This window comes from Enterococcus sp. 125944 (genome assembly GCF_051909435.1).
GTDB classification, from domain to species: domain Bacteria; phylum Bacillota; class Bacilli; order Lactobacillales; family Enterococcaceae; genus Enterococcus_D; species Enterococcus_D gallinarum.
In genome coordinates, this window is the sequence record NZ_JBQASY010000009.1 from 55,797 (window position 1) to 113,467 (window position 57,671).

Annotated in this window: 56 protein-coding genes, 1 tRNA gene and 1 other annotated feature; of the genes, 43 read left to right on the top strand and 14 right to left on the bottom strand. The window is 42.2% G+C overall.

The window, feature by feature from the left end; all coding sequences use genetic code 11:
* Positions 1-99 precede the first annotated feature (99 nt).
* The 19 genes from ACTFWY_RS09655 (at position 100) to ACTFWY_RS09745 (ending at position 21,186) form a co-directional block, all read left to right on the top strand.
* Positions 100-720: a DNA-3-methyladenine glycosylase gene (locus ACTFWY_RS09655; protein ID WP_005472850.1), complete on the top strand. Its 621-nt coding sequence runs from the start codon at positions 100-102 to the stop codon at positions 718-720.
* 17 nt (positions 721-737) lie between these two features.
* Positions 738-1,226: a DUF3013 family protein gene (locus ACTFWY_RS09660; protein WP_003128461.1), complete on the top strand. Its 489-nt coding sequence runs from the start codon at positions 738-740 to the stop codon at positions 1,224-1,226.
* Between the two features lie 11 nt (positions 1,227-1,237).
* Positions 1,238-2,179: a 50S ribosomal protein L11 methyltransferase gene (gene prmA, locus ACTFWY_RS09665; RefSeq protein ID WP_003128462.1), complete on the top strand. Its 942-nt coding sequence runs from the start codon at positions 1,238-1,240 to the stop codon at positions 2,177-2,179.
* Between the two features lie 10 nt (positions 2,180-2,189).
* Positions 2,190-2,945, top strand: a complete 756-nt coding sequence (locus ACTFWY_RS09670) for a 16S rRNA (uracil(1498)-N(3))-methyltransferase (protein WP_005472847.1) — start codon at positions 2,190-2,192, stop codon at positions 2,943-2,945.
* A gap of 4 nt (positions 2,946-2,949) precedes the next feature.
* The gene (locus ACTFWY_RS09675; protein ID WP_005472845.1) at positions 2,950-3,609 is read left to right on the top strand and encodes a hypothetical protein; all 660 of its coding nucleotides are present in this window, start codon (positions 2,950-2,952) and stop codon (positions 3,607-3,609) included.
* A 208-nt stretch (positions 3,610-3,817) separates the two neighbouring features.
* Positions 3,818-6,028, top strand: a complete 2,211-nt coding sequence (locus ACTFWY_RS09680; RefSeq protein ID WP_003128466.1) for a RelA/SpoT family protein — start codon at positions 3,818-3,820, stop codon at positions 6,026-6,028.
* 10 nt (positions 6,029-6,038) lie between these two features.
* Positions 6,039-6,485 carry a D-aminoacyl-tRNA deacylase gene (gene dtd, locus ACTFWY_RS09685; protein ID WP_409531353.1) on the top strand — a complete coding sequence of 149 codons (447 nt, stop codon included), beginning with the start codon at positions 6,039-6,041 and terminating at the stop codon, positions 6,483-6,485.
* Between the two features lie 354 nt (positions 6,486-6,839).
* On the top strand, positions 6,840-8,384 hold the full coding sequence (locus ACTFWY_RS09690) for an ABC transporter permease (RefSeq protein ID WP_311828399.1): 1,545 nt from the start codon (positions 6,840-6,842) through the stop codon (positions 8,382-8,384).
* A 12-nt stretch (positions 8,385-8,396) separates the two neighbouring features.
* Positions 8,397-9,071: an ABC transporter ATP-binding protein gene (locus ACTFWY_RS09695; protein WP_003128471.1), complete on the top strand. Its 675-nt coding sequence runs from the start codon at positions 8,397-8,399 to the stop codon at positions 9,069-9,071.
* Positions 9,064-10,560 (top strand): PASTA domain-containing protein, encoded by a 1,497-nt coding sequence (locus ACTFWY_RS09700; RefSeq protein ID WP_003128472.1) that lies wholly within the window; start codon positions 9,064-9,066, stop codon positions 10,558-10,560. Before ACTFWY_RS09695 ends, ACTFWY_RS09700 begins: the two co-directional genes overlap by 8 nt.
* A gap of 301 nt (positions 10,561-10,861) precedes the next feature.
* Positions 10,862-12,601: an ABC transporter ATP-binding protein gene (locus ACTFWY_RS09705; protein WP_005472838.1), complete on the top strand. Its 1,740-nt coding sequence runs from the start codon at positions 10,862-10,864 to the stop codon at positions 12,599-12,601.
* Positions 12,540-14,462, top strand: a complete 1,923-nt coding sequence (locus ACTFWY_RS09710; protein ID WP_197081171.1) for an ABC transporter ATP-binding protein — start codon at positions 12,540-12,542, stop codon at positions 14,460-14,462. Before ACTFWY_RS09705 ends, ACTFWY_RS09710 begins: the two co-directional genes overlap by 62 nt.
* A 112-nt stretch (positions 14,463-14,574) precedes the next feature.
* The gene (locus ACTFWY_RS09715; RefSeq protein WP_003128475.1) at positions 14,575-15,069 is read left to right on the top strand and encodes a methylated-DNA--[protein]-cysteine S-methyltransferase; all 495 of its coding nucleotides are present in this window, start codon (positions 14,575-14,577) and stop codon (positions 15,067-15,069) included.
* A 157-nt stretch (positions 15,070-15,226) separates the two neighbouring features.
* On the top strand, positions 15,227-16,720 hold the full coding sequence (locus ACTFWY_RS09720; protein WP_005472834.1) for a phosphoglucomutase: 1,494 nt from the start codon (positions 15,227-15,229) through the stop codon (positions 16,718-16,720).
* Between the two features lie 21 nt (positions 16,721-16,741).
* On the top strand, positions 16,742-16,948 hold the full coding sequence (locus tag ACTFWY_RS09725; protein WP_003128478.1) for a hypothetical protein: 207 nt from the start codon (positions 16,742-16,744) through the stop codon (positions 16,946-16,948).
* 151 nt (positions 16,949-17,099) lie between these two features.
* Positions 17,100-17,774: a two-component system response regulator SapR gene (sapR, locus tag ACTFWY_RS09730; protein WP_003128479.1), complete on the top strand. Its 675-nt coding sequence runs from the start codon at positions 17,100-17,102 to the stop codon at positions 17,772-17,774.
* A gap of 8 nt (positions 17,775-17,782) precedes the next feature.
* On the top strand, positions 17,783-18,808 hold the full coding sequence (gene sapS / locus ACTFWY_RS09735; RefSeq protein ID WP_041119852.1) for a two-component system sensor histidine kinase SapS: 1,026 nt from the start codon (positions 17,783-17,785) through the stop codon (positions 18,806-18,808).
* Between the two features lie 97 nt (positions 18,809-18,905).
* On the top strand, positions 18,906-19,772 hold the full coding sequence (locus ACTFWY_RS09740) for a GRP family sugar transporter (protein WP_003128481.1): 867 nt from the start codon (positions 18,906-18,908) through the stop codon (positions 19,770-19,772).
* Between the two features lie 22 nt (positions 19,773-19,794).
* Entirely contained in the window at positions 19,795-21,186 is a 1,392-nt protein-coding gene (locus tag ACTFWY_RS09745) for an APC family permease (RefSeq protein ID WP_311828397.1), read from the top strand.
* 133 nt (positions 21,187-21,319) lie between these two features.
* Here ACTFWY_RS09745 and ACTFWY_RS09750 read toward each other — a convergent pair whose 3' ends face one another.
* Both ACTFWY_RS09750 and ACTFWY_RS09755 read right to left on the bottom strand, forming a co-directional pair.
* Entirely contained in the window at positions 21,320-22,513 is a 1,194-nt protein-coding gene (locus ACTFWY_RS09750) for a toxic anion resistance protein (RefSeq protein WP_003128483.1), read from the bottom strand.
* 97 nt (positions 22,514-22,610) lie between these two features.
* Entirely contained in the window at positions 22,611-23,309 is a 699-nt protein-coding gene (locus tag ACTFWY_RS09755) for a 5-bromo-4-chloroindolyl phosphate hydrolysis family protein (RefSeq protein ID WP_439927110.1), read from the bottom strand.
* A gap of 161 nt (positions 23,310-23,470) precedes the next feature.
* Here ACTFWY_RS09755 and ACTFWY_RS09760 point away from each other — a divergent pair, with 161 nt between their 5' ends.
* Both ACTFWY_RS09760 and macP read left to right on the top strand, forming a co-directional pair.
* Positions 23,471-24,049: an NUDIX hydrolase gene (locus ACTFWY_RS09760; RefSeq protein ID WP_081131423.1), complete on the top strand. Its 579-nt coding sequence runs from the start codon at positions 23,471-23,473 to the stop codon at positions 24,047-24,049.
* Positions 24,042-24,338, top strand: coding sequence for a cell wall synthase accessory phosphoprotein MacP (macP, locus tag ACTFWY_RS09765; RefSeq protein ID WP_003128486.1), 297 nt, complete (start codon positions 24,042-24,044; stop codon positions 24,336-24,338). The genes ACTFWY_RS09760 and macP overlap by 8 nt, the downstream gene beginning before the upstream one ends.
* 99 nt (positions 24,339-24,437) lie before the next feature.
* Here the strand turns inward: macP and ACTFWY_RS09770 are convergent, their stop codons facing one another.
* A complete protein-coding gene (locus tag ACTFWY_RS09770; protein WP_409535810.1) occupies positions 24,438-25,142 on the bottom strand; it encodes a class I SAM-dependent methyltransferase in 705 nt (234 codons plus the stop codon).
* 22 nt (positions 25,143-25,164) lie between these two features.
* On the opposite strand from ACTFWY_RS09770, the gene ACTFWY_RS09775 reads away from it, so the two are divergent.
* The 3 genes from ACTFWY_RS09775 to ACTFWY_RS09785 are packed head-to-tail and all read left to right on the top strand — an operon-like array spanning position 25,165 to position 26,742.
* Positions 25,165-25,860 carry a 5'-methylthioadenosine/adenosylhomocysteine nucleosidase gene (locus ACTFWY_RS09775; RefSeq protein WP_060813139.1) on the top strand — a complete coding sequence of 232 codons (696 nt, stop codon included), beginning with the start codon at positions 25,165-25,167 and terminating at the stop codon, positions 25,858-25,860.
* A gap of 18 nt (positions 25,861-25,878) precedes the next feature.
* On the top strand, positions 25,879-26,424 hold the full coding sequence (locus ACTFWY_RS09780) for a cysteine hydrolase family protein (protein WP_311828396.1): 546 nt from the start codon (positions 25,879-25,881) through the stop codon (positions 26,422-26,424).
* Between the two features lie 18 nt (positions 26,425-26,442).
* Positions 26,443-26,742, top strand: a complete 300-nt coding sequence (locus ACTFWY_RS09785) for a hypothetical protein (protein ID WP_081131421.1) — start codon at positions 26,443-26,445, stop codon at positions 26,740-26,742.
* Between the two features lie 220 nt (positions 26,743-26,962).
* On the opposite strand, the gene ACTFWY_RS09790 is transcribed toward ACTFWY_RS09785, so the two are convergent.
* Positions 26,963-28,855, bottom strand: a complete 1,893-nt coding sequence (locus tag ACTFWY_RS09790) for a M13 family metallopeptidase (protein WP_311828395.1) — start codon at positions 28,853-28,855, stop codon at positions 26,963-26,965.
* Between the two features lie 157 nt (positions 28,856-29,012).
* Here ACTFWY_RS09790 and ACTFWY_RS09795 point away from each other — a divergent pair, with 157 nt between their 5' ends.
* Both ACTFWY_RS09795 and ACTFWY_RS09800 read left to right on the top strand, forming a co-directional pair.
* Positions 29,013-29,561 (top strand): C39 family peptidase, encoded by a 549-nt coding sequence (locus ACTFWY_RS09795; RefSeq protein WP_005472825.1) that lies wholly within the window; start codon positions 29,013-29,015, stop codon positions 29,559-29,561.
* A gap of 72 nt (positions 29,562-29,633) precedes the next feature.
* Positions 29,634-30,599, top strand: a complete 966-nt coding sequence (locus tag ACTFWY_RS09800; protein WP_005472824.1) for a ribose-phosphate diphosphokinase — start codon at positions 29,634-29,636, stop codon at positions 30,597-30,599.
* A 63-nt stretch (positions 30,600-30,662) separates the two neighbouring features.
* Here ACTFWY_RS09800 and ACTFWY_RS09805 read toward each other — a convergent pair whose 3' ends face one another.
* Both ACTFWY_RS09805 and ACTFWY_RS09810 read right to left on the bottom strand, forming a co-directional pair.
* On the bottom strand, positions 30,663-31,682 hold the full coding sequence (locus ACTFWY_RS09805) for a LacI family DNA-binding transcriptional regulator (RefSeq protein ID WP_081131419.1): 1,020 nt from the start codon (positions 31,680-31,682) through the stop codon (positions 30,663-30,665).
* A 114-nt stretch (positions 31,683-31,796) separates the two neighbouring features.
* Positions 31,797-34,061: a glycoside hydrolase family 65 protein gene (locus tag ACTFWY_RS09810; RefSeq protein ID WP_156248029.1), complete on the bottom strand. Its 2,265-nt coding sequence runs from the start codon at positions 34,059-34,061 to the stop codon at positions 31,797-31,799.
* A gap of 253 nt (positions 34,062-34,314) precedes the next feature.
* Here ACTFWY_RS09810 and ACTFWY_RS09815 point away from each other — a divergent pair, with 253 nt between their 5' ends.
* A complete protein-coding gene (locus ACTFWY_RS09815) occupies positions 34,315-36,486 on the top strand; it encodes a PTS transporter subunit IIBC (RefSeq protein ID WP_311828392.1) in 2,172 nt (723 codons plus the stop codon).
* A 218-nt stretch (positions 36,487-36,704) separates the two neighbouring features.
* Positions 36,705-37,517, top strand: coding sequence for an endonuclease/exonuclease/phosphatase family protein (locus ACTFWY_RS09820; protein WP_311828391.1), 813 nt, complete (start codon positions 36,705-36,707; stop codon positions 37,515-37,517).
* Positions 37,518-37,647: 130 nt separating this feature from the next.
* Here ACTFWY_RS09820 and ACTFWY_RS09825 read toward each other — a convergent pair whose 3' ends face one another.
* The 5 genes from ACTFWY_RS09825 to msrA all read right to left on the bottom strand — a co-directional run bounded on the left by ACTFWY_RS09825 (position 37,648) and on the right by msrA (position 43,480).
* On the bottom strand, positions 37,648-38,319 hold the full coding sequence (locus ACTFWY_RS09825; protein ID WP_003128503.1) for a type 1 glutamine amidotransferase: 672 nt from the start codon (positions 38,317-38,319) through the stop codon (positions 37,648-37,650).
* A complete protein-coding gene (locus ACTFWY_RS09830; RefSeq protein WP_081131416.1) occupies positions 38,312-39,661 on the bottom strand; it encodes a Mur ligase family protein in 1,350 nt (449 codons plus the stop codon). Before ACTFWY_RS09830 ends, ACTFWY_RS09825 begins: the two co-directional genes overlap by 8 nt.
* Before the next feature lie 250 nt (positions 39,662-39,911).
* Positions 39,912-41,318, bottom strand: a complete 1,407-nt coding sequence (locus ACTFWY_RS09835) for a TrkH family potassium uptake protein (protein WP_029487306.1) — start codon at positions 41,316-41,318, stop codon at positions 39,912-39,914.
* A 268-nt stretch (positions 41,319-41,586) separates the two neighbouring features.
* Positions 41,587-42,651: an iron-containing alcohol dehydrogenase family protein gene (locus ACTFWY_RS09840; RefSeq protein ID WP_249455677.1), complete on the bottom strand. Its 1,065-nt coding sequence runs from the start codon at positions 42,649-42,651 to the stop codon at positions 41,587-41,589.
* A 310-nt stretch (positions 42,652-42,961) separates the two neighbouring features.
* On the bottom strand, positions 42,962-43,480 hold the full coding sequence (msrA, locus tag ACTFWY_RS09845; protein ID WP_156248031.1) for a peptide-methionine (S)-S-oxide reductase MsrA: 519 nt from the start codon (positions 43,478-43,480) through the stop codon (positions 42,962-42,964).
* Positions 43,481-43,572: 92 nt separating this feature from the next.
* Here msrA and ACTFWY_RS09850 point away from each other — a divergent pair, with 92 nt between their 5' ends.
* The 8 genes from ACTFWY_RS09850 to upp all read left to right on the top strand — a co-directional run bounded on the left by ACTFWY_RS09850 (position 43,573) and on the right by upp (position 50,696).
* Complete coding sequence (locus ACTFWY_RS09850; RefSeq protein ID WP_311828389.1) at positions 43,573-44,127, top strand: AAA family ATPase; 555 nt, start codon at positions 43,573-43,575, stop codon at positions 44,125-44,127.
* A 50-nt stretch (positions 44,128-44,177) separates the two neighbouring features.
* Positions 44,178-44,780 (top strand): GNAT family N-acetyltransferase, encoded by a 603-nt coding sequence (locus ACTFWY_RS09855; protein ID WP_081131414.1) that lies wholly within the window; start codon positions 44,178-44,180, stop codon positions 44,778-44,780.
* 122 nt (positions 44,781-44,902) lie between these two features.
* Entirely contained in the window at positions 44,903-45,487 is a 585-nt protein-coding gene (locus ACTFWY_RS09860; protein WP_029487305.1) for a thymidine kinase, read from the top strand.
* Between the two features lie 3 nt (positions 45,488-45,490).
* On the top strand, positions 45,491-46,564 hold the full coding sequence (prfA, locus tag ACTFWY_RS09865; protein ID WP_003128515.1) for a peptide chain release factor 1: 1,074 nt from the start codon (positions 45,491-45,493) through the stop codon (positions 46,562-46,564).
* Complete coding sequence (gene prmC / locus ACTFWY_RS09870) at positions 46,557-47,393, top strand: peptide chain release factor N(5)-glutamine methyltransferase (protein ID WP_003128516.1); 837 nt, start codon at positions 46,557-46,559, stop codon at positions 47,391-47,393. The genes prfA and prmC overlap by 8 nt, the downstream gene beginning before the upstream one ends.
* 196 nt (positions 47,394-47,589) lie before the next feature.
* The gene (locus ACTFWY_RS09875) at positions 47,590-48,618 is read left to right on the top strand and encodes an L-threonylcarbamoyladenylate synthase (RefSeq protein WP_171917760.1); all 1,029 of its coding nucleotides are present in this window, start codon (positions 47,590-47,592) and stop codon (positions 48,616-48,618) included.
* Positions 48,619-48,698: 80 nt separating this feature from the next.
* A complete protein-coding gene (gene glyA, locus ACTFWY_RS09880; protein WP_005472813.1) occupies positions 48,699-49,934 on the top strand; it encodes a serine hydroxymethyltransferase in 1,236 nt (411 codons plus the stop codon).
* A gap of 132 nt (positions 49,935-50,066) precedes the next feature.
* A complete protein-coding gene (upp, locus tag ACTFWY_RS09885) occupies positions 50,067-50,696 on the top strand; it encodes a uracil phosphoribosyltransferase (RefSeq protein ID WP_005472811.1) in 630 nt (209 codons plus the stop codon).
* 200 nt (positions 50,697-50,896) lie between these two features.
* Here upp and ACTFWY_RS09890 read toward each other — a convergent pair whose 3' ends face one another.
* Positions 50,897-51,133, bottom strand: coding sequence for a hypothetical protein (locus tag ACTFWY_RS09890; protein WP_003128523.1), 237 nt, complete (start codon positions 51,131-51,133; stop codon positions 50,897-50,899).
* 126 nt (positions 51,134-51,259) lie between these two features.
* Between ACTFWY_RS09890 and ACTFWY_RS09895 the strand changes: the two genes are divergently transcribed.
* The 7 genes from ACTFWY_RS09895 to ACTFWY_RS09925 all read left to right on the top strand — a co-directional run bounded on the left by ACTFWY_RS09895 (position 51,260) and on the right by ACTFWY_RS09925 (position 56,391).
* Positions 51,260-51,332 (top strand) — tRNA-Thr (locus ACTFWY_RS09895).
* A 157-nt stretch (positions 51,333-51,489) separates the two neighbouring features.
* Complete coding sequence (locus ACTFWY_RS09900; protein WP_311828394.1) at positions 51,490-52,671, top strand: FtsW/RodA/SpoVE family cell cycle protein; 1,182 nt, start codon at positions 51,490-51,492, stop codon at positions 52,669-52,671.
* Between the two features lie 10 nt (positions 52,672-52,681).
* A complete protein-coding gene (locus ACTFWY_RS09905) occupies positions 52,682-53,059 on the top strand; it encodes an arsenate reductase family protein (RefSeq protein ID WP_003128525.1) in 378 nt (125 codons plus the stop codon).
* Positions 53,041-53,379, top strand: coding sequence for a glycine cleavage system protein H (locus ACTFWY_RS09910; protein WP_003128526.1), 339 nt, complete (start codon positions 53,041-53,043; stop codon positions 53,377-53,379). The genes ACTFWY_RS09905 and ACTFWY_RS09910 overlap by 19 nt, the downstream gene beginning before the upstream one ends.
* A 72-nt stretch (positions 53,380-53,451) precedes the next feature.
* Positions 53,452-53,703, top strand: a binding site (T-box leader).
* A gap of 75 nt (positions 53,704-53,778) precedes the next feature.
* Positions 53,779-54,813: a methionine ABC transporter ATP-binding protein gene (locus ACTFWY_RS09915; protein WP_060813125.1), complete on the top strand. Its 1,035-nt coding sequence runs from the start codon at positions 53,779-53,781 to the stop codon at positions 54,811-54,813.
* Positions 54,806-55,492 (top strand): methionine ABC transporter permease, encoded by a 687-nt coding sequence (locus tag ACTFWY_RS09920; protein WP_003128528.1) that lies wholly within the window; start codon positions 54,806-54,808, stop codon positions 55,490-55,492. Before ACTFWY_RS09915 ends, ACTFWY_RS09920 begins: the two co-directional genes overlap by 8 nt.
* A 47-nt stretch (positions 55,493-55,539) precedes the next feature.
* On the top strand, positions 55,540-56,391 hold the full coding sequence (locus tag ACTFWY_RS09925) for a MetQ/NlpA family ABC transporter substrate-binding protein (RefSeq protein ID WP_003128530.1): 852 nt from the start codon (positions 55,540-55,542) through the stop codon (positions 56,389-56,391).
* A 182-nt stretch (positions 56,392-56,573) separates the two neighbouring features.
* Here the strand turns inward: ACTFWY_RS09925 and ACTFWY_RS09930 are convergent, their stop codons facing one another.
* Together ACTFWY_RS09930 and ACTFWY_RS09935 are read right to left on the bottom strand one after the other, a co-directional pair.
* The gene (locus tag ACTFWY_RS09930; RefSeq protein WP_311810798.1) at positions 56,574-57,338 is read right to left on the bottom strand and encodes a helix-turn-helix domain-containing protein; all 765 of its coding nucleotides are present in this window, start codon (positions 57,336-57,338) and stop codon (positions 56,574-56,576) included.
* Positions 57,323-57,580: a hypothetical protein gene (locus ACTFWY_RS09935; RefSeq protein ID WP_156233682.1), complete on the bottom strand. Its 258-nt coding sequence runs from the start codon at positions 57,578-57,580 to the stop codon at positions 57,323-57,325. Before ACTFWY_RS09935 ends, ACTFWY_RS09930 begins: the two co-directional genes overlap by 16 nt.
* Positions 57,581-57,671 lie beyond the last annotated feature (91 nt).

Sequence of the window (57,671 nt, forward strand, 5' to 3'; positions counted from 1 at the left end):
AACTAGTCAGTGGCGATAGAAAGGTCAAACAATTGATAAGATGGTCGTAATCAATAGTAAGTTCCTTGAGAATTGTGTAAAATAAAGAAGGTGAAGAAAATGAATGAAATTGAACAATTATTTGCACAACAATCAACAACAGCGATTGCCCGGCAATTATTAGGAATGTATCTGGAACATGAGACGCCCAGTGGGAAATTAGGCGGTTATATCGTCGACTGTGAAGCTTATTTAGGACCAGAAGATCTGGCTGCTCATAGTTTCGGGATGCGTAACACGCCACGAGTTCGAGCAATGTATGAAAAGCCGGGAACGATTTATTTATATACGATGCATACTCATTTGATTTTGAATTTTATCACACAGCCTGAAGGCATTCCCCAAGGGATCATGATCCGCGGCGTGGAGCCCGTCGAAGGAATCGCACAAATGGAGATAAATCGCAGTAAATCCGGTCCTGATCTCTCGAACGGACCTGGAAAGCTTGTGAAAGCTTTGGGAATTACGCCTGATTATTATGGCCATTCAATTTTTACAAGTCCACTGCATCTTGTCAACGAGAAACGGCGAACACCGAAAGAAATACTCGCTGTTCCCAGAATCGGTATCCCGAATAAAGGGGAGTGGACCCATAAGCCGCTGCGGTTTGTCGTAGCAGGTAACCCATATATTACCAACAGCAGAAAATCTGCTGTCCAGCCAGATCACGGCTGGCAATAGGAAAGAAGGAACGTATAATGGCTAAAGAAACAATGCTGACTTATTTGGACAGACAATTAACAAAAAAAATCCCTGAGTACGATGTTGCCCTTGATTGGGATGCAAGAAACCATACCATCGAACTTGTTTTACGCTTATTTGCAGAGAACCCGAATCATTTGCAGGTAGATGATGCCCAAGGAGTAGCCTCTGAAGAAGAGATCATCGAATTTGAAGACGGTATTTTATTGTTTGATCCCCAAAAGTCTTCCTTTGCAGAAGAGGACTTTTTGGCAGTCATTCCCTACGCAGGCAAAAAAGGAATCCAAAAAGCGTTGCTGGATGCTTTGGTTGATTACATCAAAGAGATTCTGACGGAGGGAGAAAGTGATTTACTAGATTTTCTAAACGATGAGAGTGAAGAAGCGGTCTTCGAACTAGTTTTCGATCAAGATCAGTTGTTAGACCGTATGAATACTTACCAAGAAAGCGATGGGGAATCGTATATTCCTTATCCAAGTTATTAAGGAGCAGATAGATGAAATGGAATGAAGTGAAAGTAGCTACTGCAAGTGAAGCAGTTGAAGCGGTCGCCAACATTTTGATGGAACAAGGGGCCAGTGGTGTAGCAATCGAAGATGTTCTTGACATTGAAAACTTTAAAAGCGATGCCTATGGTGAAGTGTTAGACAAAGAAACCTATACAACGCTGGATGAAGGCGCCCAGGTAACGGCTTATTTCCCCGAGACTATCTTTTTACCTGAAATTTTGCCATTTATTGAGGCGGCGATCGCTCGTTTACCGGAATATGGGTTAGCAATTGGCAAAAATGAGATTACCTCCAGTGAAGTAGTAGAGGAAGAGTGGGCGACTGCTTGGAAGAAATATTATCATCCAGTACGGATCACTCGCTATTTGACGATTGTTCCCAGCTGGGAACAATATGAAACGACGGACCCTGCCGAGAAAATCATTACGCTAGATCCAGGAATGGCTTTCGGAACTGGTACCCATCCGACGACGCGCTTGACGTTACAGGCGTTAGAAATGTATTTACGAGGCGAGGAAACGGTCCTGGATGTTGGAACCGGATCAGGGGTTTTAAGTATTGCCAGCCGCCACTTAGGGGCCAATCAAGTATATGCCTATGACCTTGACGAGGTGGCTGTTCGGGCGGCAAAAGAAAATATGGCACTAAACCCAGTTGCCGAAGCAGTGAATGTTGCTGCCAATGACCTTTTAACAGGTATTGAAATCGAAGCAGACATTATTGTAGCGAATATTTTAGCTGATATCATCTTACTGATGATCCCAGATGCTTGGCGGTTGCTGAAGCCTACCGGAACATTAATTGTTTCTGGAATCATCGAAGCGAAAAAACAACTTGTGATCGATGCCATGACAGAGCAAGGATTTGTTGTTGACCAAATCTTGAATCAAAAAGATTGGTATGCGATCGCACTAAAAAAACCAGAGTAGGGAATGTCATATGCAGCGATATTTTTTGAATGAGGATTATGAGGCGAAGCCTGTTTATGTAGTAGAGGGAGAACCGTTTCATCACATGGTACGTGTGATGCGGATGGTTCCGGATGATTGTGTCTACTTGGTCTTTCAAGACCAAGTAGCGATCCTCGCGAAAATCCAGCAGATCGATGAACAAGCGGTTCATTTGATTGAAGTAGAAAAGGAACAGCAAGACAAAGAATTACCGATTCATGTTACGATCGCCAGCGGGTATCCTAAAGGAGATAAATTGGAATTGATCGTCCAAAAAGGGACAGAATTGGGTGCCGCTAAATTTATCGGTTTTCCCGCCCAATCCTCGGTAGTTAAGTGGGACCATAAGAAACTCCAAAAGAAACAGCAGCGGCTGCAAAAAATTGCCCAAGAGGCTGCTGAACAAGCGCAGCGGCAACGAGCACCGATCATCCAACTGGCTGCTTCGGACAAAGAGTTGTGGGATAGTCTTTCAAACTATGACTATGTGATCGTTGCTTATGAGGAATCTGCTAAAAGCGGCGAGAATGCCAAACTGATCGATATTTTGTCCAAAGCAGCGCCCGGCAGCAAAATCTTAGCAATTTTCGGACCCGAAGGTGGGCTGACACCTGCTGAAATCACTCGTGCTGAATCTCAAGGTGCTGTGATCTGTGGGTTAGGGCCACGTATTTTGCGAACCGAAACCGCCCCATTTTATTTTTTGAGTGCTGTCAGCGTACTAACTGAATTAGTAAGGAAGTGATCAAGTGACGCAATTCAAAGACAAGCTTAGTTTTCGATTTTTACAAGCTGGACTGACGGATTGGTTGTTAAAAGATACGTTTACTGAATTTAACACACTTGGTGTCCAAGAAGTCATCGTGTTGCCTAGTGATTTGCGCAGAGCGAAGCAGTTAACTGAAGGCTCCGAGATCCAAGTCGGCTGTGCAGTTGATTTTCCCTTGGCACAAGGAACAATCGCTAAGAAAGCTTTTGAGATCGGTCATTCCTTTATGGATGGCGCTGATTTTTTAGAAGTCTGGCTACCAGCGGCTTTGTTGGTGGAAAAAGAGCGGACGGCTGATCTGGCGGAGTTAATGGAGACAAGCCGGTCACTGGCTTTGTCTGGTGGTGAGATCCGCTGGGCTGTCAATACTTCACTTATGAATGAGTTGACAAAGATCCAAGTAGCACAGCGTTTGAAAGCATGGGACTGGCCTAGTATTACTCTTGGTCAGCAGTTAACTGTTTCAGATGCGTTGCATGATGTCTCGATTTTTGCTCTAGATGGAGGACCGCAACTGACGATCCAAGTCAACACGGCAGCGTCTGTTACGGATCAGAAATCACTTGCAGAACTTTTACAGGCAGGGGCGGCAAAAATCGGCGTGCCCTTTACAGAGTCAGCGTTACTGTTGAATGAATAAACCGGTATTTTGTCTCGCTTGACCAGAATAGAGAGAATTGAAAAAAACAAGAAAAATTTGTATAATGACACTAATCATAAAAGAAGATGGCCAGGCAGAAGCGCATTGCTTCAAGAGTTCTGCTATTCAGAGAGTTGGGGATAGCAGAATTCTTTAGAAGCGGCTTCTGTCTTGCTTTTTGAAAATAGGAAAAAAGGAGGCGCGTTTCATGGCAAAAGAAGTGATATTATCCGGACCTGGTGTGATCAAGCTCGTGGCCCATTATATGAGTGAAGAACATGTTGCATTTGTACAGAAAGCTTTAGATTATGCGACAGAAGCCCACAAAGATCAGTTTCGCAAGTCCGGCGAGCCTTACATCATCCATCCTATTCAAGTAGCAGGGATTTTAGCGGAACTACAAATGGATCCTCATACAGTCGCCACTGGTTTTTTACATGATGTGGTAGAAGATACGGAAGTGACCCTAGCAGATCTAAAAGAAGTCTTTGGTGCAGATGTAGCGATGCTGGTCGATGGTGTGACAAAATTAGGGAAAATCAAATACAAATCCCATGAAGAACAGCTAGCAGAGAATCATCGCAAAATGCTGATCGCGATGGCTCAAGATTTGCGCGTGATCATGGTCAAATTAGCGGACCGCTTACATAATATGCGTACATTGAAACACCTGCGGGAAGACAAACAACGGCGAATCGCCCAAGAAACGATGGAGATTTATGCACCATTGGCGCATCGTTTAGGGATCAGCCGTATCAAGTGGGAGCTAGAAGATATTTCACTACGTTATTTGAATCCACAACAATATTATCGGATCGTTCACTTGATGCAAACCAAGCGGGAAGAACGGGAAGCTTATGTGTCGGAAACCGTTGAACAGATTCGACTTGCAACTGAAGAACTAGATATTTTTGCTGAGATCTATGGTCGTCCGAAACATATCTACTCCATTTACCGCAAAATGAAAGACCAGAAGAAACAATTCAATGAAATCTATGATCTTTTGGCTATTCGGGTAATCGTTGATTCAATCAAAGATTGTTATGCTGTTTTAGGAACGATCCACACAAAATGGAAACCAATGCCAGGTCGATTTAAAGATTACATTGCGATGCCTAAAGCGAATATGTATCAGTCACTACATACGACAGTGATCGGTCCCAAAGGCAATCCAGTAGAAATCCAGATTCGTACCCATGAGATGCATGAGATTGCTGAATTCGGGGTTGCTGCTCACTGGGCATATAAAGAGGGTAGAACCGAGAAAGTCAAAGCAGACAAAATGACCCAGCAAGTCGGTTGGTTCCGCGAAATTTTGGAACTGCAGGATGAAAGCTACGATGCTTCTGAATTTATGGAAGGTGTCAAAGGGGACATTTTCAGTGACAAAGTATATGTATTCACACCGAAAGGCGATGTCACAGAATTGCCTCAAGGTTCAAGTCCGCTGGATTTTGCCTACAGTATTCATACCGATATCGGGAACAAAACCACTGGTGCAAAAGTGAATGGCAAGATGGTCCAGTTGGATTACAAATTGAAAAATGGCGATATCATTGAAATCTTGACATCACCAAATTCATTCGGACCAAGCCGCGACTGGATCAAGCTTGTAGCTACCAGCAAAGCTAAAAACAAGATCAAACGTTTTTTCAAGGCCCAAGATCGTGACGAAAACATCATCAAAGGGCACGAAGCAGTGGTCAAAACATTGCAAGACATGGGCTTTGTACCAAAAGAATTTTTAACGAAAAGCAAGATGGCAGAAGCCTGCGAACGATTTAATTATCAAACAGAAGATGATTTATTTGCTTCTGTCGGTTTTGGCGAAGTGAGTCCAACTACACTGGCCAATCGTTTGACGGAAGAAGAACGCCGTGAGAAGCAGATCGAAAAACAAAAACAACAAGTACAAGACATGATCAATCAGCCAGCGAAGAAAGAACCAGAGAAAATGAAAGTCCGCCATGAAGGCGGGATCGTGATCGAAGGCGTGGACAACTTACTGATCCGAATCTCTCGTTGCTGCAATCCAGTTCCTGGTGATGCCATTGTCGGGTATATCACGAAGGGCCGCGGCATCTCGATCCATCGCAGTGACTGTCCGAATGTCCAAAGCAAAGAGATCGTCAATCGTCTAATCGATGTCGAGTGGGAGGATACTTCTAACAGCGGCAAAGAATACGATGCAGATCTGGAAATCTATGGTTATGATCGTTCCGGATTGTTGAATGATGTCTTGCAAACAGTCAACGCTGTTACTAAACGATTGGTCAGTGTGGAAGCGAAAACCAACAAAGACAAAATGGCCACGATTAGAATCACGGTCTCAATCCAGAACCTAACACATCTTAAGTCAATCGTGGACAAAATCAAACAAATCCCAGAAGTATATAGTGTCAGAAGAACAAAGGGGTGAGACGCGAGACATGCGAGCAGTCATTCAACGTGTAAGTGAAGCCAGTGTTGCAATCGATGGAACTACTGTAGGAGCAATCCAAAAAGGTTTTTTAGTTCTCTTGGGAATCACTCATGAAGATAGCCAAGAAGATGTGGATTACTTGGTTCGAAAAATCAAAAATTTGCGGGTGTTTGAAGATGAAGCGGGAAAAATGAATCAATCGATTGAAGCAATCGAAGGTGCTATTTTGAGTATCTCGCAATTCACATTGTATGGCGAGACCAAAAAAGGAAACCGTCCAAGCTTTATTCAAGCTGCCAGACCTGAAGTGGCTACACCATTGTACGAAGCTTTCAATGCGGGTCTGCACGCTGTAGGTATCGAAGTGGCTACGGGTCGCTTTGGCGCAGACATGCAAGTGTCATTAATCAATGACGGTCCTGTAACGATCCTGATCGATACGAAGGAAAAATAGGCTGCGTTCACAACGACTGCCTATCCAACATGCCAAAAGAACCAAAGCAAATAGTTTAAAGAGGACTGCCAACATGCAAGTTGGTAGTCTTTTTTTAGTGGAAATAAGTCCATCTTGTAGCACTTCTGGTACCAACCCTTTTGTCTTTGGACTATCTTACAAAACTGTAAGATAGTTCTTTCTGATCAGAAATAGTTATTTAAGAGCTGAATCTATTCCTTTTCGTAATGGTAGCAGTTACAAAAAAGTTATTTATTTTTATCCATCCCTAAAAAACTTTCAATAAATTAGATTGTCCTTAAAGCGCAAATGTGAAATAATAGTTAAAAAATAATGTCACTGGAGGAAATGACAATGAATTTTTGGCAGCGTGCATTAAAAAGTGTTACTCGCAGGAAAGGGAAGTCGTTTATTTTATTTTTAGTCATCTTTATTTTAGGTAACGTGATCGCAGGTGCGGTAGCTGTGCAGCAGTCTACTATGAATGTGGAACGGGAAACGAAAAAGAAAATGGGCAACGTTGCTACAGTCGAGTTTGATTATGAGCAGTTTGAGAAAGACAATTCAGGAAAATCAGATGAGGAAGTTTATTCTGAAGAAAATAGTCCGAAAACGCCAAAAACGGCGGACTATGACAAAGTGGGAGAATTAGATTACGTCAAATATTACGACTATACCATGATGGGTTGGTTAGAGACCAAGAAATTCAAAGCCTATACACCAGAAGATGAATCTTTTGGCATGGCGGGCGGCAATTATTTTAATTTAAAGGGCGGCAATCGACCACAGCCATTAGATATGGAAGAAGGCAACATCAAGCTGATCGATGGAGAAGTGTTTAGTGAAAAAGACTTGTCAGAAACCACTAATTCGATTTTGATTAGTAAAGAAGTCGCTGAAAAAAATAATTTGTCGGTTGGCGATCAATTTGTTTGGGATATGTATAGTGAAGTCCCTCAAGATCCGATGGGTGACAGTGATGATAGTACGGCTACTTCAGATGATGAAGATGCAGAGAGTGAAAGTGCAGAAATCCAAACAAAAGTTGTCACAGCTGATTATCCTGTCAAAGTTGCAGGGATTTTTAGTGTAGTAAAAAAGGAATCGGCCAATAGTAATCCTTCGCAAGAAGAAAAATCCAATCAAATCTGGCAAGCTGTTGAACAGATCAATACGATTTATGCTGCCAATCAGTTGGTGAAAGATTTTAGCAAATTCCAAAACGAAAAATTGTGGGGAGATATGGTAATGGCCGAAGATACGGAGGCCGAACCGGAAGAGTATTATCAAGCGATGTATGTTTTGAACTCTACCGACGATGTTGAAGCATTCAAACAAGAAGCCAATCCATTATTACCGGATTACTATCATGTGGTAGCTTCCACAGATCAATACGATCAGATTGCCGGAGGAATGAATCGTCTGGGAACGATTTCCCGCTATATCGTGATTGTTGCTGCTATTGCTACGGTCTTTATCATTTCATTAGTCGTTCTATTGTTTTTGCGAGACCGCAAGCAGGAATTAGGGATCTATCTATCTTTAGGAGAAGGCCGTGGGAAAGTGATTGGGCAAATCGTTATTGAAGTGGTGCTCGTCAGCTTAGTCGCTCTAATCTGCTCATTGGTGACGGGAAATCTATTAGGAAGTGCGGTTTCTCAAACATTGATGCAAAGTGACTGGATGACGAATCTGTCCCAAACGGATACCTATTCCATTTCAAGCACAATGATGACAAATACTCTCAGCTATGCGGATGTCCAAAGTGCTTATAAAGTCACTTTTTCTATGGGGTATGTCATCACCTATCTTTTATTGGGATTAGGTACAGTCTTATTATCTGCAATCTTGCCGTTGTTGTATATTCTACGGCTGAATCCAAAGAAAATCATGATGTAGGGGGAAGAAAAAATGGCTTTGTTGGAAACAAAAGAAGTAGATTACTATTATCAAGATGGCGATCAGCGGCGCTATATTTTGAAAGAAACATCGGTGGCGTTTGAAAAAGGCAAGTTTTATGCCATTTTAGGACAGTCAGGGTCAGGAAAAACCACATTTCTCTCTTTGATCAGTGCGTTGGATACACCTAAAAGTGGCGCTGTTTTCTTTAATGGAGAAGATATTCAAAAAATCGGACATGAGAAATATCGCCGAGACGATATCAGTATCATCTTTCAAAGTTACAATTTGATTCCGTACCTGTCTGCGGTAGAAAATGTACTAGTTCCAATGTCGATCACGGATAATCAATTGCCGGAGAACCAGCGGGAAGTCGCATACAATTTATTGGACTATATTGGGATCACGAAAGAAAAAGCAGATCGTTTAGTCAATCAGTTGTCTGGTGGGGAACAGCAACGGGTGGCAATAGCTCGTGCACTGGCGACGAATGTTGATATTATTTTGGCAGACGAACCAACGGGAAACTTAGATGAAGAAATGGAACAGGAAATCATCGATATTTTTAAAGATTTGGCTCATATGCATAACAAATGTGTGATTGTTGTGACCCATGCGAATGAAATCGCCCAACAAGCAGACGAAGTACTCTATTTGCGTAAAGGTGTGTTGAATAAAGATGAGTGATTTTTTATCAAATTTCAGTCCTGGTAATTACGATGGCAAGAAACAAAGCTCTCCTAAAGAAACTGAGTTTGACGAAAAAACAGAGCGTAAAGCAGAACCAATTCCAGATTCTCAGACATCTGATCAGGGCGCAGGAGAGAGTAAAGCTGCAGCAGCATCGGATCCGAAGGAAATGAAGCGAAGAACGCGCAAGGAAACTAGCTCTTCTCAACCGGTCAGTCGGTTCGGAAAAGAAGAGACAGAGTTTGATCCAACTTATCGCAAGCGGCAGCGTAAAAAATACGCGCTGATCGCTGGTGCTGTCATTGTGCTGATTGCCATCAGCAGTGTGGTGTATTATCAATTGACTCATGTGAAGGTTCCTGATTTTGCTAAGAAAGATTTATCCGAAGCCCGAACATGGGGCATGGAAGAAGGCGTGGCGATCAAAGTCGATCAAGTGTATGATTTTGAGGTAGAGACCAATCGAATCGTTAGTCAAAGTGTTGCTGCAGATCAGAAGATCAAAAAAGGCAAGACTTTGACAGTCAAAGCAAGCCTAGGTCCTGACCCAGAAGAAATGATCGAGCTGCCCGACTTTTCGTCACTGACTACCGAAGCGGCAAAAGAATGGATCGAGAAACAAAAGGCAGAAAATATCTCGTTGATCGAACAGTATGACGACAAAGTCGAAGCAGGTGTATTCATCAAACAAGAAGCAGCAAATAAAGAGCAAGATCTCAAAGCTTATAAGCGCAAAGATCGCTTAAGCATCTATTATTCAAAAGGAAAAGAAGTCTTCGAGAAGAACATCGAAGTTACTGATTTTACAGGGAAAAACAAAGGTGAAGCTCAAGAGTGGGCTAAGAAAAATGAATTGAAGTACAAAGAAGAAGCTGTTTTTTCTGATACAGTTGCTCTAGACGTCGTGGTTTCCCAAGAACCAGTCAAAGGCAGCAAATTGGCCAAAAAGGATCAATTTCTTGTCAAAGTTTCTAAAGGGAAAGCATTAGTTGTTCCTGATTTCTCACAGTATACCATCGAGCAAGCAGAGGGGCTAGAATCGAAGATACCGATTCAAGTCAAGACAGTTTATTCTGATCAAATCGGTTATGGCAATTTCATCAGTCAGTCGGAAGAGGCGGGCAAAGAATATAGTGACAGCGATACATTGCCAACAGTGAAAGTGGTTTATTCACTGGGGCAACCGTATTTGAAGGATATCCGGCACCAAGCAACGGAAGGCGATCTGCCAAAAATGTTCTTTGATGAGTACAAATCGAAAGGTGCTTCTGTATATTATGATGTCTACTATGTAGATTCAGCAGAACCAAAAGGAACAGTTGTGGAGATGAGTCGTTATGGTGAATTTATTCCATTGGAAGTATCGATCACCATCGGGATTAGTCGCGGAAATCTGCAAGGCGAGACCGAATCATTACCGGTCAGTCCTGAGACAGAAAATGTAAAGGATCCGCTAGAAACAGTCAACAGTGCCACTACCGAATGAGACATTTAGCAATCGGGCCCGTAACAAAGCTACAGAACCCAAGCAATAAGTGAGTGAACTATCTAAATGAAGTGTGTCTTCTGTTTGTCGACAATGACAGACTGAAACAGAAGGATCTACCTACATTTAGATAGTTTTTCTGTTTTTTTACTTGGATTTTGAAAAATGGAGAGAGGTTTTCTGTTATCAAGTAATCACAGGTTTTCAAGCATGCATGCTTGAAAACCTTTTATCGATACGGTACAGTTGAATTGATAACTAGTCAATAAGCAGTATTTTACATAGAGAAGGGACGAAAGAAATGATCAAAAAATTACTAGCAAATGTTGGCGATTATAAAAAAGCCAGCCTATTGACACCGGTCTATGTTGCCGGCGAAGTGGCGCTAGATGTCATTATGCCACTGATCATGGCAATGATGATCGACCAAGGAATTGAAAAAGGACACGCGGGCGTCATTTTGCGCTATGGCGGTCTGCTTTTTTTGTGCTCATTATTGGCACTGATGCTAGGAACTTTAGGAGGACGAACAGCTGCGATTGCTTCTGCCGGTTTTGCTCGAAATCTTCGCCACAACCTTTTTAGCAAGATTCAGGATTTTTCTTTTTCCAATATCGACCGTTTTTCTTCCTCTAGTTTGATCACGAGAATGACCACCGATGTGACTAATGTGCAAAATGCTTACCAAATGATTATCCGAATCTTGGTGCGCAGTCCATTGATTCTGGTTTTTTCACTGATCATGGTTAGCACGATCAGTCCAGAATTGATGCTGGTTTACCTAGTCGTCTTGCCAATTCTAGCCATCGGACTTGCTTTAGTGATTCGCTTTGCTCATCCGCTTTTCTTGAAAGTATTTCGGATCTATGACCGTTTGAACAACGTAGTCCAAGAAAATCTTCAAGGAATCCGTGTGGTCAAGTCCTACGTCAGAGAAGAGCAGCAAGAAGAACTTTTTGACGAGGTGTCAAATGATGTCTACCGCAACTTTACGCTAGCACAACGAATCGTCTCGTTCAATATGCCTTTGATGCAATTCTCGATCTATAGCTGTATGTTGCTGTTGTCTTGGTTCGGTGCCCAACTGATCGTTGAGCACAGCAGCTTGACGACAGGGGAACTGGTTAGCATGTTCAACTATACTATGCAGATCTTGATGAGTTTGATGATGATGTCAATGGCTTTTGTTCAGATTCTGATTGCTCGTACTTCCGCACAGCGGGTGGTGGAAGTTTTGGATGAAGAAAGCGACTTGAAAAATCCGGCATCGCCATTGACAGAAGTCAAAGATGGTTCAATTGTCTTTGAAAATGCTTGTTTCAGTTACGCAAATGATCAAACGAAATTGGCATTGGAAAATGTCAACTTACGAATTGAATCCGGAGAGGTAATCGGGATCATCGGCGGAACCGGAAGTGCAAAATCAACGCTGGTCCAATTGATCCCCCGTTTGTACGATGTAATTGACGGTCGTGTTCTCGTTGGGGGACAAGATGTTCGTGCCTATGATTTGGCAGCATTGAGGGATCAAGTCAGTATGGTTTTGCAAAACAATGTCCTTTTTAGCGGGACGATCAGTGAGAATCTTCGCTGGGGAAACGCGGAAGCAACGGATGAAGAGATTCAGCGGGTAGCAAAAATTGCCCAAGCGGATCCTTTTATCCAAGAATTTCCTGATAAATATGACACGTTGATCTCTCAAGGAGGAAATAATGTCTCCGGTGGACAAAAGCAGCGGTTAACGATCGCGCGAGCGCTGTTAAAAAGACCGAAAATTCTGATTCTAGATGACTCTACTAGTGCTGTTGATACAAAGACAGACCGTAGTATTCGAGCAGGATTGAAACAAGAAATCCCGGGAACGACAACGATCATCATTTCCCAAAGGATCAATTCGATCGAAGATGCCGATCGAATCATTGTGATGGATGATGGGAAAATCAACGGAATCGGAACCCATGAAGAATTATTAACTAGCAATGAAATTTATCGTGAAGTCTACGACTCGCAGCAGAAAGGATTTGGTGAAGGTGAAGAATAGACAAGCAGCAAATCCCCAGAGAACCTTGAAACGGCTGCTGGCGACCATGTTTGGCGATTACAAACTGCAGTTGATTATCGTATTGTTCATGATCTTGTTAAGTGCTTTTGCCAATGTTCGCGGCTCACTTTTTTTGCAAGTGGTGATCGATGACCATATCACTCCGCTGCTGGGACAAAGCAATCCTAACTTCAGCGGTCTGCTGGCAGCTATTATTCAGATGGCAATTATTTATTTAATTGGGATCATTGCTGGTTTGACTTACAACTTTATGATGGTCAAAATCAGTGAGGGCACTCAGAAAAAAATCCGCGATCAGATGTTCAAACATATGCAAAAATTACCGATTGGTTATTTTGATGGCCATTCTGATGGTGATATGATGAGTCATTTCACCAACGATACGGATACATTACGGCAAATGATTTCTCAAAGTATTCCCAATTTGATGATGGCTGCCGTCACATTTTGCTCGGTTTTCATTGCGATGTTTTCCATTAGTATCCCATTGACTTGCTTTGTACTGGTTTCGGTCATTTTGATGCTGAATGTGATTCGGATCATCTCCCGCAAAAGCGGCCGCTTCTTTGGCGCACAGCAACGGGATCTAGGCGCAGTCAATGGCTATATTGAAGAAATGATGCATGGACAGAAAGTTGTCAAGATCTTTAACCATGAACACGTTGTCATGCAGGAATTTGATGCTTTGAATGACCAGTTGCAATCCAGTGCTACAAAGGCCAATGTCAATGCCAATACATTGATGCCGATCATGATGAACTTGCTGAATGTTCAATACGTGCTGATCGCAATTATCGGCGGGCTCTTTGCCATCAATGGTGTCTCGGGACTAACCGTAGGGATGATTGCTTCTTTCTTACAGCTTAGCCGTTCGCTGAATGGACCGATCAGCCAAATTTCACAGCAGATCAACTTTGTGATCATGGCTTTGGCAGGTGCAGAACGCATTTTTCATTTGTTGGATGAGACCCCAGAGATTGATACAGGGTATGTCACGCTAGTCAATGCCAAATGGGAATCTGGCCATTTAGTGGAAACAACAAATCGTACAGGACTCTGGGCTTGGAAACATCCTCACGAAGATGGAACTGTTACGTACACAGAATTGACTGGAGATGTTCGTTTTGAAGCAGTTGATTTTGGGTATGTGGATCATCAAATGGTTCTGCATGACATCAATCTTTTTGCTGAACCGGGACAGAAAGTTGCTTTTGTGGGAGCAACGGGAGCCGGTAAGACGACCATCACTAACTTGATCAATCGTTTTTACAATATTCAAGAGGGAAAGATCCGTTATGATGGCATCAATATTCAAAAGATCCAACTAGAATCTCTGCGGCGCTCATTAGGGATCGTCTTGCAAGATACACATTTATTCACAGGAACGATTCGAGAAAATATTCGTTTTGGTAAACTGGATGCCACGGATGAGGAAGTAGAAGCGGCAGCAAAACTGGCGAATGCGGATATGTTCATCAATCATTTACCTGAGAAGTACGATACCGTAATCACGGGGGATGGCGAAGGGCTGTCACAAGGACAGCGACAGCTACTAGCAATTGCCAGAGCGGCGATCGCCGATCCGCCTGTTATGATTTTAGATGAAGCGACTTCCAGCATTGATACGCGAACAGAGCGGATCGTCCAGTCTGGAATGGACCGGCTGATGCAAGGTCGGACAGTTTTCGTGATCGCTCACCGTCTTTCGACGATTCAGAATTCAGATGTGATCATGGTGATGGATCATGGTCGAATCATTGAACGAGGTACTCATGATACGTTATTAGCAGAGAAGGGGACCTATTACCAACTGTATACAGGAAAAATTGAGTTAGACTGATTTTTTCCCAGGAAACGAAGACCGGATTTAAGGGTCTTCGTTTTTTTTCTTGCTGCTGTGCTATACTAAAGAAAAACTATGAGGAGTAAGTGGATAGATAGGAGGAAATAGGATGCATTTAACGGTTTCACAGATCCAATTGAATGAGGAAATGTATGAACTGGGTGTCACTGATCAGGGGGCAGCTTATTTTGGTCGTTTAGCAGAACATGCAGAGTTGGCTCTTTTTTTCCCATATGCAGAAATTCGTGAATGTTCTCAGACACCAGAAAGGTATGCAAAGCCGCTGAAAGCCTATTTTGCCGGGGAGCCAGTAGCCTTCGATTTTCCTTTTGACTTTGTCGGTACACCGTTCCAACAAACTGTTTGGCAAGCGTTAACTGAAGTCCCTTATGGAACGACTGTCAGCTATAGTGAATTAGCGGCGAGAATCCAACGTCCTAGTGCCGTCCGAGCGGTTGCCAATGCTGTCGGACGCAATCCGATGATGATTATTGTCCCTTGCCATCGTGTCCTGGGAAAAAATGGTCGATTGACTGGTTATCGGGGAGGTTTGCCGATCAAGCGGAAACTATTACAGCTGGAAGGGATTCCTTTCAAGGACTGAGCGCATTTTTTCTGCAAAAATTTACTAGGTCTTCTTCTCGAATTTAGTGCTTCATAAATTGTTTGTTTAAAAGTAAAAAATACTAAAAAGGTGTTTCTTTTTATGCTACCTTTGATATAATGGAGTTGTTTCCGTTTACAAAAAAGGAGTGGAGAAGATGAAGCGAATGAAGTTGCAAAATGGTTCAGATATCCGTGGAATCGCGCTTTCGACAGCAGATCTTACAGCGGATTTAACAGAAGATGCAGTGAAAGAAATTGCTTCAGGTCTGCGGACCTGGTTGCTGCAGCGATATACGGAACCCTTAAAAGTGGCAGTTGGTCGTGATAGTCGTTTAAGTGGTGAAACGCTGCAGCAGGCGTTTATGAACCAATTGCGAATAGAAGGGATTACGGTTATTGATTGTGGGCTGGCTACAACACCCGCGCTATTTATGAGTACCCAGTTTGCTGATTTTGATTGTGATGCCGGTGTGATGCTGACAGCCAGTCATTTGCCCTATTACTTTAATGGAATCAAGATTTTTAGTAAATCTGGTGGTGCAGAAAAAGAAGATATCTCGTTTATCTTAGCACATCCTGAAGCTCATCCAGCTGACCAACTCGGCGAGTATTACCAACGAGACTTACTTACTCCCTATGCAGCAGATATGGTGACGAAAATTCGTCATGGGATGCAGACAGAAGAAGAACAGCCATTGGCTGGAATGAAAATCATTGTGGATGCTGGAAATGGCGCAGGTGGTTTTTTTGCAGAGCAAGTTTTAGTGCCGTTAGGGGCAGATACGAATGGTTCACAGTTTCTGGAGCCAGATGGACACTTCCCTAACCACATTCCTAATCCGGATAATAAAGAAGCGATGGCTAGTATTACGGAAGCCGTTTTACGAGAACAAGCAGACTTGGGAATCATCTTTGACACCGATGTCGATCGATCCGCTGTGGTGACCAAAAGCGGACAGCCGCTGAACCGCAACAACATGATTGCTGTTTTGAGTAAAATCGTCTTATCCGAACATCCGGCTGCGAGTATTGTCACGAATTCCCCGACCTCCACTCATCTAAAGACATTTATTGAATCGCTAGGTGGTCATCAAGTGCGTTATATTTCCGGGTATCGCAATGTCATCAACAAAGCGATCGCCCTTAACGAAAAAGGCATTAATGCTCAGTTGGCGATTGAAACTAGTGGACATGCAGCATTCAAGGAAAACTATTTTTTAGATGATGGTGCATATGTTATTGCGAAGATCTTGATGTTGCTGCCAACACTTCGTGCGCAAAATATCAGTTTGGAAGACTTGATCGCGGCGCTGAAACAGCCAGTTGAAACCCAAGAATTGCGTTTCAAGATCAATGATTCAGATTATCGTGCAACCGGGGAGAAGGTTATCGCATCGCTAGCGCATCATCTCCCATCGGGGTGGCAGATTGACAATGAAAATGAAGAAGGCATCCGTATACAGGTTTCTGCACCTTATGGACAAGGGTGGTTTTTGTTGCGGTTGAGTTTGCATGAACCATTATTGGTCTTGCAGATCGAAAATGACCAACCTGGACATTTGCCGGCGATCGTCCGCGAAATCAGTGAACGTTTGCTGCCGTTTGAAGCGATCGATCAGTCTGCAATCAAACAATTTTTAGAAAAATAATGAATAGAGAATGAAGGGTTAATGTTGGTATTTATTATGTTAGTGATCATGGCTGTCACTTATGGTGTGAATCTTTTTCTGATAGCATACATGAGAAAACGACCGCAGATCGATGTGGTAGAACGATTGTCTATGTTACTGGGCGTCAATATGAGTGTCTTGTTTGTAGATGGGATCGTTTTATTTGTTGGAAAGTTATTATTAGAAGCAGCGATGATTATTGAATAGACAAAGAAACTCTTAGAGAGTCAGAGAAAAAGAACTTTTTGATCTGGCGGATTTGAGAGTTTTTTTAGCTTTTTTTAAAGCTGGGATTATCATTCGCTTTCGATTTAGATATTTGTTAAAGTAAAGAAAAGAAGTGGAGGGGAATATTCAGATGGCAAAAATCATGGTAGTAGAAGATGAAGCAGTTATTCGCCAGCTGATCATCGAAGAACTTGAAAAATGGCAATTCGAAACATTTGGAACAACTGATTTTCATCAGGTTTTTGACGATTTTGAAGAGCAAGAACCGCAATTGATTTTGTTGGACATCAATTTACCGGTTTTTGACGGCTATTATTGGTGCCAGAAAATCAGAGAGACATCGAAAGTACCGATTATTTTTATATCAAGCCGTAATACGAATATGGATATGATCATGGCGATGAACATGGGGGCAGATGATTTCGTGACGAAGCCATTTGAGATCGATGTCTTGATTGCAAAAATCAATGCACTGCTGCGCCGTTCCTATAACTATGTCGAAAACAACAGCGAAACGCTGGTTCACAATGGGCTTACTTTGAATATCGACAACAGCAGCATGCAGATCAATGATGAGGTAATTGATTTAAGCAAAAATGAGTATCGATTATTATATATATTGATGAAGAATCACGGGAAGATCCTTAGTCGAGAAAAGCTGTTGCGAGCGCTCTGGGATGATGAACGTTTTGTTGACGACAATACATTGACTGTCAATATCAATCGCTTGCGTCGGAAGATTGAGCAAGCCGGTATGGATAATTACATCGAAACCAAAGTTGGACAAGGGTATATTGTGCCATGAACAAACCGATGTCATTCATTGCCTTCTTAAAAGACCGCTGGTTACTTCTGATTGGTTGGGTGATTTTTTTCTTGCTGATGATTCTAGTGATGTGGCTGACACCTGATTTCCCCATCGACTGGGGAACTGTTGGCTATCTTTTTTTGATGGAATCAGTCGTTCTACTGCTTTTTTTGGGCGTTTTTTATATTACTAAACGTCGTTTCTGGCAAAAGCTCACATTCCATGAGTCAGATAGTGTCTTACAAAACTATATTCATGGTGCGCGTTCATCAGAGGAAGAACTGGTTCAAAACTATATCAATCAGCTGATTCGCGAACACCAAGACTTGATGCAGCAAGTGATAAGCAATCAAGAAGAGCAAAAGGAATACATTGATTCTTGGGTCCATGAGATTAAAGTACCTTTGGCAGCGACGCGCTTACTGTTAAATTCGATTGAATTTGATATTCCAGATGAAAAGTATATTTTACTGGAAAACGAAGTGAATCGGATCAATGAGTATGTGGAACAAGTGCTGTATGTGGCACGTTTGGACAGTTTTTCCAAAGATTACCTTGTTCAAGAAGTGTCATTGAAAGCGACGATTCAGCCGGTTATTCGCAGTCAAGCCAACGTGTTCATTCAGAAGAATATTCACTATGCGATTAAAGGGGGAGACCAGCAAGTATTAACTGACGGCAAATGGCTGAGTTTTATTTTTCGGCAAATCCTCAGTAATGCGTTGAAGTATACTCCGGAAAATGGGCGAATCATTGTCCAAATCCAAAAAGATGGGCAAGGAACGCGTCTTTCGGTAGAAGATTCTGGAATCGGTATTCCGGCAGAAGATCTAAGGCGAGTCTTTGATAAGGGATTTACTGGTGAGAATGGTCGGAAGACTGATATGCACTCGACAGGGTTAGGGCTCTATTTAGCCAAGAATCTGGCCAAAGAATTAGGAATTGAGTTAACGATTTCATCGGTTGTAGGAGAAGGGACAACCGTCACGCTTTACTTCCCTCTGCTAAGCTACTATCAAGAAAATCGCTAATGATTTTTTGAGAAATACCATTTAGTTCTTGTCTCTATACCGTTTTCACTGATACACTGAACCTTGTGTGTCAAATTGAATGATAAGGATGGATAAGATGAGTATAGTATTTGCTTTAATACCGATGTTTGCCTGGGGCAGTATCGGATTGGTCAGTGGAAAATTAGGTGGGGATGCGAATCAACAGACATTAGGAATGACAATTGGTGCATTCCTTTTTTCACTGATTGTTTTCTTTGTCACTATGCCGACGATTGATGGCTGGATCGTAGTGATTGGTTTGCTGTCAGGACTTTGCTGGTCAGTTGGTCAAAATGGTCAATTTCATGGAATGAAATATCTGGGCGTTTCGGTGGGGCTTCCGTTATCTACTGGTATGCAATTGATCTTAAATACAATTGCTGGTGCCCTTTTTTTTGGCGAATGGACGCAATCACGAGACTATTTGTTGGGAATCACCGCATTGATTTTATTAGTAACTGGTGCCTATTTGACCGCACGACAAGACGGGGAACAAATGCCTGAGACAGAAAACAAGATGTTGGATTTTCCTAGAGGCTTTCGTTCGTTGATTTCCTCAACAATTGGCTATGGTGCTTACACAATCATTATTACTTGGGCGGGAATTGACCCATTGGCAATTATCTTGCCTCAGAGTATAGGCATGCTGATTGGCGCTAGTTTCTTTGCTCTAAGAAAAACCAAAGTCAATCGGGCGGTCTGGAAGAATACATTATCAGGATTGTTGTGGGGAATAGGAAATGTTTGTATGTTGATAACAGTTCAACAGATCGGACTGGCCGTGGGTTTCTCGCTGTCACAGATGGGGATTATTATCTCTACACTGGGAGGCATATTCTTATTAGGGGAGAAAAAAACCAAAAAAGAGTTCAAATATGTGGTTTTTGGTTGCTTGCTTGTTATTTTTGGTGGTATCCTTCTAGGGTATATGAAAGCTGCATAAGTAGTGAAATTTAGGAGGATTTATGGATTTATTTCGTAAAAAAACTATTGAAGCCAGTCCCGTTAGTCATTTGAAAAAAGATTTGAAATTGAAAGACTTGATCATGTTGGGTATTGGCGCAATCATCGGCACAGGGATTTTTGTTGTGACCGGTGTGGCTTCTGCTGTATATGCAGGGCCAGCATTGATCTTGTCATTTGTCTTAGCGGCTTTTGTCGTTATCTTATCAGGGCTCTCTTTTGCGGAGTTTGCTTCCCGTATCCCTGTATTAGGCGGTGCCTATTCGTATGTGTATGTTGTATTTGGCGAATTTGTTGCATGGCTCGCTGGCTGGTTTCTGCTATGCGAGTTTATGTTGGCAGTATCTTCGGTGGCCTCTGGCTGGTCCGGTTATGTCCAAGGGTTCTTGACAAGTATCGGTGTGCATCTGCCAAAAGCGCTGACTGCTGGCTATAATCCTGGCGAAGGAACGTACATTGATCTGATTGCAGGATTAGTGATCATTTTTGTGACGATTTGGGTAAGTCAAGAAGCCAAAAAAGCCTTGCGATTGAACAATGCTATGGTTTGGGTCAAATTCGGGATCATTGCGCTTTTTATCTTTTTGGGGGTATTTTTTGTGAAGCCAAGCAACTGGCAGCCGTTCATGCCTTTCGGATTTTCGGGCGTCTTTAATGGGGCGGCACTTGTTTTCTTTGCTTTTTTGGGCTTTGATGCGGTCGCAATGGCTGCGGAAGAAGTTGAAAATCCGAAAAAAGATGTGCCCCGGGGAATTATCGGTTCAATTGCGATCGCTACCTTATTGTATATCGTGGTCACGCTGATTTTGACTGGAATCGTTCCCTTTACAGAATTGAATGTCAATGATCCGGTAGCTTTTGCCATGCGATATATCGATCACGGCGTAGTTGGTTCGGTGATTTCGGTGGGTGCCATTTTAACGCTGCTGACAGTGACGATTTCCATGATGTACTCATTAGCACGTTTGCTTTATGCTATCAGTAAGGATGGCTTGTTGCCAAAATCATTGCAAAAAATTGATCCTAAGCATAAGACACCGAAAAAAGCGACTTATGCAGCTGGAGTCGTCGCCTTCTTTTTTGCCGCAGCTTTTCCATTGAATATTTTGGCAGAATTAACGAATATCGTGGCATTGGCCTACTTGATCTTAATGTCGTTGGGGATCATCAAGCTGCGTAAAATGATGGGCATGCCCAAAAAAGGGGAATTCAAGGTGCCGCTTGTGCCAGTCTTGCCATTAGTTTCTGTTGCTAGCTGTTTGTTCTTGATGACGCGATTGCAGACAGCCACTTGGATCGTTTTTGGTATTACGATCGTCATTGGTTTGCTGATCTATTTTATCTATGGGTACCGCAACAGTGCATTGAATGAAGAAAACCAGCAAGAGCGTTAGTGTTTGCTAACGCTCTTGTTTTTGTTCATGTCTTGGCAGGAAACCAAAAGTGATGACACTGTAAAAAACGAGCCCCTGAGAGATTCCCAGAGGCTCGTTCAGCTAATAGAAAACAGTATTGCGTCTGCCTGAATTATTTGTTTCCAGTCAAGTCTAACAAGCGATCTTTGAGGTCTTCTTCCAAGTGACCCAATTCCACTTCGGCCGCTCGGCGTTTTTCTTTTCCTTCTTTTTGGATACGCAATGTTTCCTGAATTGTTTCGACAAGATCGTTTTGCGTTTTTTGCAGCGTTTCGATATCAACGATTCCTCGTTCGTTTTCTTTAGCTGTTTCGATCGCAGAGACCTTCAGCATTTCAGAGTTCTTACGTAAGAGATCATTCGTTGTTTCCGAAACTTGGCGTTGTGCAGTAACCGCATCTTTTTGACGCAATAAAGTCAGTGCGATAACGACTTGGTTTTTCCATAAAGGAATCGCTGTATTGACAGATGCCTGAATCTTTTCTGCTAATGCTTGGTTGGTATTTTGGATCAAACGGATCTGTGGTGCTTGTTGGATCGTGATCTGACGGGCCAAGCGCAAGTCATGGGTCCGCTTATCTAAGCGATCCAAAAATTGCGTATAGTCATTGGCGATCTGTACATCCATCTGATCATTCGTTTCTTGTGCTTTTTTCATTGCTTCAGGAATAATCGTTGTTTGTAGTTCTTGCATTTTTAACTCACCGGCAGCAATATAGATATTCAATGCATCGAAGTAATCTTTGTTTTTTTGGTAAAGCTGTTCCAACATCAAATTGTCTTTTAACAGACCGTCTTTTTCTTTGTCTAATTTAACAGCGATTTTATCGATTTGAGCACCGATTTTTTGGTATTTAGCGGTGATCTCAAAAATCGATTGTTTGACTTTGCCAAACATCCGTTTGAAGAGATTGCCTTCTCCTGCCCGTAATTCATCTGGATTAGCTTCTTGCAGACGATACATCAACTCTGTCAATGAATCACCGACAGGTCCGATATCTGCTGCTTGCACATGATTCAGCATCGATTGAGAGAATTCTCCCAGCTTGGTTTGAGCAGCTGCGCCATAGGTAATGACTGCTTGTTGGTCGGTTGGATCAATCTTATTCGCTAACTCTTGTGCCTGTGCTTGTCGCTCAGGTGGTAATTTATCAATTAAGCGAGAGGCTTTTTGTTGTTCTTGCAAGGCATTGATCTCTGCCTGCTGGGTTGTCGTCAATGTATCGACAGGGGTTGCAAATGGATTATTCAATAGATCATCAAGAGTATCGTTTACTGGTTTAACTTGATTTGGTGTCTCCGTCATTCTAACTCCTCCTAAGTCTTGTTTCGAAAAAAATCTAGCCTGGGCTAGATTTTTTTTTGGATCGCTTCATTCGAAGATCGAGCAAAGGAATCCATCCCTATTCATTATCTCGTTTTATGCTTTGTTTGGCAATGGATAACTCGATATCAAGATCATCTAAATCATCTGCCACAAACTGCTGATAATCTTTAGCGATCAACGAGGCCATTTGTTCAATGATTTGAGTGCTTTCTTCGATTTTTTCATAGGTTTCACGGCTTTTGATCTCATGTTCATTGATCTCAATGAATTTGTCTGTCAAATCAACCATGTTCGGCAAATGGGTGTAAAGAAAATGACTCGCCGAATGTAATTTCGTCGGTTCTTTGACCAACTCTTTGAACAGTGCTTTCGAAGCGCGTAATGCATCATGACGCAAGTCGATCGCTTTTAATTTATTGCTGCGGTTGATGTTTTTTTGTAAATGCTCGATCTGTTGTTTGGTTTGATTCATGGTTTCTCGGAACAGTTCGATTTCACTTGGAGACATACCGCTTTTCAAGTAATGCGCTTCTTTTTCTTTCGTCAGTATAGGTAACACATTGGGATTTGCTTCTACCTTACGCCCCTTCAGACCGATAAATACCAGAATCGCGCCAACGATCAGCAACAAGACAGTAAATAAATCAGTGCCTGTGGAACTGATAAAGGCAAAAAGTGTGATTACAGCGATCGCAGAAACGATCAGCCAAATATTTTTTTCATTTTTCCTCCTCCTAAAATTCTTTGGACAAGTAATATAGGGATTGTTCGACATCCTTATTTTAGCATGTTCACTAGTAGAAAAATATCAGACTTGGGGTGGATTTTCCGATATTTAGTAAAATCATAATCTTTCTTGCTCTTTCTTAAGGAGATATTTTTGAGAAACTATGCTAAAGTATTTTGTAGAAAAGACGTTAAAGGTCAGGTGAAAAAATGTTAACCTATAAAGATTTTGAAGAAAAAACGATTGCCAGAAACGAGATTTTTCATGGAAAAATCATTGATGTCGTTGTTGATGATGTCGCATTACCAAATGGCGGTACTAGCAAACGAGAGTTGGTCTTTCATCCAGGCGGTGTTGCAGTGATCGCTGTGACGGAAGAAAATAAAATGATTTTTGTCCGCCAGTTTCGCAAGCCATTAGAGAAAGTCATTTTAGAGATTCCGGCAGGCAAGATCGATCCAGGAGAAGGTGCACAGCCCGAATTGACTGGTGCTCGTGAATTAGAAGAGGAAACCGGCTACCGAGCATCAACGTTGGAACATGTGCATTCGATGTACCTTTCCCCGGGCTTTGCTAATGAAGTGCTGCATTTGTTTCACGCGAAACAATTACAAAAAGTAGAGAACCCGCTGCCTCAAGATGAGGATGAAGTATTGGAAGTGTATGAATTGACAATGAAAGAAGCCAAAGCAGCAATCGCAGATGGAACGATCTGTGATGCAAAAACGATTTTTGCGATTCAGTTTTGGGAGCTTTTAGAATTGAAACGGAGGAACAGCCGTGCCTAAAGAACCACTGATCACCCGCTCTGAATTGCGTCGACGTCGTGAAGAAGAAATGGCTGCTTCTGAGCGAAACCAAAAGATCGTTGCTAAGCAAGCAAACAAAGAGTGGAAGCAAAAAGAAAAGCAAATCGACAATCATTATCGGAAAGTCCGTAAAAAAAATAAAGCGATCACTAAAACGAGAGCAGGAGAAAATCAGAAGTCCCGCAACTTGAATACTTTTTTGATCAAAGCAATCGTGGTAGTGGCATTGCTGCTGATCGTAGTTGCATTAGCGATCTTTTTGCTTTAAGGAACACGATTAATCGGGTTTAATTCGTTGATCAGCACATGTATCTAATCAAAAACCAGCACGCAGAGCATCAGCGCTCAGCATGCTGGTTTTTTTGTTTTATGGCTGGGATGGCTTAGCAGCGCTATATAGAAAAAGAGCAGCATCTTGCCCCATAAACAACTGTGGACCTTCAAAAAATGTTTCATAACTTACTGAATCAAAACCTACTGATTCTGCTAGTTGGAGCAGCGTGTCTTGCTCAAATCCATTGTGTACTTTAGGATGTGAGACGGATTGGTTTTTATTGAAATCAACGATGAACAAACGTCCGCCGGGTTTTAACAATTGATAAAGTTGCTGCAGTAAATGTTCTGTGTCGGGAATATGAAGCATTATCAGCGATAACAGAACGATATCTGCTTCTTCATGAATGGACTCCTTCGTTAAATCGTGGAGTGATCCAGAAACATTTGTCAGCCCTTGCTGGGTGACCTTCTGATCAACGATCGCCAGCATGCCCTCTGCAGTATCCCAAATCTGCAGTTGCTTGACTAAAGGGGCCAGCGGTAAACTAACAAGACCTGTTCCGCCGCCATAATCAATAAGAATTTGTTCACGGGCATTCATCAGTTGGGGTCTTACTGCTGCTGTAATCTTTTCAGCTAGAGCAATCCTTGGGGGTGTATCGTAATGGTCGGCCATTTTATTAAAAATCTCAGACATAAAAACCTCCTTAATGGTCTGACAAAAAACTGTTCCTTTGAGTAAAACTAGTTTATCATAAAAGGAGAAAAAATGATCTTTTATTAAGATATAATGTATAGGATCGTCAGGAGGCTACAAGATGAAAATTGGTATTATCGGTGCAATGGATGAAGAAATTAAGATGTTGCGGGAAGCATTGGAAGCTCCCTTATCTTGGGAGCGAGCTGGAGCACTATTTATTTCCGGCAGTATCGGCAATCATGAAGTGATCGTTGTTCGATCTGGAATCGGGAAAGTTGCCGCTTCACTGACAACAAGTTTGCTGATTCAGCAATATGGGGTCAACATGGTGATCAATACTGGATCTGCTGGGGGAATCGGTGCTGGTTTAGCTGTTGGCGACCTTGTGATTTCAGAAAAACTAGCTTATTTCGATGTAGATGTTACTGGATTTGGGTATACATATGGGCAACTCCCAGGGGGAATGCCTTTGTATTTCGAGGCCAGTCGTTACTTGATCGGCGAAATGACCAAAGCCGCAGAAGCAACGAATCACAATGTAAAAAATGGCTTGATCGTAACAGGGGACAGCTTTATCAATGACGGACGTAAAGTACAAGAAATCCTAAGGCACTTCCCAGACGCTTTGGCTTGCGAGATGGAAGGTGCTGCGATCGCCCAAACAGCGAAGCAATTCAATATTCCTTTCCTTGTCGTAAGAGCCATCAGTGACACTGCGGATCATGCTGCAACAGTTTCCTTTGACGAATTCATTTTGGAAGCCGGCAAGCGCTCTGCAGAAATGGTGCTCGCCTTTGTTAAAAAGCTGAAATAAAATTGGAGGAGATCACAAATGAACGCATTACTCTCAATTGATTATACGGTCGATTTTGTAGCTGATACTGGTCGTTTGACGACCGGTCAAGCGGGTCAAGCGATTGAAACAACATTAGTAGATCATACCCAACGATTTATCGATCAAGGGGATTTTGTTGTCTTTGCCATTGATCGCCATGAAGCAGAAGATCCTTATCATCCAGAAAATCAGTTGTTTCCTTCTCATAATCTGGCAGGGTCAGAGGGACGGAATCTCTACGGGACACTAGCTGCAGTGTATGAAGATCACAAAGAAAAAGAAAATGTTTACTGGATCGATAAGCGCCACTACTCGGCGTTTAGTGGGACAGATCTTGACATTCGTTTACGGGAACGGGGCATTACTGCACTTTATTTGACTGGTGTCTGTACAGATATCTGTATCTTGCATACGGCTGTCGATGCGTATAACCTTGGGTATCGATTATTTATTTTCAAAGATGCTGTCGCAAGTTTCGATCCAGTCGGTCATGAATGGGCGTTGCGCCACTTTGAGCAGACATTAGGGGCTACTATTCTTTAAAAAAAGGAGCTGAGTGTAATGGGATTTATGGATCAATTAAAAGAACAGTTTAGTTTCAGTGAATTGACAGGATTGTATCAGTCCTATAAAAGCGGTGAATTGGATGTTGACAAGATTTTGAATGATACGTTCATGCAAAAGTATACCGATTTTGAAAATGTGGAAGCATTGATGACAAAACTAGGCATTCAAGATAAAGATCAACTCATGGACTTTATGAAAGATAGAAGCAACCGGCATCATGCTGACCAAGTCGTAAAGGACCATTCCCAATTTGATTCTCTAATCGAAATGATCAAAAAAGCACTAGGAAAATAAAATCACCGCCCCCGAAAAGTTAGCAGCAAACAGCTAACTTTTCGGGGGCGGTCTTAATATTGTATCTTTTGATGAAGGTGGCGGCTGATTGTATTTCTGAACTACTTTGGCTAATGATGTGAGGTGAATCCTCTTTTTTTTTTTTAAAGTTGCATCAACAAATGGACCAATGATTCATAACCAAACAGTTCGTAACAAATGCCTCGTAGCAAGCTGTATCTTACCAGATTTGAACACGGTCTTCAGGAGCCCGGTACATGCCATCTCCCGGTTCAATACCGAAAGTAGTGAAGAAGGAATCGATGTTTTGAACTTGGATGTTGGCCCGTAACTTGGCAGGGCCATGAACATCAATGGCCAGCAGCAACTGTTGATATTGTTCTTTGGCTTTTGTGCGCCAAATTTTTGCCCAATTGATAAAGAAGTCTTCTAGTGAGACGTCAGTTTCTTTTTCTGCTGCTTCTAGTGCACAGCTTAATCCACCAGCATCGGCAATATTTTCCGATACTGTCAAGGTGCCATTGACCGTTCCACCAGCAAATGGCAAGCCGTCGAATTCATTGATCATTTCTTGAGCCAATGTCTCAAAATGGGCCAGGTCCTCTGCTGTCCACCAATTATTCAGGTTGCCGAATTCGTCAAATTTGGCTCCGTTATTATCAAAAGCATGGGAAATCTCATGAGCGATCACTGCACCGATCCCACCATAATTGGCACTTGCTGATTGAGACAGACTGTAAAATGGTGCTTGTAAAATAGCTGCTGGGAAGACGATCACATTCTTGAAAGGATGATAGTAGGCATTGACTGTTGCTGCAGACATTTCCCACTCCTCGCGATCGACCGGTTTTTGCCATTTGCTAAAAAGATCTTCCCGGAAGATACGTCCAAAACGTAGTGCATTTTGTAACAATGATGCATCAGGGTCTGTGTGCAGTCGATCATAGATAGCTGGGATTTTGTCTGGATAACCGACATGGATTCCTAGTTTATTTAATTTAACGATTGCTTTTTGTTTGGTATGCTCGCTGAGCCAAGTATTGCTGGTCAAACGATCTTGATAGACGCCGATCATCGTTTCCACCATATGTTTTACATCATTTTTCGCTTTTTCACCAAAATACTTGCGACCATAATAATCACCGACGACTTGACTAAATTGGCCAATCGTCAGATAATAGGCGGCTTTTTCTTTAGGCATCGCTTCATCAATGCCAGAGAGGTACCGATTGTAGGCTCCGCCGAGTTGGCGTAGTTCTTCACTAAGATATCCAGTGTAGCGCAAACTTTGATGAACGATCATCCAGCTTTTCAATAAATCAAAGTGGGTAGGAGAGACAATGATATCGAATGCCTCAAAGTACTCAGGCTCAGTCACGATCAGCTCTTTTGGTTCGGCATTTAATAAAGCGGTTAATGTCTTTTTGAAGTCGAGTTGCGCCGAATGCTGTGCAAAGGTATCTAGACTTTGCGGATTGTAATTTTTGCTGTAATCGGCATTTTCTTCCGCGCTGCGAACATGAGGAGCAATCAATTTATCAAAAGCCAGTGTTTGTTCTACCAACGACTCTGCTTCGGATTGTGATTTCCCTAATTTCGTTAAGAGCGCAACAGCATTGTCGAAGAAAACTTGTAGTAACTCTTCTGCCTGCGGGTGGTCAGTATAATATGTTTTGTCAGGCAAGATCGTTGCTGGCGGATAGGCCAACAGTGTATTCATTTTCGCGTTTTTCATATCGGAGTCGATATCGAAAGCAAATGGTAGTTGGATGCCGTTAAGAATGAATTCAGGTAGCTGTGCATTTAACTCGTCATAAGACGCAAGGGTTTCGATTTTTGCCAAAATCGGCAAAACTTCTTGACCTGCGTTTTCATCACGGGTAGCAAAATCGCTTGCTAAGCGATAGAAAGCAACGGCGTCTTTCATTTTTCCTTTAGGAATTGCTAAAGGATCTGCCGCCATATTCTTGAACTCAGCCATCATCAACTGATCGATTCCGTCTACCAGATCTTGAAAACCTCCAGTTGCCGGTTTATCCGCAGGGATCACCGCTGATTCCAACCAATCGCCATTCACATAATCATAAAAATCATCTTTTAATAATGTTGTCATATGCTTCGCTCCTTTTTATGCTTTCTCCTATTATGGAACAAAATTTTCCAGTACGCAAAAAAAGTTTGTTTTTTTCTTAACGAAAAAGTTCCTTAGTGTCTAAACCGGCTGATTCCCGTGGTACTATTAAGATATACTTTGGTAAGGAGGAATGGCGATGGAAGAAAGAGAGAACATAGATACTTGGCAGGGAATACCAGAAGAACGATTCCGCCGCTACAAATCTTGGGTAACACCTTCCGGCTATTTGTGCGGAACTTATGCTGCCACCGTGTTTTTGGCTTATTATCAAGATTATATCGATGAGCAGATCATCCCTAAAACAGTGAGAAGGAAAAATCAGCTGCAGCCGGGCGCACTGACTGACATCTTGCGGCTCTTGATTCAACCTCATGGATTGCCAACGATTGCTTGGCAGGTGGCTCATGGACTATCACGCTTTTTCACTCATTTTGATCTACCTTATCGGGGGCGTGCCACAGTTTTCGGCGGCTGGCAGCGAGCCTGCAAACGGATCGATCAAGGCAAACCGGTGATCGTTGGTCTCTTGAAGCCTTTAGGAAGTACCTACGGCAATCACTGGGTAGTCGCATATGCTTATTTAGAAACAGAGACCGGACGTTATCTAAAAGTTCATGACAACTGGGGGAATTACAATCAAGTGATTCCAGCCAGCTGGATTAACGGAACCGTCTCGTTACCTTAAATTAATTTAATGAAAAAAGCACCTATAATGTGCTAGAATAAAAGAAACAATTCACTTCACTTGGAGGCAGACATGGGCGAAAGTTATAAAGATAGTTCATTGAAGATTTTCAGTTTGAACGGCAACAGACCGTTAGCCGAGAAAATTGCAAAAGTTTTCGGTACAGAGTTAGGTAAGTCAAAAGTAACACAATTTAGTGATGGAGAGATCGCGATCAATATTGAGGAAAGTGTTCGTGGCGATCATATTTTTATCATTCAATCAACCAATGAACCAGTCAATGATCACTATCTTGAATTGTTGATCATGATCGATGCCATGAAACGTGCAAGTGCCAAAACGATTAATGTGGTTTTACCGTACTATGCGTATGCAAGACAAGACCGGACGGCAAATCCTCATGAACCGATCACGGCAAAATTGATTGCCAATATGTTAGTGGAAGCTGGGGCGACACGGATCTTGACATTGGATCTGCATGCCGTGCAGGTGCAAGGCTTCTTTGATATTCCTGTTGATAATCTATTTACGATTCCGCTTTTCGCGCATTATTATCGCGAGAAAAAAATGATCGGAGATGAATATGTCGTTGTCTCTCCCAAAAATAGCGGAGTTCAGCGGACCCGCAGTTTAGCCGAATATTTAGATACAGCGATTGCGATCGTTGATCAAGATGAGGCAGATGGTGGCTATGTGATTGGAGATGTTGCCGGCAAAAAATGTATTTTAGTAGATGATATTTTGAATACAGGCAAAACATTGTCAAAGGCAGCAGATTTGCTAAAAGAAGCAGGAGCTAGTGAGATTTATGCGTGCGTCTCTCATGCGTTATTGTCACCACCGGCCAAAGACATTCTTGATCAATCTGTCATCGAAAACATTTGTGTCACAGATTCTTGTTGGACTGCCGAAGAACGGCATCCAGAACGGTTGTCTTACCTTTCTTGTGCAGAACTGATGGGCGAGGCTGTCAAACGAATCCACGAAAATACACCGATGAGTCCCCTGTTTCGGTTAGAAAGCAAAGAATACAAATAAGAAGCAAGAGAGTCCGGTTATTCTGGACTTTCTTGCTTCTTATTTGTCATGAGACAATGCAATTTATGCTAAGTTATTGAGGTTCAAGACAGTCTCTCGTTTAATCAGCTTATGCGGGACGACAAGCTGAACCGCATTTGAACCTTCATGGTTTAATTGTGCCATCAAGCTTTCTGTGGCGATTTTTCCTAAGGATAAGACGTTGATGTCAATGCTGGTCAAGTAAGGATGGGTCAATGTAGCAAAAATCGAGTTATTAAAGCTGATCACAGATAGATCATCCGGAACTTTATACCCGAACATCGTTGCCAGTTGGATGATCCGAACTGCAAAAAGATCATCGATTACTACGATTGCCGTTGCTTCGGTCTCTTTGATCGTTGTCTCGAAATTGACATAGTCTTCTGCCTGTTCAAATGTCAATGCCGGATAAAAAGGCAGGTTGGCTAGCATCATTGCTTTTTGATAGCCAAAGAAACGTTCGAAATAGAGATTTTCGTGAGTTGTATTCGTAGCAAACAATATCTTAGAGTGTCCTTGGGAGATCAGATACTCTGTCGCTTGTTTTCCCAGCATTTGGTTGTCATTATCAACAAAAACGATATTTTCTTCATTGCTGTAAGGATGTCCAATCAATGTGAAAGGAACTTTTTTACGAACTAAATAATCAATGATTGGATCTTTTTCATCGGAATAGACTAAGATAAAACCATCCACTTGTTTTTGAAGGTGCATACGTTCCACATTTTTCAATAATGTATCAAAATCACGGGCAGAGGCAACCGCAACCGTCATTTGGTGGTGGCGAGCTTCTTCGTTGATGGCTTCGATCGTTTCTAAATAGAAAGGATTTCCTAGCCGTTCCTTTGAATCCAAAGGCGGCAAGATAACACCGATCGCGCTTGAAATCTGCTTGCCTAGATTTCGCGCAGCCAAATTTGGCACGTAGCCCATCTCAGCCATGATTTTGCGTACTTTCTTTTTTGTGTCTTCAGAGATACTAGGGTGATCATTCACGACCCGAGAAACAGTTGAAGTAGCGACGCCGGCTTTTTTGGCGACATCTTTGACAGTTACGCTCACTGTTTTCCCTCCTTTTTTAGCTTATAGTATCATAAAGTTGTGTTATTTTGGTAGCCGGAAAGAAAAGAAAGAAGAAATGCCTTCATTTCTTCTTTCTTGGTTTCTGATCAATAATTAAGCAATAGTTACTGAGACTTCTTCTTCCAGCAGATGCTCTTTTCCATAAAGCTGAACTGTCAATGGCTCACCACTGATTTTCTTTAGTGTGACAGTTTCTTCTTTAACAGAAATGAATAATAAGCGTCCGCGATAATTGATATGGAAAGCATAGCTGTTCCAAGTCTTCGGTAGAAACGGGGCAAAACCTAGATGGGCATGGTCCGTCTTCATTTGGGCAAATCCTTGAACGATCGCTAACCAGCTGCCAGTCATTGAAGTGATATGCAAACCATCGTCGGTATCATTGTTGTAGTTATCCAAATCTAGCCGAGCCGTTCGTTCATACATTTCCAGTGCTTTTTCTTCCATTCCCAGCTCGGCTGCTAAGATGGCATGGATACTAGGAGACAGGGAAGACTCGTGCACTGTCATTGGTTCATAGAAGTCAAAGTTGTTTCGTTTTTCCTCTTCTGTAAATTGATCCCCAAAGAAATAGATTCCTTGTAAGACATCCGCTTGTTTGATAAAGCAAGAGCGCAAGATTCGGTCCCATGACCAATTTTGATTCAATGGCAAGTTTTCTGGATCTAAATCAGTGACTGGCATCAAATCTTTGTCTAAGAAGGTATCGTGCTGAACGAAAATTCCTAAGTCTTGATCTTCTGGGAAATACATATTGTCAATGATATCCTGCCAGTAGTCTTGCTCTTTTTCTGGGATCGTTACGGTTGCTTCTGTGGCATATTCTTTATAACTTTGTAAAGTATAGCTCAAGACCCAGGTAGCCATCTTGTTCGTATACCAGTTATTGTTGATGTTATTCTCATATTCGTTGGGGCCGGTAACGCCATGGATCATATATTTTTGCTGACGTTTGGAATAATGGACACGATCTGCCCAGAAACGAGCGATGGCCGTTAATACTTCCAAGCCTTCTTTTTTCAGATAGCTCGTATCACCTGTGTAATTCGTGTAGTTATAGATGGCATAAGCGATTGCACCATTTCGATGGATCTCTTCAAAGGTGATTTCCCATTCATTGTGGCATTCGATCCCTGTAAATGTCACCATAGGATAAAGCGCGCCAGCCAAGCCTTGTTTTTGCGCATTGATATGGGCTTGCGGCAATTGATTGTGGCGATATTTCAACAAATTCCGAGTGATTTCTGGTTTCGCTAATGCCAAATAAAGAGGCACAGCATAGGCTTCTGTATCCCAATAAGTAGCGCCACCGTATTTTTCACCGGTAAATCCTTTAGGTCCAATATTTAAACGTTCATCTTCTCCATAATAAGTCGAGAAGAGTTGGAATAAATTGAAACGAATTCCTTGTTGCGCAGCAGCATCGCCTTCAATGATCACATCAGCTAATGCCCAGCGGTCTTTCCAAGCATTGACTTGTTCTTGCCGTAAGTCTTCGTAAGGTGCGCTGTACACTTGGAAAAGCTCTGCAATTTTTGTTACTTGATCATGAGGATTGACATCACGACTGGTAACAATAATCACGTCTTTTTGTAAATGAAAGACAGCTCCTGTTTCTCCTGAAAAAGTAAACGCGTCAGCAATCGTCAATTCACTCGTCTCTGTGGATGCTGGCTCTTGACTATGACGCATTGCGGCAGTGACCGTGAATTGCTCAATGTCAAAGTTGTTTTCAATGGTACGGGTGGTTAGATAACGATAGTTGCCTGAGCTGCCGTGGTCTAATTCTTCCCAGAAGCGTTCTTCGTAATTACTATCTTCATTGCGGACATTATTGTCTAGTTTAGAAATGACTGTGATTTCTGCTGATCCTTCAAGGATTTCTGCCTGCATCGTGATTACCGCCATTTCTCGCTTGACGATACTTAAAAAGCGCTCAAAAGTAAATTTGACAGTTGCGCCAGCTAATGAAACCGTAAATGTCCGGCGTAAAATTCCTGTTTGCATATCCAGTTCCATATAAAAATCGCTCGGACTGATTTTCGCAAGATCAACAGCCTGATTGTTGATGAAAAGATCCATTGCAATGAAGTTAACAGCATTGATCACTTTTCCAAAATAATCCGGATAGCCATTTTTCCACCAGCCAACACGAGTTTTGTCTGGATACCAGACCCCTGCCAGATAAGTCCCTAGATGGTGATCGCCACTATATTGTTCTTCAAAATTACCCCGCATCCCCATATAGCCATTTCCAATACTTGTAAGCGACTCTTGTAGTCGGCGATTTTCTTTATCTAAAGTAGTTGTTGCGATTTTCCAAGGATCGATATCGAACAAACGCTGGATTTTTTTCATAGGTTTTTCCTCCAAAATCTTTTTGATAACTCTATAATAAATGCAAACGATTGCGTTAGTCAAGCGTAAATCATTGGTTTCTATGCTTTTTTAAATAGAAGTGTGACAAAGAGCTGTTTTTGCGCATTTTTATAAATTAATGACTGAGGAGAATGTAAATTGAAATTTCTCGGTTTACAAAATTTTCAATCTCCGCTACAATGTGGTTATTAAGAAACCGATTGCGTAAAACGGTGGAGGAGGAAGAAAGAGGATGAAAAAATTACTAAGCTTTGAATTCTGGCAGAAATTCGGAAAAGCACTAATGGTTGTGGTAGCTGTTATGCCTGCCGCCGGATTGATGATCAGTATTGGGAAGACGATCCCCATGATTAATGCCGATTGGGCATTTTTGGTAACGACCGGTGGTGTGATCGAAAATATTGGTTGGGCAATTATTGGGAATCTGCACTTATTATTTGCATTAGCTATCGGTGGTAGTTGGGCGAAAGAACGCGCAGGCGGGGCATTCGCTGCTGGGATTGCATTTGTATTGATCAATCGAATCACAGGTTCGATCTTCGGGGTCACAAGCGCCATGCTGACGGAAGAAGGGGCTTTTACTCATACATTGTTCGGTACGAAAATTATGGTGGACGGCTTTTTTACAAGTGTCTTAGAAGCTCCGGCACTGAACATGGGTGTTTTTGTAGGAATCATCGCCGGGTTTGTTGGTGCGACTGCTTATAATAAATACTATAATTTCCGCAAACTGCCCGATGCGCTTTCGTTTTTTAATGGCAAGCGCTTCGTCCCGTTTGTTGTAATTGCTCGTTCCGTGGTTGTTGCGATCGTGTTAGCGATCGTTTGGCCTTACATTCAAGCAGGAATCAATAACTTTGGCTTGTGGATCGCACAATCGCAAGAAAGTGCGCCGATTTTAGCACCTTTCTTGTTTGGAACATTAGAACGATTACTATTGCCATTTGGGTTGCATCACATGCTGACTATTCCCATCAATTATACTGAATTAGGAGGCACCTATACGATCTTATCTGGTGCACAAGCGGGGACACAAGTTTTCGGTCAAGATCCTCTATGGTTAGCTTGGGCAACTGATTTGGTCAATATGCGAAATGCAGGAGATACTTCACAATACCAATTCTTGATAGAGAATTTTGTGCCTGCACGTTTCAAAGTCGGACAAATGATCGGTTCTTCTGGTATTTTGATGGGACTTGCCTATGCAATGTATCGCAATGTCGATGCAGACAAACGCCATAAATATACCTCGATGTATTTATCCGCTGCCATCGCGGTTTTCTTGACAGGCGTGACAGAGCCATTGGAATTTATGTTCATGTTTGCGGCTGTACCGTTATATGTTGTTTATGCAGTCGTTCAAGGGGCAGCATTTGCTATGGCGGATATCGTTCACCTGCGTGTTCACTCCTTTGGAAATATCGAACTATTGACTCGGACACCAATGGCGATCAATGCAGGTCTGGGTCAGGACTTGATCAATTTTGTCCTAGTAACGATCGCATTTGGGGTCGGCATGTATTTCTTGGCTAACTTCTTAATCAAAAAATTCAACTTTGCGACGCCCGGACGCAACGGCAACTACGAAGTAGAAGGAGCTGACGAAAACGTAGCAACAACTGCCTCTGACGGAACGTTAGATCCAAACTCTCAAGTGGTTAAGATCATTCATCTGTTGGGAGGACGTGAAAACATCCGCGATGTAGATGCATGTATGACTCGCTTAAGGGTCTCTGTCAAAGACCCTAGCTCAGTAGGAGACGAAAAGTCTTGGAAAGGTGCTGGCGCATTAGGTTTGATCGTAAAAGATAACGGAGTGCAAGCGGTATATGGGCCTAAAGCCGATGTACTTAAATCAGACATCCAGGATATCTTGGATTCCGGTGTGGCGATTCCTGAAGCAGTCATAAAAGAAGTCACTAATGAGACGAATCACGAAAGCCAAGGGATAACCGCTGAGGTTGTTTCAGTAGCCGATGGGCAAGTGATTCCGATCACGGTGGTCAGTGATCAAGTCTTTGCAGAGAAAATGATGGGGGACGGATTTGGCGTGATTCCCGATAACACGCAGGTGTATTCACCTGTTTCTGGGAAAGTGACGAATGTTTTTCCTACGAAACATGCGATTGGGTTGCTATCTGATGAAGGAGTCGAAGTATTGGTTCATATGGGCTTGGATACTGTTGAACTTCAAGGGGCACCATTCACAGTTTCTGTCACAGAAGGGCAGCAAGTCACAAAAGGTGACCCGTTGGCTTTAATGGATCTCGCAGCTATCAAAGAAGCGGGTAAGGATACAACGATCGTTGTAGTAATGACAAATACTGATCAAATCGATTCCTTTGAATTGGCCCAAACTGGTCAGCAAAAAGCTGCAGCAGTTGTTGGAATCGTCAAACTATAATAAAATGACTAAGAGCTGTGCCATAAGTATTTTACCAAACTGAATATCCAAACGATCGTGGGGTTGCTACAGTCTGGTAGTTTCTCGTCGCAATTCACGAGAAGTACAGCTGATCTCATACAGTGCGGATAGTTTCGTCTGGTTCATACTTATGGCACAGCTCCGTTCTTTTATTTACATTTTGAAAGAAGATAATCAAACGCAGAGGAGCGTTATTCATGAAAGTTTTAACATTAAACACCCATAGCTGGTTAGAAGACGATCAAGAAGCAAAATTAAAAGTGATCGCACAAGAAATCGCAGCAGGAGATTATGATTTGATTGCGTTGCAAGAAGTCAATCAATCAATTGCTGCTACAACGATCGTTCCGGATGGTCTTTATTGTCCGACAGAGGCGATCCTTGAGATCAAAGAAGACAATTTTGCTTTGCGCTTAGTAGAAGAACTGCAGATTCTGGATCACGATTATTATTGGTCATGGACTTACAGTCATGTGGGTTATGATGTCTATCATGAAGGGAATGCCTTACTGTCCAAAAATCCAATCATTGCCAAAGAATATTTGGCTTCTGAGACAACCGATGTCTGGGACCATACTACGCGAAAAAATCTTAGCGGTCTCACAGAAGTAGATGGCAAAATGATCCAAGTGTTAAGCTGCCATTTTTCTTGGTGGAATGACGGCAAGTTTGCCTATGAATGGCAGCAAACCGAAGCGTTTTTGACTGAGCGAGCAGCATCGCTCTTGCTTTTAGGTGATTTCAATAATGAGGTAGATAGCTTGGGTTATCAGCTGGTTAAAAACAGTTCATTGCAGCTGCAGGATAGTTTTCTTGCCGCAACAAAAACGATCGGTGAGGCTTCGGTTGTTAAAGCAATCGATGGCTGGCAAGACAATCAGACAGCCTTGCGTATCGATTATGTCTTTGCCTCACAGAATGAACAGCCCGTAGAGTATGAAGTGGTCTTTGACGGTCAGCGGCTGCCGATAGTCAGCGATCATTTTGGTATCTGTGTGGTTTTTGAATAACCAAGAATAGAGACGACTTCGATTATTCGCTTGCTATCGCTTGAATCGGCTAGAGATTCAGGAAGCAGACAATCGATTAAAAAAGGATGAGACCAGAAACGAATTTCTGATTTCATCCTTTTTATTTTGATCAAATGTCAATCGAACCATAGCGGTTTTTTAAGGCAGTGCGTATTAAGCGTTCTGCCAAATGTTCATTCCGGGCAAGCAGTGGACCATGGAAATAGGAACCAAAAACATTGCGGTAGACCACGCCTTCTGTTTGGTCCTCGCCATTGTTTCCCTGCCCTTCTACGACTTTACCTAGTGGTTTCTCACCTTTGCCAAGAAACGTCCGACCATTGTGATTTTCAAAACCATAATAGGTCTCATCGAATTCTTCATTATGGATAACGATATCTCCGATGAAGCGATTGTTTTCTTGACTCAATGTGTAATGATCCAATGCGCTAATTCCTTTGATTTTCTCTCCGTTAGCTCCCATGTAGTAATGACCTAACAACTGATACCCGCCACAAATGGCCAACATGACTCCATCGTTCTCGATGTATTCCGTCAATGCTTCTTTTTTTGTTTGGATATCTTCAGAAACGATCAGCTGTTCAAAATCCTGTCCGCCGCCAAAAAAGACTAAGTCATACTTCTTCGGATCAAATGGTTCATGGATGCTGACGACTTCCGAAATGAATTCTACACCCATTTTTTCGGCTACATAACGCAACATCAATAAATTGCCATTATCCCCGTAGGTGTTCAGCAAATTCCCGTAAAGATGAGCAACATTCAAACGATAATTAGCCACGATCCATCCCCCCTTTGATATAGCCTTTTTCTGCCAATTTTTTGCGTAGTTGCAAAACAGCAGTATAGGTTGCTAAGATATAGACTTTTTCAGTTGGTAGATTGGCGATATCTTTAATGACCTCATCAAGGTCTTTTGTTTCGGTGATCTTTTCTTCGGGAATTCCCGCTACTTTTAAACGCAGCGCCATATCTTGATGGCGGTCGCCGCCAGCAATGACTTGAGGAATCGCCATTTCGGCAAATGCTTCATGATTTCCATCCCAGATCCAGCTAACATCAATGCCGTCCGCATAATTTGCATTCAAGAGACTGACGAGAGAAAAAGGATACGGAGATAAGCCGATCATATCGATCACTTGATTCAGTCCTACCGGATTTTTGACTAACACGAGTGTACACTCTTTGCCATCGATGGTAATGACTTCTTGACGGCCAAAGACTTTTTCATCATAGGCCAATCCAGCTCTGATTTTTTCAGGTGCGACTTGATAATATTCCGCTACAGCGGTCGCTGCCAATGCGTTATAGACATTGTACATGCCGCCAACTTCGATTCCATATGAATTCCCATCAATGACAAAATCAGCAGAAGTATTATCCATTGCTGTGATGGCTGTCAGTTTGTAGTCTAGTTCTGGACGTTTGAATCCGCAGTTTGGACAATAGTATTTGCCTAGATTCGCATAGGTAATCATTTGGTAATGTAAGATGTGGTGGCATTCTGGACAAAGAACCCCGTCTGTATTGTAATGGGCCATCTGCTCCTGATCAGGTAAGTGATCAAAGCCATAATACTTTCTTGGATTAACAGTAGTGACAGAATTGAACAACGGGGAATCACCATTACATAGAATTGTGGCCGCCGGTGAATTTGCTGCTCCTTCAACGATCATTTTATATGTTGTATAGATTTCACCATAACGGTCCATCTGATCGCGAAAAATATTCGTGAAGACAAATAGTTCAGGTTTGATATACTTCGTTACTTTGCTAAGACTAGCTTCATCGATCTCTAGTACTGCAAACTTTTTGCCGCCTTTTGGTTTGGCAGATAAGAAAGTAGAAACGATTCCTTGGACCATATTGGCACCTGTTGGATTTGTCAGCACATCATCAAATTCTTGCCGTAAAATATTCACCGTCAGTGCAGTAGTCAAGGTTTTTCCGTTCGTACCAGTGATAACGACAACTTGATAATCTTTTGCTAGATAATCTAAAATATGCGGATCGATTTTTAATGCTATTTTCCCAGGCAGACTTGATCCGCCTTTAAAAAAGTTTTTTAATACCCACTGAGAGGTCTTACCGACTGTGACAGCCAGTTGACTTCTTAACCCCATAGTTGAACCTCCAAACGAGATGATTGTCTTTTTAGTTTAAATTCAATTTATCATACCATATGTTCTAAAAAAGGTTAAACGGCTTTTCGATTTCTTTAAGTTTCTGCAAAGAGTTCAGTTTATTGAACCAAAAAAGGCAGGGACATTCGTTACAAACAAGATGTCTCTGCCGCTTCAAAACGCTTGTGGAAGGCTCGCGACTTTAAGATACAACGCTTAGAACCTTCAATAGCGCCATTTTACTGGCTGTTTAACCAATAATAATCTTCTCGGTTGGGTATTCATAACCTAAATCTCGGGTTTCTTTTGGCACAAACAACAACAACGTATAAAGCATACCTACACGGCCAATGAACATCAGTAAGGCTATCACTAACTTACCCACACTTGAGAGATCATCGGTGATCCCTAACGATAAACCGGTGGTCCCAAACGCAGAAGCTACTTCGACAATGATGGCGATCAACGGGATATCTTCAGTGGCAGTCAAAAATAATACGCAGAAAAAGCACATTCCTAAGGATAACATGAAGACAACAACCGACTTACGCACATCGTCTTCATCGATCCGTCGGCCAAATATGTTGATATTGTCTTCACTCTTTAAGAAGGCATAAAGATAAAGACCAATAATGGCGATCGTTGTCGTACGAATCCCGCCACCAACTGAACTTGGGCTGCAACCGATAAACATTAGTAACGAAAAAACGATCAATGTCGTGGTCTGAAAGTTCCCTAAATCATGGATCTGCAGTCCAGCATTACGGGTAGTCATGGAATAAAACATACTGTTGATCCAGGTGCTGCTAAAGCCGTAATCTTTGAACAGATGGTCTTTCTCTAGGAAATAAATGGCGATCGTTCCACCGATAAACAAAATCACAAAAGCCAACATCGCGATTTTTGTAAACAATGAAAAGCGAAAAGGCAGTTGTCGGCGATTTTTTTTCAGCTTGAAGAGGGCCCATTCTCGGAAATCCATAATCACTGGAAACCCAATCCCACCGATAAAAATCAAAAACATGATACAAATCAAAAAGAAATAATCATGTGCGAAAGGTAAAATGGAATTTCCTGTCACGTCAAAGCCAGAATTTGTGACCGCGGAAATAGCTTGGTAAAAACCATAAAATAGGGCATCCCGCCAATTGTCATAATAGCCATTAAAATAAAAATAAATAGAAAAAATAGCGCCAGAGATGGCTTGGCAAAGTAAGATGATCGTAAACGTGATTCGAATCATCCGCACGATTCCGCTTAGCTTTGGCTGATTCATATCCGTCATAATCAACTGACGCTGCTTCAATGAGATCTTTCTCCGAGAAACGATCGCAAAGAAAGTGGAGATCATCATAATCCCTAGTCCACCCACTTGAAAAAGAACTTCAAGAAGCACTACACCGCGATCATTGAACACATCATCGATAGGGAATGTCGTCAATCCGGTGACACTGACCGTGCTGACTGCCATAAAAAACATATCGATGAAGGAAGCATGAGAACGAGGTTCACGAAAAAAGGGAAGGTAAAATAAACCTAAGGAAATAATCGTCATCAGAATATAGTAAAAAACGATCACTTGGATCGAAGAAACATTTTGGGCAATAAAATATTTGCTTTTGCGTTGTGTCAGACGAGCAAACCGCGTGAAATTCATAACTAGTCTCCTCACTAAATAAACTACCCACAGTATACCAAAGAACCAAGCAGTTTCAAAAGAAAGCAAGATTGAAAGTAAGTAGCAGCCAATATCATCAAAGAAACGCTCTGCAAAAATATGAGATAGCGCCGCAAAACAATCACTGGAACAGAGAAGACGGTAGCCTGTCATTGAGAGAGCACTAGAAGATAGCGGTGAGTCGAACAAAAAACTGTATGCCCGATAAGTCTGTTGGGCTTACAGTTTTTTTGAAGAGATCGGTTAGTTAGAGTGCTTCCACCGCTTCGATTGCGCGAAAGACTTTTTCTGGAGTGATCATTGGGTCGATCAGGACAAATGTTTCTTCTTCTTTAACGGCATAAGTCAAAACAGGCGCAAAATAAGCGCGATCCACACGAGTGACATGCAAGTCTTTTAGTTTCATAGGTAAGTGCAATGCTTCGTAGAAAGGACGCAGTTCCTCGATAACAGCAAAATCGTTGGTGTAGGCAAGCTGTACCCAGATGCAGTAGGCCACTTTATTGCCATGGAGGACACTGTGGGTTTCGCTCAGATAAGATAAGCCGTCATGTAATGCGTGGGCGCCAGAAGTTCTGCCAAACTCTACAGCAAATCCACCAACTTCTCCTGCTAAAGCGATGATGGCATCTGTGATTCGCGCAAAAGCTGGCGTCAAGCGCCCGGCTTCTAAATCAGTGACTGCTTGGATGGCATCTGCGATCAAGAGTTCTTTGATTAGTTTTGCACTTTGAAAACCGAGCCGAACCAAGGCTGTTTTATCTTCTTCTGCCATCGTGCGTACAATGGCTTCCATTTCATAATACTTGGCTAGCGTGTCTGCGATGCCTGCAATGAAATAATCCACGGGTGTTGCTAGCAAGAATCGAGTATCGACGATCGTCATATAAGCCCCTTTTTTGGCGTAATCGATCTTGCAGATTGTGTGGTCTGGGTAATAGGCGACAATCACAGGAGTAAAGGGTGCACAGTTGGAAACCAATGTAGGGATGACGATCAGCTCCGCTTCCATTCTTTCTGCAGTAATTTTTGCGGTATCTGCGACACGTCCACCACCGATCGCAAGCAGGACATCTACGTGTTTGATCTTATCCGCTAACTCCTGAGCATTCTCATAACTTGAGGAGCCATCATAGCGATAAACAGGATAGTCAAATGGATGCGGATAATAGGTTTTAAAAACGTCAAATGATTGATCGCCAGTAATGACAGCAACCTGATCAAAATCATTGAGATACTCTGGTAGATCAAAAAGAACTCCTTCACCAGTAATATACCGGTTTGGTCCAGGGCGGACTTCATTGGCTAACATAACACAACACTCCTTTGCAATCGTCAGAATTTTCTAATTAGTGTAACGTGGAATAGCGCCTGCTGTCAATTTTTCTTTTGAGCAGTTTTGTTCAGATCAGCCAGGCCAAAGCCAATCGGCGCAAGCAGGCGTAAAGAGGGCATAAAAAAAGACCCTAACAAAGGAGAGTTTGTTCTTGCTAGTCTTCGCATAATCAAGACTGTTTTGCGAAGATCCTCTCCTTTTGAGGGTCAGTTGTTGGGCGAGAAAACAGCACTATTTCTATCTCAGAAACTAAAGGAATATTCAAACTGCCGCTTCTCAAAATAGGTTATGTCCAGTTTTGACGGATGAAACCAGCTCGTCCTGAACCTTCACGGTAGGCGTTGTAATGCGCCGTATTTTTCTTATAAAAATCTTGATGATAGTCTTCTGCTGGATAGAAAGGTTCAGCAGGTTCGATTGTTGTCACGATTGGATCTGTAAAGCGACCGCTTGCTTGCAAAGCGGCTTTTGAAGCTTCTGCGATTGTTCGTTGTTCTTCACTATTGTAATAGATGACTGGACGGTAAGAGTCCCCACGGTCTGCGAACTGACCAAAGGCATCTGTAGGATCGGTTTGTTGCCAATAGATAGCCACGAGTTCTTCATACGTTATTTGTTCAGGATCGAAAGTGATTTCTACGGCTTCTGTATGTCCTGTGGTTCCAGTTGTTACTTCTTGATAGGTAGGATGAGGGACATGTCCACCGGTAAAACCTGAGACTACCGAAAGAATTCCTGGTAAAGAATCGAAAGGTTTGACCATACACCAGAAGCAGCCACCGGCAAAAATTGCAGTATCTTTCATTGTGATTCCTCCTTTGGTTTTATGGTATGCTTCTTATAGAGAAAGACAAGCGATATGCTTATAAGAAACGGCCAAAGAAAGCGAGGTTTGCTGTGGATACGATCATCATTTTATTGCGGGGGAATTCTGGCAGCGGAAAAACGACAGTAGCAAAAGCGCTGCATCAACAATTAGGGGCAGAAGCGGTGTTGATCTCACAGGATGTATTTCGCCGAGAAATTTTTCACGTGAAAGATACGCTTAATAATCATGCTGTAGGTCTAATGATGGAGGCCCTTTTATATGCGCGAGGGAAGGTTCCTTTCATCATCGTTGAGGGAATTTTTGCCCGTGAAAAATACCAGGACTTCTTGCTCTTTTTACTAGAATCCTTTGAGAAGTGTCTCATTTATTATTTTGATGTGCCTTTTCAAACAACGATTGAAAGACACCGAACACGGCCGCAACGGGCATTTTTTTCCGAATCATCGCTACAAAAGTGGTGGCTCGAAAAAGACCTTCTCTTTGGGGAAAACGGCATAGCGTCCAAGAGCAATGATACGAGTAATAAATCAGTCCTCTCAAAAGAGAAGATGTTTACAGAGAAGCAGACAATATCTGAAATGATCACGATGATCTTGGAGGATACGAAACAGTTTCAAAAATAGCCTTGAAGCAAACGATCTGTTTTCCAAAAAAACTAAAGTGAGGTATCTCTATGTTAGACAAATCAATTCCTTATGCAGAAATTTGGATGGAGCGCATGGCTGCGGATGAAGTAGCACCGGTCCCTGCCTCAAATAACTACATCATTCAACCTTATCAATCCGGTGATGCGAGTGAGTGGGCGCGGATTGAGACAGCGGTGGGAGAATTTGATACAGAAGCCGCGGCACTTGCGTATTTTGAAAAAGACTTTCTCCCCTATGAATCTCAATTGCCGCAACGAATGTTTTTTGCAGTGGATCCAGAAGGAACAAAGGTAGGAACAGCGACTGCTTGGTGGAAGAAGAAGCAAGATGGCAACATTGTGCCGCTCGTTCATTGGGTAGCAGTCATTCCCAGCGCTCAAAGACAAGGGATCGCTCGCGGCTTGGTAACCAAAGTTATAGAAACATGCCAGAACCAAACGGCAGATTCCGAAGAATCTGCTGCCGCTATTTTTCTCCATACGCAAACATGGAGTCATGCTGCGATTGGACTGTATCAACAACTAGGCTTCAAACTTATTGATACAGACTATCAGGGACAGATGAATCCCGAGTACGAACAAGTATTGACTATTTTGAGAGACGTGGCGCAGAAGGAAAACGGGCAGTAAAGCCAATCATTTGCAGGCATCGTTCTGTTCAGTACCCCTCTTAGCGACTTCTGAATTTAAACCTGTAAAAATTCCTTGTTTTCAAGTATAATACCAAAGGAGTATCAGGAAGGATGGGCAAGATGGCACAACTTTTTTTTAAATATGGCGCGATGAATAGTGGCAAAACGATCGAGATTTTAAAAGTTGCACATAATTATGAAGAACAAGACAAGCCGGTCGTGATTATGACCAGCGGCATCGATACCCGAAGCGGGATCGGAACAGTTTCCAGTCGTATTGGGTTAGAGCGTGACGCCATTCCGATTTTCGATGAGACCGATTTGTATCATTTAGTAAAAGATCTAGGATATCAACCCTATTGCATTTTGATTGATGAGGCACAGTTTTTGAAAAAACACCATGTCTTGGCGTTTACTAAAATCGTAGACGAATTAGGCATTCCTGTGATGGCATTTGGTTTAAAAAATGATTTTCGCAACGAATTATTCGAAGGTTCTAAATATCTGCTTCTTTATGCAGATAAAATTGAAGAAATGAAAACGATCTGCTGGTTCTGCCACAAAAAGGCGACCATGAATCTGCATTACATTGACGGTAAACCAGTCTATGAAGGCGATCAAGTTCAAATTGGCGGTAATGAAGCCTATTACCCTGTTTGTCGCAAACACTATTTTCACCCTGGAATCAAAAAAGAAGGAGAATAAAACATGTACGATCAGTTACAAGCGATTGAAGACCGTTATGAAGAACTAGGCGAACTGCTTAGTGATCCCGCTGTCATTTCAGATACGAAACGGTTCATGCAGTTGTCCAAAGAAGAAGCAAATACCCGAGAGACTGTCGAAGTGTATCGCCGTTACAAAGAAGTCGTTGAAGGCATCAAAGATACAGAGGAACTATTGGGCGAAAACTTGGATGCAGAAATGGCAGAAATGGCTAAAGAAGAACTATCTGACTTAAAAAAAGAAAAAGATGTTCTTGAAGACCGCATCAAAATCTTATTATTACCAAAAGATCCCAATGATGACAAAAACATTATCATGGAAATTCGCGGGGCTGCGGGTGGAGATGAAGCGGCACTATTTGCTGGAGATCTCTTTAATATGTATCAGAAATATGCGGAAACACAAGGTTGGAAAGTCGAAGTGATGGATGCCAACGTTACCGGTATCGGCGGCTACAAAGAAGTCATCATGATGATCAGCGGTGAGAATGTCTATTCAAAATTGAAATATGAAAGTGGCGCGCATCGGGTACAGCGCGTGCCGTCGACAGAATCTCAAGGACGAATCCACACATCTACGGCAACCGTAGTCGTGATGCCAGAAGCAGAAGAAGTAGAGATCGATATTGCTGATAAAGATATCCGAACAGATATCTATCATGCTTCAGGCGCTGGTGGTCAGCACGTCAACAAAACGGCATCAGCTGTCCGCTTGACACACTTGCCGACTGGTATCGTCGTTGCCATGCAGGATGAGCGTTCACAGTTGAAGAACCGTGAGAAAGCGATGAAAGTCTTGCGGGCAAGAGTATACGACCAAATCCAGCAAGAAGCACGAAGCGAATACGATGCAAATCGTAAATCAGCAGTGGGAACTGGGGATCGTTCTGAACGGATCCGTACGTATAACTTTCCGCAAAATCGGGTGACGGACCACCGCATCGGGTTGACTATCCAAAAATTGGATCAAATTTTGGCTGGAAAACTTGATGAGATCATTGATGCATTGATCATGTACGATCAAACATCAAAATTGGAAGAAATGCAAAATGGGTAAAACCTATCGAGAAGTCCTTTCACGGGCTTCTTCTTTTTTAGAAACAAAGGGACTGGAAGGGTATGCGATCCAATACCTTTTTCTGGCTCGTAAAAATTGGCAAAAACTAGATTGGTTGCTGCATATGGATCAGCAAATTTCGCCAGCTGATAAAGTGCAAATTGAAGCAGATCTGCAGCAGCTTTTAGCGCATCGTCCCCCCCAATACCTTTTAGGCTATGAAGAGTTTTATGGCCATCGCTTCAAAGTAACAGAAGACACATTGATTCCTCGACCGGAAACGGAAGAATTAGTCGCTTTATGTCTGGAGCAAACAGAACCTGCAGAGAATTTGCGGGTCGTAGATATTGGGACAGGGACAGGTGCGATCGCGGTCTCTTTGAAATTGGCACGTCCTCACTGGCAGATCGCTGCTGTTGATCTTTCAGAGGCCGCATTGGCGGTAGCTAAAGAGAATGCGGCGCAATTAGGTGCGGAGGTCGCTTTTTATCAAGGCGACACGCTGACACCAGTGGGGGATCAATCATGGGACATCATTGTATCAAACCCGCCTTATATCAGTGAGCAGGAGTGGGAGCTGATGGATGCCAGTGTGCGTCAGTTTGAACCCCAAATGGCCCTTTTTGCAGCGGAGAATGGTCTAGTGATGTATCGTAAGATTGCAGACCAGGCAAAGAAGTTATTGACACCTGACGGAAAAATCTTCGTCGAAATCGGTTTTCAACAAGGTAAATCTGTCCAGCGTATTTTTGCGGAAGCTTTTCCAGATAAAAAAGTTACGGTCATTCAAGATTTATCTGGAAAAGATCGGTTGGTCGCAGTACAATAATCCACAGCATGTGGACAACCATTTTTTTGAAAAATTTTTTTGATAAAAAACAGTGATAGAGTAAGACTTACTTGCGAATAAAAGTTATAAACAGGGTTATCCACACTTGACAAACGATTTATCCACAAAATGTGGATAAAAACCGAAAAAATGTTGATAAGTGTGGAAGTCCTCAAAAAAAGGATGTGGATAAACTGTGGAAACAAAAAAATTTAGTGAAGAACAATTATCCGAAGCAGCAAAAATTTTAGCCGCAGGTGGATTAGTTGCTTTTCCTACAGAAACAGTGTATGGCTTAGGCGCCAACGCTCTTTTGCCTGAAGCGGTAGCACAAGTCTATGCCGTCAAAGGAAGACCTAGTGACAACCCATTGATCGTCCATCTCGCCGACCCGGAACAACTGAAGGATTATGTGGATAACTTGCATCCAGCAGCGGAAAAATTGATGGCAAAGTTTTGGCCTGGCCCCCTAACATTGATTTTTTCTATCAAAAATAACAGTTTACCGTCTATTGTGACCGGGGGGTTATCCACAGCGGCATTCCGTATGCCAGCGAATAAAAAAACACTTTCAGTCATTAAACAGGCACATGTCCCACTAGTCGGACCTAGCGCAAATACCTCTGGCAAGCCAAGTCCGACCTCAGCTGAACATGTATTGCATGATTTGAAAGGAAAGATAGCTGGTGTGATCGATGATGGGACTACTAGGATCGGAGTTGAATCAACAGTCTTGGATTTAAGTGATCCGACAGCAAAACCAATGATCTTGCGTCCAGGAGCCGTGACCAAAGAACAATTAGAAACGGTTTTAGGCAGTGAAGTCGAAATAGATAAACACCTAGTATCTGAAGGTGAAAGACCCAAAGCACCGGGAATGAAATACAAACATTATGCTCCGGATACAAAGGTTGTGATGGTTCGGTCAGAGGACTGGCCAGCAGCACTCGATTGGGTCAAGCAGCAGCGATTGCGAGCAGGTGTCTTGGCAGGCCCATCAATTTGTGAGACAGCCAGATTTGAAACAGCAGCTGTTTACATGTATGCGGACGACACGGTTGAGGCAGCAGCAAAAGGACTTTTTGCAGGTTTGCGAGCCTTAGATGAATCGATCGCTGGCTTGGAGATCATTTTAGCGGCCGCTTTTCCTGAGACAGGGATGGGCAGCGCCTATATGAATCGCTTGAAAAAAGCAGCCAATCAAAATTTTTTTCAGGTAAAATAGAAAAAACGCTGCTTTGATCATAGGTAGTGCTTAGGAAATATGATACAATGCTAGCATTAAGGTAAAGGGGTGTTGTATGAATGGACTATCAAACGTTTGATCCTGATTTATGGCAAGCCATTGAAAAGGAAGCGGATCGCCAACAAAACAATTTAGAATTGATCGCATCTGAAAATATCGTTTCCGCAGGTGTAAGAGCGGCTCAAGGCAGTATTTTAACAAATAAATATGCCGAAGGATATCCAGGTCGCCGTTACTACGGTGGTTGTGAATTTGTCGATGTTGTTGAAAATTTAGCAATTGATCGTGCCAAAGAACTTTTTGGTGCGGCCTATGCAAACGTACAGCCTCACTCAGGCTCACAAGCCAATACTGCAGCATATCTAGCGTTGATTGAACCAGGAGATACGGTGATGGGCATGGATCTATCCGCAGGTGGGCATTTGACCCATGGCTCTCCAGTCAATTTTAGTGGGAAAACCTATCACTTTGTTAGCTATGGCGTAGACCCAGCGACTGAAGTGATTGATTATAATGTCGTACGGATCTTAGCGAGAAAGCATCAACCAAAATTGATCGTTGCTGGTGCAAGTGCGTATTCACGAACAATCGATTTTGCCAAATTCCGTGAAATTGCTGATGAAGTCGGTGCTAAGTTGATGGTAGATATGGCACATATCGCAGGATTAGTTGCTGCTGGTCTGCATCCAAATCCAGTTCCTTATGCAGACATCACTACTTCTACGACCCACAAAACCCTTAGAGGGCCTCGTGGCGGCTTGATTTTGACCAATGACGAAGACTTAGCGAAAAAAATCAACAGTGCAGTCTTTCCTGGCATTCAAGGCGGACCTTTGGAACATGTGGTCGCTGCCAAGGCAGTCGCATTCAAAGAAGCATTGGATGAAGACTTCAAATCCTATTCAGAGCAAGTGATCAGAAATGCGCAAGCAATGGCAAAAGTGTTCAATCAAGCACCGCAAGCACGGCTTGTTTCTGGTGCAACGGACAATCATTTATTGCTGATTGATGTGCGAGGATTTGAGCTTAACGGAAAAGAAGCCGAAGCATTGCTTGACCAAGTCAACATCACAGTCAATAAAAATTCGATTCCATTTGAAACCCTTAGCCCATTTAAAACGAGCGGTATTCGTGTCGGCACACCGGCAATCACTAGCCGTGGGTTCAAAGAAGAAGATGCTGTGGAAGTAGCAAAACTGATTGTCAAAGTGTTGGAACACCCTGAAGATACGGCTGTTTTGGAAGAAGCAAAAGCACAAGTGAAAGAGTTGACGGACAAGTATCCGTTGTATTAAGATGTAGCAGGAAAAGGGTTTGAGCCGATGCTCAGATCCTTTTTTGAAGGAATATGGCTATGACGTGATGCAAGGTTGTATCAATCGTTGATTTGCTTTAAAATAAAAGAAAAACCAAAGGAGACTTTTAAAATGGGTAAATTCCAAGTAATTGACCACCCCTTGATTCAACACAAATTAACAATGATCCGCGACAAGAACTGTGGAACGAAAGTGTTCCGTGAAGTTGTCGATGAAATCGCCATGTTGATGGCGTATGAAGTATCACGGGATATGCCCCTCGAAGATGTAGTGATCGAAACACCGATCGAAGAATCGACCCAAAAAACACTTAGTGGTAAAAAAGTAGCAATCGTACCGATTCTACGGGCCGGACTAGGCATGGTCGACGGTATTCTAGAATTGATCCCAGCGGCTAAAGTAGGACACATTGGTATGTATCGTGATGAAGAAACCCTTGAACCACATGAGTATTTCGTTAAATTGCCTGAAGACATCGACACTCGTCAGTTATTTATTGTTGATCCAATGTTAGCAACTGGTGGTTCAGCGATCATGGCCATCGATGCGTTGAAAAAACGCGGTGCTTCTAACATGAAGTTTGTTTGCCTAGTTGCTGCGCCAGAAGGTGTGAAAGCATTGCAGGATGCCCATCCTGATGTGGATATCTACACAGCAAGCTTAGATGACCGCTTGAATGAACATGGCTACATCGTTCCTGGATTAGGCGATGCTGGTGACCGTTTGTTTGGAACAAAATAAAAGAAAGAGCGTGGAACAAAAAGTGAAAAACACTTTTGTTCCACGCTCTAAACACGTCTAAACGCTGGGAGTAGGAGCAACTCCTTCGGAAATAAATCGAACTACTCAAAAACTACTCAAACATTTGAAAAGCAATTTCCGTGTATTCCTCCTTATTTCTTGGAGATTACCACTTTTGTCCCAGTCTCCTTTTGAACGAACTACATTTTCGTTAACTGTTTATAATTAATGATCAATACACCATTACTTTGTGTAACAAGCTTTTGATTCTCCGCTGTCTGATTCAATTCAACAACCGCAGAGTTCTTAAGCTGCTTAGTGACTGTACCGGTTTGTTTTATTCCATGGATCGTGAACATGACAGGAGTAGCGACCTCAAAATTTGCACCTTCAGCTGACGGGACAACGGTTGTTTCGAACTTACCAAATGTTGCCATGTAAAAACCTCCTTGATATAGTTAAATTATACCACATTTTTTGAAAATTTTCAGTAATCCTATTTTTTCCCTAAACTTCTCTTTACAAAGTTGTGTTTTTTTCTTATAATCTTCTTTGTGTTAGTTGCCAGCTTAGCTCAGTTGGTAGAGCAACGCACTCGTAACGCGTAGGTCACAGGTTCGAATCCTGCAGCTGGCATTGAAGCAGTCTAATTAGACTGCTTCTTTTTTTAGATGATTTTTTTAGAGAAAACTTTAAAGTTTCTAAATTTTTTCTGAATGAGAACGGGGAATCCTTTCTTTTCTGCGCAAACATCACTATAATGGATAAAGATTCTACAGAAGAGAGTGTGGGCATGGAAAATACACGAATAAGAAAGAATGATAATCGAATTGACTACGGTGTGATATTACCCGTATTTTTATTGTGCTTGATTGGGTTTGCGTCATTGTATGTCGCATTGACGAATGATCCAAGGAATCCATCCGTGGGAAAAACCTTAGGATTTCAAGCTTTATGGTATGTACTAGGAGTTATCGCAATTATAGTGATCATGCATATAAAATCCAAGTGGTTGTGGAAGTTGACTCCCTATATTTACGGAGCAGGATTGCTGGTAATGCTGGGTCTCTTGAAGTTCTATGATGCAGGGTTAGCCGACTCTACGGGCTCGCGAAACTGGCTGCGTTTTGGCTCCTTTACGATCCAGCCTTCGGAATTGATGAAGATTGCCTTTATCATGATGTTGGCGCTGGTGGTCACCCATCACAATGTTCGTCATCGAGATCGAGATTTAAAGACGGATGGCTTATTGATCGCTAAAATGTTAGCTGTAACCATTCCGGTCCTAGTTTTAGTCATGCTGCAAAAAGACTTTGGAACGATGTTAGTTTTCTTAGCTATTTTTGGTGGGATCTTTTTGATGTCGGGGATTTCTTGGCAGATCGTGATCCCAGTTATCGCCGCTTTTGTTTTGATAGGGGGCGGGACCATCTTTTTAGTCACAACAGATATGGGACGAGAGTTTCTCTATAATGTCGGCTTTAAAGAATATCAGTTTGCACGTATCGATTCTTGGTTAGATCCGTTTCACGATACTCAAGGCCAGTCTTTCCAACTAGCTTATGCTTTAATGGCTATTGGGTCTGGTGGGATGTTCGGTAAAGGGTTCAATGTGAGTGATGTCTACGTGCCAGTTCGTGAATCAGATATGATTTTCTCTGTGATCGGAGAGAACTTTGGGTTTGTCGGCAGTGCCTTTGTGATTTTATTATATTTCATTTTGATTTACCGAATGATTCGGGTTTGTTTTGATACAAACAATGAATTTTATGCCTATCTTGCTACCGGGATCATCATGATGATCTTGTTCCATGTCTTTGAAAATATCGGTGCTAATATTGGCTTATTGCCTTTGACAGGTATTCCATTACCCTTCATCAGTCAAGGGGGATCGGCATTATTAAGTAACATGATCGGCATTGGCTTGATTTTATCGATGCGCTATCAGGCTGAGAGTACACCAAAAACCTTGTAAGGAGATAGCTATGATCACATTTTACTGGTATCCGAAATGCAGTACATGTAAAAATGCGAAAGCTTGGCTAGAAGCAAATGGGATTCCCTATGAGGCCATTGACATGATCAAAGAGGTGCCTACGAAGGCGCAATTGTTACAATGGATCACCTCTAGCGGCTTGCCAGCTCGCCGCTTTTTTAACACAAGCGGAATGAAATATCGTGAATTAGGTTTGAAAGAGAAAGTACCAACGTTGTCGAATGAAGAAGCCGCAACTTTGTTGGCCACAGACGGCATGTTGATCAAACGCCCGTTGTTGATTAGTGAAGATCGCTTTTTGATCAATGGGTTTAAAGAAAAAGAATATGAAGGAGTCTTGTTAGAATCATGGAAAAGAAATGCTTGAGAAAAAAAGATAATTTGTGGGTACTGTTCAATGGCAAAGAATACTGTGTTGGTTTGACAAAAGAAGCACAAGAAGAATTAGGTGCTGTGTCTTTTGCTTCTTTGAAAAAAGTTGGTACAGCCTTAAAACAAGGAGATACACTAGTGGAGTTGGAAGCAGAAAAAGCTGTCAGTGAATTTCCAAGCCCATTAACAGGCGTGATTTCTTCTGTAAATGAAAAAATCGATCAAAACGTTGATATCTTAAACGACAGCGATGAAATGAATGCTTGGCTAGTCAGCTTTAAAGATGTTGATCCAAGTCAATTTGACGAATTATAAAACAAGATCCAACCACTGATTTACAAAAAGAATTGACAGCAGATTGAGACGTTGCTATAATTTGCTCAATAAATGAATGCTTTGAAAAGAAGAGTACATGTTCTTGACGTACACAGAGAGCCCTGTTTGGTGTAAATGGGCAACGAAGAGAAGATGGAAGATGGTCTTTGAGCAGGATGGGTGAGTCTAAGGACAAGCCTATCACGGGATGCACCCGTTACTGTGCAACAGTATGCGAAGAAATTCAAGTACTGGAAGAGGCTGTTGATGCGAGTCGACAGTAAATCAAGGTGGTAACACGGAAGTTGTGCTTTCGTCCTTTGTAACAGTATAATGTACAAAGGATGAAAGCTTTTTTTGTGTTTAACTAGTGAATGAATAAAGAAAGATGGGAAATTTATGGCATTAATCGAATTGACCCACGTAAAGAAATCCTTTGACGGTAAAAGTGGCGCAGTCCATGCCGTCAATGATGTTTCTCTGCAAGTGGAAAAAGGCGATATTTATGGCATCGTTGGTTATTCAGGTGCCGGCAAAAGTACATTGGTTCGTCTATTGAATGGATTAGAACTTCCTTCAGCTGGTGATGTAGTGATCAATGGTCAAAATATTTTAGCCTTGAAGAACAAAGAATTACGAGATTTTCGTAAAAAAATTGGAATGATTTTTCAACACTTTAACCTCTTGTGGTCACGAACAGTATTGGAAAATATCGAATTACCATTAGAATTGGCAGGGATCCCCAAAATCAAACGCCGCGAGCGGGCACAAGAACTGGTAAAACTTGTCGGGTTAGAAGGACGCGAAAAAGCTTACCCTTCCCAATTGTCAGGTGGCCAAAAACAACGGGTAGGAATTGCCCGTGCGTTAGCAAATGAGCCAGAAATCTTGCTATGCGACGAAGCAACCAGTGCACTTGACCCTCAAACAACCGAAGAAGTTCTGGATTTACTGCTGTCCATCAACAAAAAACTGAATTTGACGATTGTGCTGATCACCCATGAGATGAACGTGATTCGCAAAATCTGCAATAAAGTAGCTGTAATGGAATTAGGCAAAATCGTTGAAGAAGGTTCCGTGCACTCGGTGTTTCGTCATCCGCAACAAGCTGTGACTAAGCGCTTTGTGCAGCAAGATTTGGAGCCAGAAGAAGATCCCGAGGAATTGCGTCAAGCCTTTTTAAGAGAAAATCCCCATGGCCGCTTAGTGACATTGACCTTTACGGAAGACAATGCGAATGAACCAATCATTTCGCAAGCGATCCGAAAGTATCTGATTGATGTCAATGTTGTTTATGGCAAGATTCAGCAAACAAATGAAGGTTCTTTTGGCGCATTAACCGTTCTATTGACCGGTGAAACACCAGAAATCGATAAAGCATTGCGCTTTTTTGCGCAAGAACAAGTAGGCGTGGAGGTGATCGAGCGTGGGTAAATCATTTTCAGAAACCTATTTTGATTTTGAAAAAATCGATTGGGCAAACATGCAACAAGCGACGATCGATACGTTATTTATGACATTCTTCTCTATGGTACTAGTCATTGTGATTGGACTAATACTAGGATTGGCTCTTTATTCATTAGGTCGCAAGCAAACATTTGGATCACGCTTTGCCTATACCTTAGTCTCGATTATCAGTAACGTGTTTCGTTCAACTCCGTTTATGATCTTGATGGTTTTGATTATACCGTTTACGACACTATTGGTAGGATCCTTCTTAGGGGCAAAAGCTGCGATTCCAGCATTGGTTCTATCAGCAGCTCCTTTTTATGCACGGTTAGTAGAGATTGCCTTTCGAGAAGTAAGTCCAGGTGTGATTGAAGCTGCCGAGGCGATGGGGGCAAGTTACTGGGAGATTATTTATAAGATTATCATTCCTGAGAGTGTCCCAGCATTGATTTCGGGCATCACTGTCACCACCATTTCAATGATCGGTTACACAGCTATGGCAGGGGCGATCGGTGCCGGAGGCCTTGGTTCATTGGCTTGGCAAGAAGGCTTTCAACGGGGAAATTACACTGTGACGCTTGTAGCAACAGTGATTATTTTAATTATTGTCTTTATCTTACAAGCAATCGGCGACTTTTTGACAAAAGCAACAGACAAACGCTGATTGGCTGAAAAAGAAAAACATCAAACAGAAAATTGGGAGGAATAAAAATGAAAAAGATTTTTGGTTTTGCAACAACAGTATTGTTAACAGTCGCTTTAGCAGCCTGCGGTACAGGTTCAAATAACAGCGCCGATTCAACATCAGCTAGTGGAGAAAACACGAAATTGGTGGTGGGAGCATCTGTCACACCCCATGCAGAAATTTTAGAACAAGCAAAACCATTGTTGGAAAAAGAAGGAATTGATTTAGAAATCAAAACCTTCGATGATTACATCTTGCCAAACAAAGCTTTAGAAAATGGCGATATCGATGCCAACTATTTCCAACATATCCCTTACTTGAACAAGCAAATTGCCGATAATGGCTATGACTTTGTTAATGCAGGAGCGGTTCATATCGAACCGATGGGGTTGTATTCAAAACGGATCTCTGACATTTCTGAATTAGCTGAAGGTGCAACCGTGATTACTTCAAATTCGGAATCCGATTGGGGCCGTATCTTAACGATTTTACAAGATGCTGGTGTGATTAAGTTGAAAGATGGTGTCGATGCTGAAACAGCAACATTTGATGATATTGCTGAAAATCCAAAGAAATTAGAATTCAAGCATGATATTGATCCTTCATTATTGGCAACGGCTTACCAAAATGATGAAGCAGACCTAGTGGCCATCAATGCGAACTTTGCTTTTGGGATCGACTTGAATCCAGCAGATGATTCTGTTTTATTAGAAGCGGATAATTCACCATACGTCAATGTGATTGCCGTACGCAGTGGCGACGAAAGCAGCGATAAAATCAAAAAATTGGTTGAAGTGCTTCACTCTGACGAAATCAAAGACTTTGTCGAAAAACAATGGCAAGGTTCTGTGAAAATCGTTGATGCGGACGCTAAATAGTTTCCTTCATTAAGCAGTACAAACAGAGCAGTGACATAAGTTAAAAACAGACGAAACTTACTAAATGATAAAGAGATTTGACCTTCCTCGCAATCTTGCGTCGAAGACCTCCTGAATCGCAGGAGTAATCTCTTTACGTTTCGGTTAGGTGGTTTGTTTCATACTTTTGTCACTGCTCTTTTTTAATTCCAATCTAGCAAAACAGAACGGTTATGCCAAATCATTTCATACAGCAGCGGCAATTCAGGGTGCTTTTTTAATAATTGATCGTAGTGGGGGAGCTGGCTAAGAAACAGACGAATGAGTGTGAGGGTATCAGGTGAAAGTGATCTACTCCCTTTAAACAAGATCAGATTGCCTTCTAATAAAGCACAGAGCAAGTGGATTTGAGTGATTTTGACAAGACAGATTTGAAAGGAGTCACTTCCCAGACGTTCTTTGAGCAGTTCTGCAGCAAATATTTGGTTCAGCAAGTAGGTATCTTCTTCAGATAAATAGAAGGTTTCAAGTCCAAGTAATTGTTTCCATAAGAAAAGATAGTTGCGTTCATGGCGCAAATAATAGGCTGGGACAAAGTTTTTTGGAAAAACTGTAGCTAATGCGATCCCATTTTCCAGCGGATAAACCGCTTTTCTTTTTTCATGGATTGTTTTGATACAAAAGAAGGCCTCACTGGAACTTTTTATCAAGTGTGGACGCATCCAGCGCAACAATTGATAATGGAAAAAACGGATTTGTATTTCGTTCCCTTGTAAAAGTGGAAAATGCTTGCGATTCAGAGATAAGTGATACGCTGCCAAAGAGGATGATAGAGCAGTGAAACGTCGATTGACACTGGAAGGGCTCAGGTGGCATTTTCTGCATAATAATGGATAAGTCAACGAAGGTTCTTCCAGCTGGGTGTTAAGAATACGGTAGTTACTGCTCTTTTTTACAAGAGAAGCGATGACTTTTTTTGTAACTCAGTAACCGACATTGCTTCCGTCTGTAAATAATCAAGTTGGCCTTTTTTAATCAAAAATTTGATTGGTAACTTGATACCTAACTCGCTGGCGATCATCCGTCTAATAGTCTTGACGGAGATCCCTTGTTGCAGGGCTGCTTGTTGGAGGGGGAGCGGACTTTCTTTGAAAAGACTACGGATCAGACGCAACATGCGCAACACTTCTTTCTCGAGAAAATCCTCCAAGTTGTGAATCACCTCTTTCGGATGAGATTACATTTATTATAGTGGATAACTAGTTTCTTGGTTTTTTTAGAAAAGAATAATCATCAAAGTT

Bases quoted from the DNA above. Each gene is read 5' to 3' on its own strand.
- ACTFWY_RS09655 (WP_005472850.1), top strand. From the start codon at position 100: ATGAATGAAATTGAACAATTATTTGCACAACAATCAACAACAGCGATT.
- ACTFWY_RS09660 (WP_003128461.1), top strand. From the start codon at position 738: ATGGCTAAAGAAACAATGCTGACTTATTTGGACAGACAATTAACAAAA.
- prmA (WP_003128462.1), top strand. From the start codon at position 1,238: ATGAAATGGAATGAAGTGAAAGTAGCTACTGCAAGTGAAGCAGTTGAA.
- ACTFWY_RS09670 (WP_005472847.1), top strand. From the start codon at position 2,190: ATGCAGCGATATTTTTTGAATGAGGATTATGAGGCGAAGCCTGTTTAT.
- ACTFWY_RS09680 (WP_003128466.1), top strand. From the start codon at position 3,818: ATGGCAAAAGAAGTGATATTATCCGGACCTGGTGTGATCAAGCTCGTG.
- dtd (WP_409531353.1), top strand. From the start codon at position 6,039: ATGCGAGCAGTCATTCAACGTGTAAGTGAAGCCAGTGTTGCAATCGAT.
- ACTFWY_RS09690 (WP_311828399.1), top strand. From the start codon at position 6,840: ATGAATTTTTGGCAGCGTGCATTAAAAAGTGTTACTCGCAGGAAAGGG.
- ACTFWY_RS09695 (WP_003128471.1), top strand. From the start codon at position 8,397: ATGGCTTTGTTGGAAACAAAAGAAGTAGATTACTATTATCAAGATGGC.
- ACTFWY_RS09700 (WP_003128472.1), top strand. From the start codon at position 9,064: ATGAGTGATTTTTTATCAAATTTCAGTCCTGGTAATTACGATGGCAAG.
- ACTFWY_RS09705 (WP_005472838.1), top strand. From the start codon at position 10,862: ATGATCAAAAAATTACTAGCAAATGTTGGCGATTATAAAAAAGCCAGC.
- ACTFWY_RS09710 (WP_197081171.1), top strand. From the start codon at position 12,540: ATGAAATTTATCGTGAAGTCTACGACTCGCAGCAGAAAGGATTTGGTG.
- ACTFWY_RS09715 (WP_003128475.1), top strand. From the start codon at position 14,575: ATGCATTTAACGGTTTCACAGATCCAATTGAATGAGGAAATGTATGAA.
- ACTFWY_RS09720 (WP_005472834.1), top strand. From the start codon at position 15,227: ATGAAGCGAATGAAGTTGCAAAATGGTTCAGATATCCGTGGAATCGCG.
- ACTFWY_RS09725 (WP_003128478.1), top strand. From the start codon at position 16,742: ATGTTGGTATTTATTATGTTAGTGATCATGGCTGTCACTTATGGTGTG.
- sapR (WP_003128479.1), top strand. From the start codon at position 17,100: ATGGCAAAAATCATGGTAGTAGAAGATGAAGCAGTTATTCGCCAGCTG.
- sapS (WP_041119852.1), top strand. From the start codon at position 17,783: ATGTCATTCATTGCCTTCTTAAAAGACCGCTGGTTACTTCTGATTGGT.
- ACTFWY_RS09740 (WP_003128481.1), top strand. From the start codon at position 18,906: ATGAGTATAGTATTTGCTTTAATACCGATGTTTGCCTGGGGCAGTATC.
- ACTFWY_RS09745 (WP_311828397.1), top strand. From the start codon at position 19,795: ATGGATTTATTTCGTAAAAAAACTATTGAAGCCAGTCCCGTTAGTCAT.
- ACTFWY_RS09750 (WP_003128483.1), bottom strand. From the start codon at position 22,513: ATGACGGAGACACCAAATCAAGTTAAACCAGTAAACGATACTCTTGAT.
- ACTFWY_RS09755 (WP_439927110.1), bottom strand. From the start codon at position 23,309: ATGTCGAACAATCCCTATATTACTTGTCCAAAGAATTTTAGGAGGAGG.
- ACTFWY_RS09760 (WP_081131423.1), top strand. From the start codon at position 23,471: ATGTTAACCTATAAAGATTTTGAAGAAAAAACGATTGCCAGAAACGAG.
- ACTFWY_RS09775 (WP_060813139.1), top strand. From the start codon at position 25,165: ATGAAAATTGGTATTATCGGTGCAATGGATGAAGAAATTAAGATGTTG.
- ACTFWY_RS09780 (WP_311828396.1), top strand. From the start codon at position 25,879: ATGAACGCATTACTCTCAATTGATTATACGGTCGATTTTGTAGCTGAT.
- ACTFWY_RS09785 (WP_081131421.1), top strand. From the start codon at position 26,443: ATGGGATTTATGGATCAATTAAAAGAACAGTTTAGTTTCAGTGAATTG.
- ACTFWY_RS09790 (WP_311828395.1), bottom strand. From the start codon at position 28,855: ATGACAACATTATTAAAAGATGATTTTTATGATTATGTGAATGGCGAT.
- ACTFWY_RS09795 (WP_005472825.1), top strand. From the start codon at position 29,013: ATGGAAGAAAGAGAGAACATAGATACTTGGCAGGGAATACCAGAAGAA.
- ACTFWY_RS09800 (WP_005472824.1), top strand. From the start codon at position 29,634: ATGGGCGAAAGTTATAAAGATAGTTCATTGAAGATTTTCAGTTTGAAC.
- ACTFWY_RS09810 (WP_156248029.1), bottom strand. From the start codon at position 34,061: ATGAAAAAAATCCAGCGTTTGTTCGATATCGATCCTTGGAAAATCGCA.
- ACTFWY_RS09815 (WP_311828392.1), top strand. From the start codon at position 34,315: ATGAAAAAATTACTAAGCTTTGAATTCTGGCAGAAATTCGGAAAAGCA.
- ACTFWY_RS09820 (WP_311828391.1), top strand. From the start codon at position 36,705: ATGAAAGTTTTAACATTAAACACCCATAGCTGGTTAGAAGACGATCAA.
- ACTFWY_RS09830 (WP_081131416.1), bottom strand. From the start codon at position 39,661: ATGGGGTTAAGAAGTCAACTGGCTGTCACAGTCGGTAAGACCTCTCAG.
- ACTFWY_RS09835 (WP_029487306.1), bottom strand. From the start codon at position 41,318: ATGAATTTCACGCGGTTTGCTCGTCTGACACAACGCAAAAGCAAATAT.
- ACTFWY_RS09840 (WP_249455677.1), bottom strand. From the start codon at position 42,651: ATGTTAGCCAATGAAGTCCGCCCTGGACCAAACCGGTATATTACTGGT.
- msrA (WP_156248031.1), bottom strand. From the start codon at position 43,480: ATGAAAGATACTGCAATTTTTGCCGGTGGCTGCTTCTGGTGTATGGTC.
- ACTFWY_RS09855 (WP_081131414.1), top strand. From the start codon at position 44,178: ATGTTAGACAAATCAATTCCTTATGCAGAAATTTGGATGGAGCGCATG.
- ACTFWY_RS09860 (WP_029487305.1), top strand. From the start codon at position 44,903: ATGGCACAACTTTTTTTTAAATATGGCGCGATGAATAGTGGCAAAACG.
- prfA (WP_003128515.1), top strand. From the start codon at position 45,491: ATGTACGATCAGTTACAAGCGATTGAAGACCGTTATGAAGAACTAGGC.
- prmC (WP_003128516.1), top strand. From the start codon at position 46,557: ATGGGTAAAACCTATCGAGAAGTCCTTTCACGGGCTTCTTCTTTTTTA.
- glyA (WP_005472813.1), top strand. From the start codon at position 48,699: ATGGACTATCAAACGTTTGATCCTGATTTATGGCAAGCCATTGAAAAG.
- upp (WP_005472811.1), top strand. From the start codon at position 50,067: ATGGGTAAATTCCAAGTAATTGACCACCCCTTGATTCAACACAAATTA.
- ACTFWY_RS09890 (WP_003128523.1), bottom strand. From the start codon at position 51,133: ATGGCAACATTTGGTAAGTTCGAAACAACCGTTGTCCCGTCAGCTGAA.
- ACTFWY_RS09900 (WP_311828394.1), top strand. From the start codon at position 51,490: ATGGAAAATACACGAATAAGAAAGAATGATAATCGAATTGACTACGGT.
- ACTFWY_RS09905 (WP_003128525.1), top strand. From the start codon at position 52,682: ATGATCACATTTTACTGGTATCCGAAATGCAGTACATGTAAAAATGCG.
- ACTFWY_RS09910 (WP_003128526.1), top strand. From the start codon at position 53,041: ATGGAAAAGAAATGCTTGAGAAAAAAAGATAATTTGTGGGTACTGTTC.
- ACTFWY_RS09915 (WP_060813125.1), top strand. From the start codon at position 53,779: ATGGCATTAATCGAATTGACCCACGTAAAGAAATCCTTTGACGGTAAA.
- ACTFWY_RS09925 (WP_003128530.1), top strand. From the start codon at position 55,540: ATGAAAAAGATTTTTGGTTTTGCAACAACAGTATTGTTAACAGTCGCT.